Raw genomic sequence first — 55,232 nt, forward strand, 5'->3', positions numbered from 1 at the left:
TCTACGACCGTGTCGTCGACGTCTGCGAGGAGCTGGTGAAGTTCACTTTGCTCACCCGCGATGGCTCCAGCTACCTGACAGATCGATACAGCGAGCGGAGGGAAGACGCCGCGAAGCTTGAGAAGCGGGTGTCGCTGAAGTCAGTTTGACTCGGGGACGGATGACCAGTGCAATTGCCATGTCGCTAAGCCGACGAGTCAAACAAAGAGGAACTATATGAGCAAAGCTCTGCGCACAGCGATCATTTACGATTTCGACGGCACATTGGCTAAGGGGAATCTTCAGGAGACCAGCTTTATTCCCAAGGTCGGAATGACGACAAAGGACTTCTGGGACGAGGTCAAAGCCCGGACGCGTCAGCACGACGCAGATGAAATACTCGTCTACATGCATCTGATGCTGCAAAAGTCGCGCGAGATGAATGCCCCCATTACCGTGAATGACCTACGCAAACATGGCAAGGATGCGCCACTATTTCCCGGCTTGGCGGACGGCTCTTGGTTTAACCGGATCAATTCGTTTGCCTCTGACAACGGATTGGAACTTGAACACTACATCGTTTCGTCAGGCATCCACGAGATGATAGAGGGTTGCGCCATTCGTAGTTACTTTCACCGCATCTTCGCGTCGAAATTCATCTACGAAAATGACGTCGCCGCTTGGCCGGGCGTGGGTATCAATTATACGACAAAGACCCAGTATCTGTTCCGCATAAACAAGGGTATCGACAATCATTGGAATAACGAAGCGGTTAATCAGTACATGCCAGAGCAGGACCGACCGATTCCCTTCGATCGGATGATCTTCCTCGGAGACGGAGACACTGATATTCCCACGATGAAAATGCTGACCTACCAGGGTGGGCATTCGGTCGCAGTGTACGATCAAGACCGGTCGGAGCGGGACCTCTCAAAAATACACCGCCTCATCTCGGATGGTCGTGCCGACTTTGTCGCGCCCGCCAGCTACGAGGAGAAGTCCCAGCTAGATATTATCATCAAGGGCATTCTCGGGCGCATTGCTCGCAATCATGGGCAAAGCCTCAGGGAGTAGTGAGGCAACGACCGACTTGGCTGACTAGCCGCTCTCGCAGGCCGAAGCGTTGACTCGTCTTGGTAGAGGGGTTAGGAGCGTCGCGCTCGACAACATCCTCGCCGAGCGACTACGTGTACTAGCGCTATAGCACTGCGACGTTGGTTTACTTAGCAGCCTTCCAAGCATGGTTCGTCTACTATAGTCGCATGCTTGGCGCGATACATGACCGATTTGGGCCACAGTGGGGAAATGTTAGATTTCAATAACAAGACCCGGATCGAACCCTGTACTCTCCCCTGGATAACCTCGAGCATTCGAGACAACCCGTGTATCGCCAACCAGGTAGTCGCTACGGTGATGGACGTGTCCGTGCACCCACAGCGTTGGTCCGTCCTCCTTGATCAGGTCATCCAAATCCGAAGCATAGCAAGCCGAAAGCGGATCATGTCGAAACTCGGCGGCAATCGAGCGAGGAGATGGCGCATGATGCGTGACGACCACGGTCTTCCGGCCCGTACGTTCACGGAGTTCGGCAGCGATGTAGTCCCTGGTCTCGACGTGCTGCCTGTACGCATGGATTGGCTTGAACCTGCAATATGGCGTCTTTGAAAACTTGATCTTCTTGAAGTCGTTCATCCCGCTTTCGGCATACGACATGCTGACCCCGGGATTTCGTCCGAAAAGCCGGAAATCGGTCCATAGAGTCCCGCCGACGAACCGGACGTCGCCGATCTCAACCGCATCGTTTTCCAGGAAATGAAGATGCGGGTGGAACCTCGCGGCTTCGCGGGCTTCCAGAATGCCTGACTGCAGGCAAGCCCCGTAGAACTCGTGGTTGCCTGAGACGAAAACAACTGGGAGGTCGGGCGCGAATTTGGCCAGCCAGTCGATGCTGGGAACCACACCTTTCGTAAGTACGTCCCCTGCGCATACCAATACGTCGACGTCGTCCGGCGGCAACTCTTCAAATGGCCATCCGAATTCCAAGTGGAGATCGGAAACGATCCAGATTCGCATTCATGTATCCTTTGTCGTGCCGACCCATCGCAGCGGATGGGTGCCGAAGGAACCGCGCTTTCGGACGCGTGCGGTCGATCCCAATTCCGTCCGCGCCTTCCAATTGACGCAGGTCCTATTTGGAGAGAAACGGATGGCGAGGCAGGTATCGAACCGCGAACGCCCGCCTCATTTCCATGGCAAGCGGGTCGTAAAGCAAGCGGAGCGACCGTTTAATTTCATCCGGTGGAAGCCACCCGTCCTGAAGACGCCATCGGCGGCAGAACAGCGCATCCAGGTCATACCGATGGAAACGTTCCAGCATGACCCGGATTTCGTCGTTCGTTCTCGGCTCGGCTCGATGCTTCACCTCGAGCGCATACCGCTCGGAGACTTCGTCGTCGGTTACCAATGCGATCGTTTCGATCTCGGCGGCAATGTCTGCAGGAACGCTCTCCAGCGCCGAACTGCATGCGGTAAGGAAGCGGTCGTCCCGAGTGAAATCGATCCCCCATTCGGGCGGATCGTCACGCCACAAGATCGTTTCCGCGGCCTCGGTCCACCGCCCGTCAATGACTAGCCCCAGACTTCGAAAAGCGCTGAACGCTTCGGGTGCCAGGTAAGCTGGACCGCAACCGTGCGAGGCACGGATGTTTGGCCTGGAGCGCCCCGTCGGACTTGGCTGCCCTCGTGAACCGGCGAAATGACGGTAACCGAGAAGGTTGCTCTGCGCAGCGACCCAAACGACTGCGGTCGCTACGTCATCCCAGCGTGGTAGGACTTCAGGTATTTCCGGTTCAGCGATCGGTATTGCTCCGCCAAATATCGTCCTTGCCTGTCCGAGTGCCGCCAACGCTTCGCAACCAACCTCGTACGCTGTGATAGAGAGGTGGTCCCACGCGACGGAAGGATCGCCGGGCAGATTGTCCGCAAGAAACTCGATGACCGGCGCGGTCCACGTTGGGGCGCTCGGTCGATCGAGGCGACCTCCGGACGTCTCGAGCTGCGGTACGGTGGTCGATCGCCGTTTCTCATCGCCACGCTTAGGTCCACCGACCGAGATGCGGCGTCCAAGGGGTGTGAAACCAGCGTTGTCGAGCGCCTCTCCCAAGGAGCCTGGCAATGCCGTTTTCGACTTGGCGCTTCGGCCGTTGCAAGGTCGCTTTGCTTTTGCCATCACGTGGCCGCCCTCTTGGCTAAACTCACTGTCGGTCGTCGATGTCTGTCTAGGATTTCGAAGACCTCATCCCCAGACACCATGGTTGACTCCATCAGCCGTTCGACGATGGCATCCAGAGCGATCCGCCACGTCCGAATTGCGGACTTCGCGCGCTCGAACTCGCTTTGCAAGACCGTGTGAACGTGTCTCCGAAATTCCGGATTGTATGTGCGCAATCGCTCTAGTTGGACCTGATCTTCGACGACGAGGGTATGCCCCATGCCGAGACCTCCCTCGAGAATTGTCGCTAGCTCGGTTGCCCTGTTGAGGTCTGCGGTTTCAGAGCCCGAAGAGCCGTCTGAAAATGACCCGAAGATTTCCAGTTCGGCAGCTATTCCGCCGAGGCACACGGCGATCGCGTTGCGATAGTCGGCACTTGTCATTGGCCGATCGCCGGTTTGACCGTAGTGAACGTAGCCCAGTCCACTGCGTTTCCCTTCGATCCTGTAGCGCGAAATCCTGACCTCGCTCACGCGCCCGTAGCCGATTTCGAATGCCACGATAGCGTGACCTGCCTCGTGAACGGCAAGCGAGCGCAGAAACTCCTCCGGCAGCTCCGTTACCCTCGGCAATTGCTCGATGATGTGATCTCCCGAAAGGACTTCCACACGCCGCCGCGCCACCCGCTTGGCATCCCGGACGAGTTGTTCGATGTCGGCACCCGACATGCCATTTGTCGCCATGCCGAACTTCTCGGCCTGGGACTGATCCAGCTCAAGGCCGCTGTGGAATGCCAGGATCGATATCCGTGACCTCGCATCAGGAAGCGCAATTTCGATTTGCCGATCCAGCCGCCCTGGCCGCCGGATCGCGGGATCGAGTTGGTCGGGATAATTGCAGGCTCCGATCACAACGACGCCCTCGCGACGATCGAAACCATCCAGAAGCTGCAGGAACCCCGCCATCGTGGCTCGTAAATAGCCGCGGTTTCGATCCGCCTCTGTCCGATCGCCGAATGTATCGACCTCGTCGACGAACAATATTGACGGCGCTTTCTCCTTCGCCTCGGCAAAGGAAGCCCGCATGGCTTTCAAGTGACTGTCGAGCGCGCCTGCTTCCTGCCATTCAGAAACCGAACCGTAAATGATCGGCACTTGGCAGGAATTGGCGAGCGCGCTCACAAACATCGTCTTTCCGACACCTGGAGGTCCGGAAAGCAAGACCCCATTGTCGACATCGCTCCATGGGAGAACACCCGCCTTGTAGTCGGCGAGGTCTTTCGCAAGATTGGTTCCCCATTCCAGCGCAGGTCCGTATCCGTGCATGTCGGCAAGTGTCGGTCCCAACGGTTTAGCGACCTCGGGCGTGGGTTTCGCCGGCACGCGCGAATGAGTTCGCAATCTCTCCAGGGCAAGCATGGGATGACGGCGATCCTGAAAAGCCTTGACCAATCGGGGCCAGGGCTCCGACAGAAGTAGGTCGACGTCCCGGTCAGATAGCGGCAGACCGGCACGTCGAAGCGCGGCCTCTGCATGTCGCCTCGTCCGCGGCTTCAAATCCAAAATCGCGTCGGAAAACAGTCTCTCGTCGTCGTCGAGATTGTAGTCGGGCGGAGCGATGAAGATCGCTCTTTTGTTTTTATGAGCCTCCATCTCATCGCGAAATGACCGGTCCTTCCATTCGTAGGCGTAGGATGTGAACTCCCGGAACGTCCAGATGCCGGCGGCGAAAGCCTCCACCGCTTCCGCATAGACCGGGTAGTAGAAATCATCCTTGGCTCGAAGGGTCACAATGAATTTGGAATGCGATATGTTCCAAGCCCGGAGTGACGCCGCGACCCCGCAGTACGCCATGAAAACGGGCAACGTGACAGTCGTATTGCGGACCTGCGTATCCGTCTTCCAAGGCACACGTGTGCGTTTGGCGGAACGTGTTGTTGTCGGCATTGCTCTTTCCTCAAAAATTCGTGGGTATAATTGCACGACGGCTCAACACGTGGACGTTAGGGAAGCGATCGGAAGCAGTGTCCAGCGCTTCTCGCAGCCCCTCGACGATTGAACTGCGATAGTACTCGTGATTGCCGGGGACCAAAATTACCGGCATCGACCGAGAGACATGTTCGCCAAGGTAGCGGACGGTCTTTGCAGGACCGCCGTCGCAGATGTCACCCGCACAAATGCAGACGTCGGCTGCGGGAACCTCCAAGGGAGTGACCTTCTCGTCGAACTCGGTGTGGAGGTCTGAAAAAATCCACGCTTTCATGACCGCCTCGCGCCTCGTTTGTTCCAATAGTCGGGATCAACGCGAGTACCCAGCCGATACCACCGCGACATAGTCCGAGCGATTTCGCGTTCGGAATCGAGATAGAAGAGCTGGCTAGACAACGCGGCCCTTCCATCGCCAATTGAAGGGTGACCCAACGTGCGGCCGATCAAACACGGAACGGGCCGTTGCACGATCGCCCAGCTGTTGATCGCCACCGCTGGCAGAGCTCCGACATCGTCGATACTGTTCGACGCCTCAAGGTCATCCGCGAGTGACCTTAGCGTCGCTGCAAGACTTGCTGGCGACATCCCAAACCATCTCCCAAAAACCGAATCAGCGTGATCGCCCACAGCGAGTTCCCTTTTGATATTCAGTAAGACTTCATTTGAGACAATAACTTGATTCTCTGAAGTATTGAAAGACCTCATAAGCGATTTGTTGACTTTTTTTTCCGAGACCGGCTTCTCCGATGCATGAAGACACCGACCTCAGCCGACGCGCTCCGGGTGGCGCGCTCCCTTCTTGGTCTCTCCCAGCGGGAGGCCGCGGCGGCTGCGGGAATGACGCAGAAGTCTCTTTCGGCAGCGGAAAGCGGGAAGAATTCGCTTCTTGAGACGAATTTGCAGCTCATCAAATTCTACGAGGGACGCGGGATAGAATTTTTGGGAGAGGCACGCATCGGGAGGGAAATCGCCAGTGCTGGCGCGCGCTTTCGGGGACCGCCCGGCCCGGGCTCGGACCTCTCCGAAACGTCCAAGTTTCACAGCACGACCTATGGAGTGTCCTTTCTGGCGGCGCGAAGCTTGCTCAACTGGGAGCAGGCTCACGTCGCCGAAAAGAGCGGGCTTCCACTCAAAACCATACGGGCGCTCGAACGTGGCGCGATGTGGTCCGACGCGGCGGCGCAGTTGCGGACATTCTATGAGGCCATGGGCGTTCGTTTTACCGGCTGGGGAGATGTCGACACGGGGCGGTTTTATCGAGTCGGCGTGAGGTGGGCAGCGCCGGGGTCCCCGAACCTTTCAGAAGAGGCGGTACCGAATGGCGACGGTGTTGACGGCTGATATGATACGGGCGGCCCGCGCGCTGCTGGGGTGGAGCCAGATTGAGCTCGCGCGCAGGTCGGGTGTTTCGCAGAAGGCGCTCAGCGACTTCGAGCGCAACAAGAGACCGCTGACCGCCTATACCAGCGGAAAGCTGCGGGAGGTCATCGAGGCTAACAACGTTCAGTTTATCGCCGAGAATGACAAACGAAACGAACTCATCGGTGCCGGTGTCCGTTGGCGTTCGAAAAGCGGCTCCCTTCACATCAAAATTGTCTAGGGATTCCGCCTACCGCCTTCCGTCCCGGTTCGATGCCACGGATGCCGCATCCCCGCTCGTGGCCTCCGGCAGACGTCTCACCTATCCTGGCTCAACCAGCGCGGATTCAATCTCCAATGAGCCAGAGTGGCTGTTGATTAGCGCGACGATGCTGTAGACTTCGTGCTGATCACGAGAGAAAGCGGAGACCTTCTCGCTTTATCCTGGCCTCTCTCCGGCAAAAGCGCGAACAAGCGGATGCTGCCCAAGTCGCTGCCCAGCTGCTTATGGGGAAATGACTCATCCGCGGAAATCCTGGCGTTCCGATAGGAGTCGAACCAGCGACCAGTGCGAAGAACACCGAATGGGCGCTTTCCATACCAAAAGTTATCAATGTCGCGGTTACCCGGGCCCGCCGCCTGCACATCGTTGGCAACCGTGCCAATGGGTATCAAAAAGAAATCCGCGATCGGTGGATGCTAGGTCCAGGTCGCGATGGTTGATAGACGAAGGCGCGGGGATCGAGATGTTCAATTCGCCGCAAATAAACGACCCGCGCTTCGTACCGTTTGAGTCGACTCCCAAGCGGGTAGCCTTTCCGGTCTCATGGAGCGGCCGGCTACAACGTCCGCGGTTTGGACGGAGACAGGCCCGGAAGAACCTCGCCCGGAGCAATTCCAATGCATTGGCTTGAGATTTGGGGTATGTTTGGAGTTGACCGTGATGCATCCGCGCGGGCGGCGCAGCCGGCCTGTGGTGACGGCTAACAAAAGCGAAAAGCGGCGAACTGATAGCCAATCGCTCCTCCCATACTTCCCAATTGTTCCATACAAGGGACGGGACCTGATTTGTCGACCGTTCCGTTGACCAAACCGCTGGAGCTCTGCGAGTAGATTCCCGCCTAGCCGCCGCAGGACGGCGCGGTTCGAACCGTCGCTCGAGCGGTCAAGCGACGTTCCAAGGCCGAAACAGCTCGGCGGATCGCGGGAGGGACCAATCCAGCGGTCAACTAAGTGTTTGAAAACACCGTTCATTTCCTGTAAAATATACCGGACAGAAGGCTATATAGAGCCGTCATTCTGTCGACCAAGGGAAACCGGCGATACGGGCCGCACGGAACAAATCCCTGGAAAAAGTGGTGGGCCCGGAGGGACTCGAACCCCCAACCAAGCGGTTATGAGCCGCCGGCTCTAACCATTGAGCTACAGGCCCTGCCGGTCGTCCGGCCGCCGCGAACCAATGGCAATTCGCAGGCTCGAATGCCTCTAGCGGAAAACCTTTTTGCCGACAAGCCATTGCCGCAATGCCTACACAATCGATAAGCATGGATTTGACGGATAACAACCGGAGAGTAACATCCATGATTTCCACACGCATTGCCCGCTCGGTCCAAGTCGCGGCGATGACCGCCGCCTTTGCCGGTGCTTTCGCGGCGGCCGCGGCGGCGCAGGACAGCGGTGCCGGCAGGCCAGACGGCAAGGGGCGCCCGGACGCGGCGAGAGGCCGACAGGCGCTGATCAAGGTTTCCGGCGAAGGCCGGGCGACGACGGCGCCCGACATGGCGATCGTGCAGCTCAGCGTCGTCAAGGATGCGAAGACGGCGCGCGAGGCGCTCGACGCCAACAACAAGGCGCTGGCCGAGGTGCTGGCGGCGCTGAAACAGTCCGGCATTGCCGAGCGCGACCTGCAGACAAGCGGCTTTTCGATCATGCCGCAATACAACTACCCGCAGAACAGCGACGGCAGCGCCCGCCCGCCGGAACTCGTCGGCTACCAGGTCGTCAACGGCGTCAGCGTGCGCGTGCGCGATCTGACGAAGCTCGGCGAAATCCTCGATCAATCGGTGACGCTCGGCGTCAACCAGGGCGGCGGCATCGAATTTACCAACGACAAGCCGGACGCCGTGATCACCGAGGCCCGCAAGGCGGCCGTCGCCGATGCGATCAACAAGGCGAGAGTGCTGGCCGAGGCGGCCGGCGTTTCGCTCGGCCGGCTGGTCGAGCTTTCCGAACAGCCGTCGCGCGCGGAGCCGCCGGTGCCGATGCGCAGCATGGCCAAGGAATTCGCCGCCGATCAGGTGCCGATCGCAACCGGCGAGCAGGCCTATAGCGTGACTGTCAACGTCACCTTCGCGGTCAATCAGTAACGTCGATCGACTGTATTCGCCCTCTTCCCTGTGCTTGTCACGGGGATGAGGGCAGCGCAGCGTCCGCGGCGCACAAGAGTCTCGTCAGCCCAAGGACTTGGGCTGGCCTGGATTCCTGTGACAAGCCTCTCGTCGCAGCCGGCGAGGCGCAGCAGGCCGCTGTCGTGGAGTGTGGGAAGACCGCGCGGCGCTTCAGGTATATTCCAGCCCAGGGCCCAGGGCTGACCTCTCCATAACATCAAAAGAAGAGAGCCCCGACGCTTGGCGCGGGGCTCCCTTTCCGTCAGCCGGGGAAGACCGAAAGACTGTATTTACCAGCGACCGATAATCGGGCAGCCGCGGACATTGGCGAAGATGATCGCCTGGCGATCACCGTGACGGCGACCTTGGACGACGACCTGGCGGCGCGAGACGTCGGCAACATGGGCGCGGCGCAGGCCGCGGTCACGGGCCTTGTCTACGGCGAGCCAGGGTTCGCAGCGGCCGCGGCGGTCCCAGCGGTCGCGCCGATCGCGCCTATCATCCCAGCGATCATAGTCACGTTCGCGGTATTGAACGCCGCCGCCCTGGCCGAATTCGAAGACCAGCGCATCGGCAGAAGCCGTGGTGGCCGTACCGACAAGGCCGGTCAGTCCGACAACGGCGGCGACGGCTGCATTTACAAGAAATTTCCTCATGGCGTTTCTCCGTTTAGCGAAGGGGTTGGCGGTCACTCTCTCATCGATTGATCCAAATCTAGTCTGGACAAGCTGAACGGCACCGGAACCCTTCGTTCATGCGGCGTTCAGGATGAGACCCGCCCCACCGCGCCAATCCCAGCCGATTCGGCCGGAATTGCGGCAGGTCGCAGGCGGGGGACGTGAACGGACGACCGCTCGCGCTTTTCTCTTCCCGTTCAAGGGGAAACGACAAAAGGACGGATTCGTTCCTTTCGGCTGCGCAAGCGAGATTCTAACGCTTTGAAAAGAAGTGATTTTCTTTCGCCTCCAGTCAACTGGAGAGTTCGCGTTCGAACAATTTGAGGTTGCGATAGTGGCTGAGCCGCGTGATGAGTCCGTCCTCGATCTCGAAAATAAACACGCTCGGGATGGCATAGGCCTGGCCCGACGCCGCCGGGAAGCCGGCCATCGTCTCGCGGTAAGTGCCGCGCGCGGTCGTGTCGGCCGCCACCCGCTGCCCGAAGGCGTCGCGCATCAGCACGATGTCGCCGAAGCTCTCGTCGAAATGGCGCAGATAGCTCATCACCCAGGTCCGGAGCGGCCCGATGCCGAGGGTGCGCTGACCGGTCAGCGAATCGAAGGCGATATCGTCGTCGAGGAGACTTGCGAGCGTTTCGAAATCCCGGTCGTTCACAGCCTCGATGAAGCGAGCGGCAATGGTCTGGGCGTCCGTCATCGTCTCCTCCTCGTATCAGCATGCCGTTCATTCTACAGCAGCAATCTTCAGATGGGCCAGTCCGGAGGGGAGCACAGCGTCAACTGCCGAGATGCAGGACGATTTCACGGCGATGCGGGCGATCGCGGTGCTCGAAAAGGTAGATTCCCTGCCAGGTGCCGAGCGCCAGCCGCCCGTCTATCACCGGAATGCCGAGCGAGACCTGGGTCAACGCCGCCTTGATATGGGCGGGCATGTCGTCCGGCCCCTCCTCGCTGTGGGTGATCCAGCCCATCGAAGGATCGGACGCCGGCGGCACGAGGCGACGGAAGAATTCGCTGAGGTCGCGTCGGACGTCCGGGTCGGCGTTTTCCTGGATGATGAGCGAGGCGGAGGTATGACGCACGAAAACGGTGAGCAGCCCCTCCGACACCGCGCACGACCGGACGAAATCGGCGGCCTCGCCGGTGAACTCGTAGAGCCCCTGCCCTCTTGTGGCGATGGTGATGACGGTCTGCGGCAATACTGTCGTCCCGAATGGCGGCACGCGCTTACGCGCTGCGCCCGTTACCAAAAAACTCTATCGCGGAAATCATCCGGATTGAAAGAACCGCTCAGGCGTTGCGTAGAGCCTTGGCCGACGGGCGTCCCTCGAACGGACGGCCCGCCGCCTTTCCCATGCCGCTCGCAGGTCACAGTTCCAGGAAGGCCTCGAACCCGCCATAGATCATCCGTTTGCCGTCGAAAATCGATTTCCATTCGTCGCCCTGCAGCCGCGGATCCGCCATCACCTTGGCGACGATCGCGTCGCGGTCCTGGCGCGACCGGTAGACGACCCACGAGAAGACGACCGTCTCGTCCTCCTTGGCCTGCACCGCCCGCGGAAACGAGGTGACTTCGCCATAGGGAACGTCGTCGCCCAAGCATTCGACGTAATTCACGGCACCGTGTTCCTTCCAGACCTCGCCGGCCTTGCGGGCCAGATCCTTGTATGCCTCGATGTTTTGTTTCGGCAGCGCGATCAGAAAACCATCCACATAAGCCATTGTCCGTCTCCTCCGTTGAAAGACAACAAAGGACGGCCGGGGCGGAAAGGTTCCGACACGCCGAGGCAATTTTTTAAGGGGCGGGCGACCGGTCCATCAACAGCCCTCACCCGCCGCAGCCCTGCAGTTGGCGCGCGTAGAGCGCTGCGACGTTGCTGGCGCGTTTGGCGCCCGTCTTTGCCGTATCGCTCCAATTGCCCCGCGCATAGCCGCCGTGGCCGTGATAGTAGGCGATGTAAAGCCGATAGGGGTCGTTGAGGGCGATGCCGTTTTCCTGGTGGCTTTGATTGTGGTACCAGGCGATGAAGCGGATCGCGTCTTCGAAGTCCGTCCGCCGCGCCATCCAGCGCCCGGTTTCGGCCTGGTAGCGGGCCCAGGTGCCGTCAAGCGCCTGTGAGTAACCGTAAGCCGTAGAGATCCGCGTCCAGGGAATGAAGCCGAAGAGCTTGGTGCGCGGCGGCCGTGCATTGTGGCGGAAGCCGGACTCCGTATAGATCGTCGCCATCAGCACGGGGACGGGCACGCCGTACTCGCGCTCCGCCGCATAGGCAGCCCGGCGCCAATTGTTGAAAAGGCCATCTTTCTGCTCAAAAACCGCACAGGCGTTCCGGGTATCTCTCGGCACCGTTCCGCAGCCGGCCAGCAACAGGAGGACGACGACAAAAACGCAACGCATCGCGGAACCTCTCATATGCGAGAGATTGATAAAGCGTAAATGTTAAGGAACGGTTTTGAAGCGAAGTTGAACGACTGGACGAGCCCGGCGGCGATGTGGCACTCGCCGGCACGTTAGAATGGAGTGACGCGGCACGCGGCTGGATCGCCGACCGCGACACCCCGGGAGAGCCTACCATTGGCAGATCGACGGCGTCAGCTTCGACGACCCGTTTCGCAACGCCATCCGCGGCGCGGCGCAAATCCTCTCCGGAAATGGCGCTGAAATGAGCGTGTGCTGCTGCCACCCCTTTCGGCTTTTCCTACTCCTCGCCCCTCACCCTGGCCCTCTCCCCGCAGGCGGGGAGAGGGGATTTGGGCGGCGCGGCATACCCCTTCGCCCCGCTTGCGGGGAGAAGGTGCCGGTAGGCGGATGAGGGGCGACTATTGGAGGAAGCGCCCCGTAACCGAGCCGAACGCACGGTGCTCTAGCCGAGCGTGCCGATCAGTTCACGATAGGCGGCCTCGGGGAAGGCCTTCAACGTCCGGGTGCGTACATTGCCGTAAGTACCGAGCGTCAGCGAGAACCGTGCGGCAATCGCGTCGTCCGGCGCTTCGCAGATTGCCACCATGTCATATTCGCCCATGGTGAGGTAGAAGTCCTTGAAGGAACCGCCCATTTCCTCAAGCACCTTTCTGGCCGCATCCAGTCGTTTCGGCGACTCACGCACGGACTTGATACCCTGATCGGTCCAATTGAGGAGCACGACGTAAGTGGTCATCTCACACCTCCCGCAGGAGCACCCCGCCCTCGAATAAGAGCGTCTAAAATGCTCCGTTCCAAGAAAAGGCTAGAGCGCTTCTCACGCGTTGAAGGTCCGGCGCTCTAAGGCACGGTGGACGCCTGCGGTGCAACTACTCCTCTCGCACTGCAACAGTGCCCCCTTTCGCTGCAAGCTGCGAAGTATAATACCCACGCCGGAACCGAACAAGTTCAGCGGCGCTCGCGACGGGGGCCTACAGACAGTACGAAGCGGCCGATACAAAAAAAGCCGGGCGTTGCGGCCCGGCTTCCATGGCTTTCACTGAAAGAGCCGGCCTTTGCTCAGCTATCCAGGAACGAGCGCAGCTTGCGCGAACGGCTCGGATGCTTGAGTTTCCTCAGCGCCTTCGCCTCGATCTGGCGGATACGTTCGCGGGTCACCGAGAACTGCTGGCCGACTTCCTCAAGCGTATGGTCGGTGTTCATGCCGATGCCGAAGCGCATGCGCAGCACGCGTTCCTCGCGCGGCGTCAGCGAGGCGAGGACGCGCGTCGTCGTCTCGCGGAGGTTCGCCTGAATGGCCGCGTCGATCGGCAGCAGGGCGTTCTTGTCCTCGATGAAATCGCCGAGATGCGAATCCTCCTCGTCGCCCACCGGGGTCTCGAGCGAGATCGGCTCCTTGGCGATCTTCAGCACCTTGCGCACCTTCTCGAGCGGCATGGCGAGCTTTTCGGCCAGTTCCTCCGGGGTCGGCTCGCGGCCGATCTCGTGCAGCATCTGGCGCGAGGTACGGACGATCTTGTTGATCGTCTCGATCATGTGCACCGGGATGCGGATGGTGCGGGCCTGGTCGGCGATCGAGCGGGTGATTGCCTGCCGGATCCACCAGGTCGCATAGGTCGAGAACTTGTAGCCACGGCGGTACTCGAACTTGTCCACCGCCTTCATGAGGCCGATATTGCCTTCCTGGATGAGATCCAGGAACTGCAGGCCGCGGTTCGTGTACTTCTTGGCGATGGAGATGACGAGACGCAGGTTCGCCTCGACCATCTCCTTCTTGGCGATACGCGCCTCGCGCTCGCCCTTCTGCACCATCGAGACGATACGGCGGAACTCGGCGATGGAGATGCCGGTCTCGGTCGCGAGATTCTGGATCTCCTGGCGGATGTCGCGGATCGTCTGGTTCTCGGCCCTGGCAAATTCCTTCCAGCCCTTGCCGGCAAGGTTGCTGATCGACTTCATCCAGTTCGGATCGAGTTCGGCGCCGGAATACTGCTCCAGGAAGGAGTCGCGCTTGACGCCGTAGGATTCGGCAAGACGCAGCAGCCGCCCCTCGTTCTGCATGAGCCGCTTGGAGATGTCGTAAAGCTGCTCGACCAGCGCGTCGATGCGGTTCTGGTTGAGCGACAGCGACTTCACTGCCTTGATCAACTCGTCCTTCAGCTCCTTGTAGCGGCGCTCCTGGGCCGGCGAGAGCGTGCCGGTCGCGGCCAGGCGTGCTTCCACCTGCTGGTCCTGCAGCTTGCGGAGCTTCTTGTAGGTCTCGGCGATGATGTCGAGCGTTTCCATCACCTGCGGGCGCAGTTCCGCTTCCATCGCGGCGAGCGACAGGTTGGACTCGTCGTCGTCCTCTTCCTCTTCCTCGACCGGCTGGCCCTCGCCGCCGACATTGGTGATGTCGTCGTCATTGGCCGCAGTCCGCGATCTGCGGACCTTTTCCTTCTCCTCGGCCGCCTTGCGGTCGGCCTCGATCTTTTCCGGGCTCTGGAACTGCGGGGCCGCCTTGGCCTCAGGGCCGGAATAGGTGGTCTCGAGATCGATGATCTCACGCAGCAGCGTCTGGCCCTCGTTCAGTTCGTCGCGCCAGATGATCAGCGCCTGGAAAGTCAGCGGGCTTTCGCAAAGACCCGCGATCATCGTTTCGCGGCCGGCCTCGATACGCTTGGCGATGGCGATTTCGCCTTCGCGGGAGAGAAGCTCCACCGAGCCCATTTCGCGCAGATACATGCGCACCGGGTCATCGGTACGGTCTGTCGGCTCCTTCTTCTTGCCGGTCGCCAGCGCAGTGCCGCTGACGGTCGCGAGTTCGCCGCCTTCGCTCTCTCCGTCGTCGCCACTATCCTCTTCGTCGCCGCCCGCCGCTTCCTCGACTTCCTCGTCTTCGATGACATTGATGCCCATGTCGGACAGCATCGACATCGTATCTTCGATCTGCTCAGAGGTGACTTCTTCGGAAGGCAGGACGGAATTGAGTTCGTCCATCGTCACATAGCCGCGCTTCTTGGCGGCCTTGATCATCTTCTTGACAGCGTCGTCGGAAAGATCGAGAAGCGGACCGTCCGGAGTGCCTTCGCGTTCAACGTCTGCTTCTTCGTTTTCTTTGACTTTTGTTGCCATTTATTCGTCGCTTTCCTTGTCGCAACCGGCATGCGCCCGGTGCCCAATACCGCTCGGGGGTTCGGGCGCGCCGCGCACCCGCCACCGACTCATTTCCCCTGACGTAACGGGATGATGTTTAATTCCTGATTAACCACGACAGCGATCGTGGTTGAGCGGGCAAGCTTCGACAGTCCTGCCACTGAATCGTCCCTGGCATGAGTTCCTATCCGCCGTACCATGTCGCCATTTCTGCTTGAAATGGTGATTCCCAGAATTTTCGATCCCGTCAAGCGTTTCCGGTGGAAAACCGCCCAAATCGGCAAAAAAGGCCGACCAGCGGGTATTTGCGCTGTCTATCAGCTTTCGCTCAAGATGTAGGTGCGACCTGCCAAAAGACAAGGGCCGCGGGCTTTCCGGCGGGGGCCTATATGTACCAATAATGGCCTGAACGAGGCGCCCGGGCAGATTCGCCTCAAATCCAATCCATAACCACCTTGCCGGAATTGCCGGAACGCATCGCCTCGAAGCCGTCGCGGAACGCATCGATGCCGATCCGGTGGGTGATGACCGGCGAGAGGTCGAGCCCGCCCTGGACGAAGGCGATCATCTTGTACCAGGTCTCGAACATTTCGCGGCCGTAGATGCCCTTGAGGTTGAGCATCTTGAAGATCACCTTGTTCCAGTCGATCTCGAAGCCGGCCGGCGCAATGCCGAGGATGGCGATCTTGCCGCCATTGTTCATCTTGTCGATCATGTCGCGGAAGGCGGGTGCCGCACCCGACATTTCGAGCCCGACATCGAACCCTTCGGTCATGCCGATCGACCGCATCACATCGGCGAGGTTCTCTTTCGAGGCATCGACGACATAGTCGATGCCAAGCTTGCGGGCGAGATCGAGGCGCACCGGGTTGATGTCGGTGATCACCACCTTGCGGGCTCCCGAGCGCTTGGCGACCAGCGCGCCCATGATGCCGATCGGCCCGGCGCCGGTGACCAGAACATCCTCGCCGACCAGATCGAAGGAGAGCGCCGTATGCACGGCATTGCCGAAGGGATCGAAGATGGCGGCAATCTCGTCCGGCACATCATCCGGGATCGTAACGACATTATATTCCGGCAGGCAGACGAACTCTGCAAAGGAGCCCGGCCGATTGACGCCGACGCCGAGCGTGTTGCGGCAGAGATGCCCCCTGCCCGCCCGGCAGTTGCGGCACTTGCCGCAGACGATATGGCCTTCACCGGAAACCCGTTCACCGACATGGTGCTTGGTGACCGCCGAGCCGACCTTGGCGATCTCGCCCATGAACTCGTGGCCGACGACCATCGGTACGGGAATTGTCTTCTGCGCCCACTGGTCCCAATTCCAGATATGGACATCGGTGCCGCAAATCGCCGATTTCTTGACGCGGACCAACACATCGTTCGGCCCGACCTCCGGCACCGGCACGCGTTCCATCCACAGCCCGACCTCCGGCCGCGTCTTGACCAGCGCCTTCATCATGTTGGTCATTGCAAGATTACTCCTCCGCGTCTCACGCAGCTTTGCCCCTCACCCTAACCCTCTCCCCGCAGACGGGGAGAGGGAATCCCGCTGCGATCCGCCGCGCCGCCCCAAGTCCCCTCTCCCCGCGAGCGGGGAGAGGGCTAGTCCTCGGGTTAAACCCGAGGAGAGGGGCTACTCCTTCAAATCACGCCGAGATCGCGGCCGACCTCTTCAAAAACTGCGATCGCGCGACGCACGTCCGCCTCGCTATGCGCCGCCGACATCTGGGTACGGATGCGCGCCTGCCCCCTCGGCACCACCGGGAAGGAAAAGCCGATGACGTAGACGCCCTTTGCCAGCATGCGCGCCGCCATCTCCTGGGCCAGCGCCGCATCGCCCAGCATGACGGGGATAATCGGGTGCCCCTCGCCGGCGAGCGTGAAGCCGAGCTTTGACATCTCGGCCCGGAAGAGTGCCGAGTTCGCATAGAGCCGCTCGCGAAGCGCATCGCCGTTGTCGATCAAGTCGAAGACCTTGAGCGAGGCCGCAGCGATCACCGGTGCAAGCGTATTGGAGAAGAGATAAGGCCGCGAACGCTGGCGCAGCCAGTCGACGACCTCGGTCTTGGCCGAGGTATAGCCGCCGGAGGCGCCGCCGAGCGCCTTGCCGAGCGTACCGGTGATGATATCGACCCGGCCTTCGACGCCGCAATGCTCGGCCGAACCGCGGCCATGCTTGCCGACGAAACCGACCGCGTGGCTGTCGTCGACCATCACCATCGCGCCGTATTTCTCGGCCAGATCGCAGACGCCCTCGAGATTGGCGATGATGCCGTCCATCGAGAAGACGCCGTCGGTGGCGATCAGCTTGAAGCGGCTGCCTTCGGCCTTCTTCAACTCCTCCTCCAGCGCCGCCATGTCGTTGTTGGCGTAGCGGAACCGCTTCGCCTTGGAGAGCCGCACGCCGTCGATGATCGAGGCGTGGTTCAACGCGTCCGAGATGATCGCATCGTCCTCGCCGAGCAGCGTCTCGAAAAGCCCGCCATTGGCATCGAAGCAGGACGAATAGAGGATCGTGTCCTCCAAGCCGAGAAAGGAGGAGATGCGCGCCTCGAGTTGCTTGTGCTCCTCCTGCGTACCGCAGATGAAGCGCACCGATGCCATGCCGTAGCCGTAGCGGTCGAGCGCCTTCTTGCCGGCCTCGGCAAGCTCCTGGTTATCGGCGAGGCCGAGATAGTTGTTGGCGCAGAAATTCAGAACCTTTTCGCCGGAGGCGACTTCGATCTCGCCCGCCTGCTTGGACGTGATGACGCGCTCGGCCTTGTAGAGCCCGGCCGTTTTCAAGCCCTCGAGTTCCGAACGGAGGTGAGAAAGGAAAGCAGAGGTCATGGCTGGTCGCTTTCGAACAAAGGGGTTTGTCTAGACAAATAGCACGATGGCTAACGACGAACAGCAAATTCTCGCTGCATTGTCGAGGCGAAACGCGCGGGATTCAAGCGCCTTCCGCGCCGCCGACGCGGCGCTGCTGGATCCCTGTGACAAGCACAGGGATGAGGGAGGTGGGGCCTACGCCGAGACGGACGTGCGTAATGGCTTTACAGTCCATGCAGATAGTGAGCGACGTCTTCCCACTCCGGGTTCATCTGTTCTATCAGGTTCAGCTTCCATTTCCGCGGCCATTTCTTGATGGTTTTTTCGCGGGTGATAGCAGTTGTAAGCAGGTCGAACTCCTCGAACCAGACCAGTGTCTTCACGCCATACTTTGACGTGAAGCCAGGCGTCAGGTCGTTCTGATGCTCAAACAGACGATGCGACAAATCCCGCGTGACGCCCATGTAGAGCGTCCCGTTTCGCTTGGAAGCCAGAATGTAGACGTAACCTTTCATTGGCCGCAGCGTGCATATTGGACGGCATGTCAGCAAGTGAAAGTTGTCATGGTTGAACAGAGTGCAATCACCCCCGCCCTCATCCCTGTGCTTGTCACAGGGATCCAGCCACGGCGCGTCGGCGCCGTGAATGACTCGACGCGTCAGCCGCCCTCCTCAAAAGCATCGATCACCGCCAGAAAGGCCTCGCCGTAGCGCTCGCGCTTGCTTTCGCCGATGCCGGGTATGTCGAGGAGGTCGTCGAAATCGCGGGGTCGCTGCTTGGCGAGGGCGATCAAGGTCGTGTCCGGGAAGACCACATAGGGCGGGACGTTCAATTCCTTCGCGATCGAAAACCGCTCCGCCCGCAGCTTCTCGAAAAGCTCGAGGTCGGAACCGGCGAGATCCGAACGCTCGCGAGCCGATGTCGATTTCTGCCCGCGCGCCTTGCCGGAACTGGGCCGATCCTTGCGGAAGAGCACCTGTCGCTCGCGCTTGAAAACAGCGCGCGCCTCGGGCTCGAGCTTCATTGCACCGAAGGCGGCATGATCGACGGTGATCAGCCCTGCGGCCAGCAATTGGCGGAAAACCGATTGCCAGGTGCGCGCCGGCAGGTCCTTGCCGGCGCCGAAGACCGGCATATCGGCATGGCCGAAGCGCTCGGTCTTGTCGTTGACGGTCCCCATCAGCACGTCGATGACGTGCCCGGTGCCGAACCGCTCGCCGGTCCGATAAACGGCAGCGAGTGCCTTGATCGCCGCTTCCGTGCCGTCCCAGGTTTCGACCGGCTTCAGGCATGTGTCGCAGTGGCTGCAGCGGCCGGGATGCGCCTCGCCGAAATGCGCAAGGATCGCCTGGCGCCGGCAGCCGACCGTTTCGCAGATCGCAAGCAAGCTGTTGAGCTTTGACCGTTCGATGCGCTTGATCTCGTCCGGCGCGCCGCCCTCGTCTATCATGCGCCGGCGCTGGATGACGTCGGCCATGCCATAGGCCATCCAGACTTCCGACGGCAGCCCGTCGCGCCCTGCCCGTCCCGTCTCCTGGTAATAGGCCTCGACCGAACCCGGCATGTCGAGATGCGCCACATAGCGCACGTCCGGCTTGTCGATCCCCATCCCAAAGGCGACGGTCGCCACTAGGCAGAGGTTTTCCTCCTTCAGGAAGGCATCCTGATGCCGATCGCGCAAAGCGCGATCCATGCCGGCGTGATAGGGAAGGGCGCGAATGCCCTGCCCTGTCAGCCACTCCGCCGTGTCCTCGACCTTGGCGCGCGACAGGCAATAGACGATGCCACTCGAGTCCTTGAAGCGCGACAGGAAGCGCAGGAGCTGCTGGCGCGGCTGGTCGCGTTCGACGATCTCGTAGGCGATATTTGGCCGGTCGAAGCTGGTGGTGAACACCCGCGCGCCCTGAAGCGCCAGCCGCTCGATGATGTCGTCGCGCGTATGGTGGTCGGCGGTGGCCGTCAGCGCAACCCGCGGCACGCCGGGAAAGCGCGACGCCAGGCAATTGAGGCCGCGATACTCCGGGCGAAAATCGTGCCCCCATTGGGAGACGCAATGTGCCTCGTCGATTGCGAAGAGTGCGATGTCCATGTCGCCGATCATCTCGGCGAAGCCGTCGGTGACAGCACGCTCCGGCGTGACGTAGAGCAGGTCCAGTTCATCCGCCGAAAGCGCACGACGGACGGCGATCGCCTCATCGCGGGTGAGCGAGGAATTGAGCGCGGCCGCACGAATATCGAGCTGCTTCAGCGCCTCCACCTGATCGCGCATCAGGGCGATCAGCGGCGAGATGACAATGCCGACGCCTTTCCGACACAGCGCCGGTATCTGGAAGCAGAGCGACTTGCCGGCCCCGGTCGGGAAAAGTACGACGGCATCACCGCCTGCCACGACGTGTTCGACGACGCCCTGTTGCTGTCCGCGGAAAGCGGAAAAGCCATAGACGCGCTTGAGCACATCAAGGGGATTGGCGATGCCTTGCGTCTCGAACAGGCGCGCGGTGGTATGGGGGGTCTCAGGCATGGAATCGCCTCGTGAGCGCGTACGGAATTGGATTTTGGAAAGACGGAGCAACGCGGTCGGGAGATCGGCCTTTAGCCTCCGTCAACCCCTCCCCAACCCCTCCACACAAGGTGGAGGGGCTTCCGGAGCCGCTTCCTGGCCGCTTCTGCGTCAAGCCCCCCGCCTGATGCAGAAGGCTGAAAATGCGCCGGTCGGAGTCGCATGCGCCTAGCCCCTCCCCCTTGGGGGAGGGGTTGGGGAGGGGTGTCCAGATGACCGGGGTTCGCGAGAAGGTCTCACCGCGCCGCCGGCCCCTTCACTCTCCCCGAAAGCACGCCAAAGCCTTCGATGATTGCTTCCTGATTCTCGAGCCGGGTGACTTCCAATTGAACCTCGTTAAGGGTACGCAACAGCTGCGGTACGGCCTCGAGATCGGCTTCCTCGGTGGCATGCGCCAGTTCCCTTTCAAGCTCGCGGCGCTGCCAGTTGAGCGCCTTGGTGCGTTTGTGAAGCGCCAGCGCCTGCAGGTAGCCCTCGCGCGCATCCTCGGGTGCCGCGGCCGTCGTCGCGGTCCATAGCCGCGCATAGCGGATCTGCTGGTCCAGTGCGCCGATCAGGGTACCGAAACCCTCCGCCTCCAGTTGCTCGACGAGCCCTTCCCGAGTCAGCCGTGGGCCGTTCGCCGCCGCGGCGTTGAGAACCACCGCCCAGCAACGCTGCAGATCGCGATGATCGAACTCGATCGTCGAGATCTCGTCATATTCGTCGAAAAGCAGTTGCGGGTGGTTGACGATCGTCAGCGCAAGCACGCTTTCGCGCAGTGACGGCGCCGCCTGCTGACCACTGACAAGGGAGGAGCGCGCCAGCCGGTCGGAGATCGTGGTCGGGCCGGCGTTGCGCTCGCCGCCGGCATGGCGAAAGCCGCCGCCTTGCCGACCACCGCGCTCTCGCCCGCCCCGCTCGAACGGCCGCCGCTCCCCCCTGAACGGCGCACCGCCCTGCAGAAAGGCGTTCAGCCGGTCGCGCATGTCCTGGCCGTAATGGCGGCGCACGCTCTCGTCAGCAACGACCGAGGTCACCTGCCTCAACCGCGCTTCGAGCTCGGCGCGTTTTTCCGGCGTGTCGAACCCGCCGCCCTGAACCTCGCGCATCCAGACCATGTCGGCCAGCGAGCGGGCATTGGCAAGCACCTTGTCGAACGGCTCCCGCCCCTCATGACGGACGAGGTCGTCCGGGTCCTTGCCGTCCGGCAGCATGGCGAAACGGACGGAGCGACCGGGCTTCAGATGCGGCAGCGCCAGGTCGACGGCGCGATTGGCGGCCCGGATGCCGGCACCGTCGCCGTCAAAGCAGAGCACCGGCTGGGACGTCATCTTCCAGAGGAGATCGAGCTGGTTCTCGGTCAGCGCCGTGCCGAGCGGTGCCACGGCATTCTCGATGCCCGCCTGATGCAGCGCGATCACGTCCATATAGCCTTCGACGGCAATGATCGTGCCGGTTCCGCCGGCGCCCTGCGAGGCCCGCCTTGCCCTGGCGAAATTGAAGAGCACATTGCCCTTGTGGAAGAGCTCGGTCTCGTTGGAGTTCAGATATTTCGCCGGCGCATCGGGCGACATGGCCCTCCCTCCGAAGGCGATCACCTTCTCGCGCGCCGAGAGGATCGGAAACATGATACGGTCGCGAAAGCGATCGTAGGAGACCGGAACATCCGGCCCATGCACGACGAGACCGCAAGCCTCGATCTGCTCCTTGCCAACACCCTTGCCGGCGAGAAACTCCTTCAGCGCGTTGCGGCTGTCCGGTGCAAAGCCCAGTCGAAATGTCTCGATCGTCCGGCCGGTCAGGCCGCGCTCGCGCAGATAGGCACGCGCCTTCGCGCCCGTCGCGGTCTGGAGCTGGTCCTGAAAGAACTGCGTCGCCAGCTCCATGACGTCGAGCAGGCTCGTGCGTTCCCGCTCCCGCCGCTCGGCCTGCGGGTCCGGCTGCGGCATCGGGACACCGGCCATATCGGCGATCTGCTGCACCGCTTCGGGGAAGCTCAGGCCTTCGAGGTCGGTCAGGAAACGGAAATGGTCACCCGAAACATCGCAGCCGAAGCAATGATAGCGGCCCTTGCGGTCCTCGCAATGGAAGCTCGGCGACTTCTCGCCGTGGAAGGGGCAGCAGGCCCAATAGTCGCCGCGCGACACATTGGTCTTGCGCCGGTCCCAGGTGACGCGCTTGCCGATCACGTCCGAAATCGGAACGCGGTCGCGGATGTCGTCAAGGAAGGACGGTGAAAAGCGCATGGGTACCTCTGGCCAGCTTCCATATAAGCGGCATGGCGGGAGGAAGCCACCGTTCCCCGCCGGTCTTGCCCGCTTTTCACAGGCGATCACCGAAGGATGCGGGAAACAAGGGCCGCGCCCGCGGATAGCGCGAGGCGTAGCGGATTACTTCAACAGTTCCTTGAGGATGCTCGAAGCCTTGGCGAAATCCATCTGGCCGGGATAGCGCTCCTTCAGCGCGTTCATGCACTTGCCCATGTCGCGCAAGCCCTGGGCGCCGGTTTCCTGGATGATTGCGACGCAGAGCTCCCGGATCTTCTCCTCCGAAAACTGCTCGGGCAGGAACGCGTTGATGATGGTGATTTCCTGCCGCTCCTGCTCGGCGAGTTCCGGGCGGCCACCTTGATCGTAGATGCGGGCCGACTCTTCGCGCTGCTTGATCATCTTTGCGAGGATCTGCATGATCTCGTCGTCGCCGGCCGGATCCTTGCCCTGGCCGCGATTGGCGATGTCGCGGTCCTTGATGGCCGCCTGCATCAGCCGGACGGTCGAAGTCCGCCGAGTGTCCTTGGCTTTCAGCGCTTCCTTCAGGGCGTTTGCGAACTGCTCGCGCATCTCTTTCTCCATGCCGAAGCCGGCCCCAGCTGCTTGCGTCCGGACCGTTCGATTGCCTCATTGCTATCCTCGTCTTAAACCAGTGCGGCAGGTACAATCAAACCCAATGCGCAACTGGTTGAATTGTAACGAACTTTATTTCCGGCCAATTCACGGCCGCCGGTTGACCCGACGAACGCCTTTGTCTATTTTCCGGCACCTGCACGAACATCGGCATGAACCTCTTTCTCGCGGGGCTTCCGCGCGCCATGCCGCATGCAATTTGAAATGGGGCTGAACCGACCGGCTTGGAGCCGCGCCTTCCGCCGCAACGGGATAGGAACGATGACCGCGACACCCGCATGGACAACCCAGAAACCCACCGCTTTGCTCGTTCTGGCCGACGGCACGGTGATCGAAGGCAAGGGCATCGGCGCGACCGGCAAGGTTCAGGCCGAGGTCTGCTTCAACACGGCGCTGACCGGCTATCAGGAAATCCTGACCGATCCCTCCTATCTCGGCCAGATCGTCACCTTCACCTTTCCGCATATCGGCAATATCGGTGCCAATGACGAGGATATCGAGGATCTGACGCCCGCCGCCCGCCACGGCGCCGTCGGCGTGATCTTCAAGGCCGACATCACCGATCCCTCCAACTACCGCGCCGTCAAGCATCTTGACACCTGGCTGAAGGCACGCGGCGTCATCGGGCTCTGCGGCATCGACACGCGGGCGCTGACCGCCTGGATCCGCGAGAACGGCATGCCGAACGCCGTCATCGCCCACGACCCGGCCGGCGTCTTCGACATCGAGACGCTGAAGGCGGAAGCGAAAGCCTGGAGCGGCCTCGAGGGGCTCGATCTCGCCAAGGTCGCGACCTCGGGTCAGTCCTATCGCTGGAACGAGAAGCCCTGGGTCTGGAACGAAGGCCACTCGACACTTGGCGAGACCGAAGCCGCCTATCACGTCGTGGCGCTCGACTACGGCGTCAAGCGCAACATTCTGCGCCTCTTCGCCGGCCTCGATTGCCGGGTCACGGTCGTTCCGGCCCAGACGAGCGCCGACGAAGTCCTGGCCTTGAAGCCGGACGGCATCTTCCTTTCAAACGGCCCGGGCGACCCGGCCGCCACCGGCGAATACGCCGTACCGGTGATCAAGAACCTGCTGAAAAGCGATATCCCGGTCTTCGGCATCTGCCTCGGCCACCAGATGCTGGCCCTGGCGCTCGGCGCCAAGACCGAGAAGATGCATCAGGGTCACCACGGCGCCAACCATCCGGTCAAGGATCACACGACCGGCAAGGTCGAGATCGTCTCGATGAACCACGGCTTTGCGGTCGATTCGAAGTCGCTGCCGCAAGGTGTTGAAGAGACTCACATTTCGCTCTTCGACGGCACCAATTGCGGCCTGCGCGTCAACGGCAAGCCGGTCTTCTCGGTCCAGCACCACCCGGAAGCCTCGCCTGGCCCGCAGGACAGCCACTATCTCTTCCGCCGGTTCCTCAACCTCATCCGCGAGAAGAAGGGCGAACCGGCACTCGCCGAGCGCTGAGCACGCGGTTCCAGAATTATCATGAAAGGCCCGCCGCGTGTGCGGGCCTTCTGCTTTGTGGTATGGCGCAGCAGCCTATGTCAGCCCTCGCCAAGGCGAGCGGCCAGGAAATCGACGGTCGCGCGCACCGACGGTAACTGGCCGCGCCGATGCGGCATCAGGATGGTCGTCATCACTTTGCCCGCGGTCCATTCCGGCAGGATTCTGACCAGAGCGCCGCTTGCGATCTCGTCCTGGCAAAGCTTGCCGGGCAAGGTGGTAATGCCAAGTCCCGCCATCGCGGCTTCGCGCAGGACACGGGACTCGTCCGCTACGAAACGCGGCTTCGGTGAAACCTCCACGCTCGCACCATCGGCGTGCTCCATCGCCCAGCCGTCCGACGTCAGCGATGTCATCAGGCCGTCGTGTTGCGCCAGTTCCTCGGGCTCCGCGGGCATTCCCCGCTGGTGTAAATAGACAGGCGCGGCGACAAGCATTTTCGCTTGCGATCCGACGCGACGCTGGACGAGGCCGGAATCCGGAAGTGGCGCGAAATGGTCGCGAACGGCAAGGTCAAAGCCTTCCTGAACGATATCGACGAAGCGGTCGGTGGCGTGCAGGATCACGCGCAGCCTCGGATAGGCGAGCGCAAGCTGCGGCAGTATGGGAGCAAGCGAGAGCTGAGCCGTCGGCACCGAAGCGGTGATCCTGACCGCACCGCTCGGCTCGGCAAGCCGGCCCTTCACGATATTCTCCGCAGCCTCCGCTTCGATGAGCATGGCTGCCGCATGGCGATAGAAATCCTCGCCCGTCTCGGTCACCGAAAAGCGGCGCGACGTCCGATTGATGAGGCGGACGCCAAGGACCCGTTCGAGCTCGGCCACCCGCTTGCTGAGCGTCGATTTTGGCAGATTGAGCGCGCGCGCCGCAGCGGCAAAGCCTTTATGGTCGACCACGTGGACAAAGAAGATGAAGTCGTTCAGGTTCGCCATGATCACTCAATCGTCTACGCATGTGAACGATAGGTCCACATTTTCTGATCTAGCATATATTCGTCCACGAATGCACATCTACCTCATCGTCTGATTTGAACGAAGAGGAAGACATGACAATCTATCAAGGCAAGAAGGCCGTCGTGATCGGCGGCACGCATGGCATGGGGCTGGCGACCGTCACACGCCTCGTCGATGGCGGCGCCGACGTATTCTTGACCGGGCGCAACGAGGACAATCTTTCAAAGGTCAGGCGGGAATTCGGCTCTCGCGTACACACCCTGCGCTCGGACCTTGCCGATCTCAACGATATTGCAATGCTCGGCGCTGCCGTCGGCCAAAAGCTCGGCGCGATCGACCTGCTGCACGTCAATGCCGGCATCTCGGAACTGGAGACATTCGACAAGGTAAGTGAGGCATCCTACGACCGTCAGTTCGCGGTCAACACCAAGGGAGCCTTCTTCACCGTGCAGTGGTTGGCGCCGCTGATCCGCGAAGGCGGCTCGATCGTCTTTACGTCATCGGTTGCCGACGAGGGCGGTCACCCCGGCATGAGCGTCTACAGCGCCACCAAGGCGGCACTCGTCTCCTTCGCTTCCGTGCTCGCGGTCGAGCTTCTGCCGCGCGGCATCCGCGTCAACACGGTCAGTCCCGGCTTCGTCGACACCCCGACCAAGGGTGTGGCGGGCTTGAGCGATGCCGAACGCGCCGAGTTCAAGGCGCTCGGCGACACCGTCACGCCGATGAGGCGCAATGGCACCGCCGACGAAGTGGCACGCGCCGTTCTTTTCCTCGCCTTCGAGGCCACCTTCACCACCGGGGCAAAGCTCGCCGTCGATGGCGGCCTTGGCCAGAAGCTCTCCGCTGCCTGAGACCCGGTCAAAAGGAAAAAAAGATGAGCAAAATATCTGTTCTCGGCCTCGGCGCAATGGGTTCCGCGCTTGCCGCAACGCTCTTGCGAAACGGCCATTCGGTGACTGTTTGGAACCGCACGCCAGCGCGGGCCGAGCCGCTTGCAGCCGCCGGAGCGAGAATAGCGGCAAGCCCGGCCGACGCCATGGCCGACGCCGACCTCACGATTCTCTGCGTCGTCGACTACGCCGCCGCAAGGGCGGTCCTGGAGGAGGCGGAGGGCGCACTTGCCGGCCGCGACCTCGTCAATCTCACCAATGGCGCCGCGCGATGCGCAGGAATTGGCCGATTGGGTGGCGGCGAAGGGTGCCGCCTATCTCGATGGCGGCATCATGGCGATCCCGCCGATGATCGGCGAGGCCGGAGCATTGATCCTCTACAGCGGCTCGACCGCTCTTTTCGAGCGGCACAAGCCGTCGCTGTTGGCGCTCGCCGAAGGCCGCTTTCTCGGCGAGGATCCCGGCCGTGCTGCGCTTTATGACCTCGCTCTGCTTTCCGGCATGTATGGTCTCTTCTCCGGTTTCCTGCATGCCGGTGCGCTGGTGGTGAGCAGCGGCGCCGGTATGAGCGATTTTCTAACCCTTCTCCTGCCATGGCTCGAGGCGATGAGCGGCACCCTCCCCGACTTGGCCGGCAAGATCGATAGCGGCCTGCACGACCGCAATGTCGTCTCCAATCTGGCGATGCAGGCGATCGCCCTTGAAAATATTGTCCGCGCGAGCCGCGAGCAGAACGTCGCGCCGGACTTCATCAATGCCATGCGAAGGCTTACCGCCATGCGCGTCGACCAAGGCCATGGCGGCGACGACATCTCCGGAGTGATAGAACTGATACGGAGGCTGGAATGAGTGCGATTTCAATGGGATAGGACTACCGCCTGAATCGGCTTGGGCAGCTGTTGAATCGATTTCTAAGCACGAAAAAGCCCGCCGGGGACGGCGGGCTTGAAGTGTGTTGCTTTGTCCGTGCCGTTACTTGCAGGCGCCGCAGAAACGCTGGATGCGGCGGCAGGCTTCCTCGAGCAGTTCCTCGGAGGTCGCGTAGGAGATGCGGAAGTTCGGGCCGAGACCGAAGGCCGAACCGTGCACCACCGCGACGCCTTCCGATTCCAGAAGCTCGGAGACGAAATCCTCGTCGGTCTCGATGACCTTGCCCGACGGCGCGGTCTTGCCGATCAGCCCGGCGCAGGAAGGATAGACGTAGAAGGCGCCTTCCGGCGTCGGGCAGGAGATGCCCTTGGCCTGGTTCAGCATCGACACCACGAGATCGCGCCGGCCCTGGAAGATCTCCTTGTTGCGCGGGATGAAATCCTGCTCGCCGTTCAGCGCCTCGACGGCGGCCCATTGCGCGATCGAGGTGGCGCCCGAGGTCTGCTGCCCCTGGATCATGTCCATCGCCTTGATGAGCGGCAAGGGGCCAGCGGCATAGCCGATGCGCCAGCCGGTCATCGCGTAGGCCTTGGAGACACCGTTCATCGTCAGGGTACGGTCGTAGAGGCCGGGCTCGACCTCGACCGGCGTTGCGAACTTGAAGTCACCATAGGTCAGGTGCTCGTACATGTCGTCGGTCAGTACCCAGACATGCGGATGTTTCATCAACACGTCGGTCAGCGCCTTGAGTTCGTCATGCGAATAGGCAGCACCCGACGGGTTCGAGGGTGAGTTGAAGACAAACCACTTGGTCTTCGGCGTGATCGCCTTGTCGAGATCCTCGGCCTTGAGCTTGAAGTTGTTCTCCTGCTTCGTCGAAACGAAGACCGGAGTGCCGCCGCAAAGCGCCACCATTTCCGGATAGGAGACCCAGTAGGGCGCCGGGATGACGACTTCATCGCCCGAATTGAGCGTTGCCATGAAGGCGTTGAAAAGAATCTGCTTTCCGCCGGTGCCGACGATCGTCTGCGCGGCGGTGTAGTCGAGGTTGTTCTCGCGCTTGAACTTCTTGGCGATCGCTTCGCGCAGTTCCGGAATGCCGGAAACCGGCGTGTACTTCGTCTCGCCGCGGTTGATCGCGTCGATCGCTGCCGTCTTGATATTGTCCGGCGTGTCGAAATCCGGCTCCCCGGCTCCGAGGCCGATAACGTCGCGACCTTTTGCCTTCAACTCGCGAGCTTTCTGCGAAACGGCAATGGTGGCTGAGGGCTTTACACGGGAAAGGGCATCGGCAAGGAAGGCCATGGTGTGAGGTCCTGATCGTTTCGAAACGGGCGTGAGGCGCTACGGAACGGAAGATCGGGCTCCATAGCGGTTAGGTCTATGTCGAAAGACGCCCGGTCTTGCAAGCGTTCGGCTCAGAAAAATACCGGCAAGGCCGCGCAAAATGCGTCACGATGACAAAGTTTCATCAGTGCGATCACGAGGCGCATGGGATGACGGCTGTCCGCCCTCGGGCGGCGACCGGAGCGGGTCGATGCAAAAGGACGATCGGCCGCAATGCCGCGGCTTCGAAAATCGGTGTGTTCCACGCGTTTTTGCACCGCCTTTGTTTCGCCACAATAACTGTCGGAGAGCGCCGCAATTCCGTCCTTCAAGAGCCGATATCCGGGCGTCATCTCACAGGGTGAACGCATTGGCATCATGGGGGTGCGCTATGTTTCTCGACGACGAAATCGCTTCGACGCGAACAGGCCGCAACGAGGCCCGCTGGGGATTTTATCTCGCGTTGGCGGCTCTAGCAGTCTGCATGGTGATGATCTTTGGGTTGGTGGTCGAGACGTCGGCCCAGGCGGCCGAGCCGGAACAGCAATCCGGCGCGGCGAATTTTGCCATGCGCGTCGTTGCCGACCCCGCCTCGGCGGCTCCGTCGGGACCGGTGGGGCTCGATCGACGGCAAATGCCGACGGAAGGCGACCGGCAGATCCTCGCCGGCACGACGCTGCTCGCCGCCGCCCTCACGGCCGGCACCACTTTTGTCGTGGGTAACCAGATCGCCGCGTTCAGCAGGGCGAGAAGCAGACGCCATGGCCGATAACGAAGGCGACCTGCCTGGACAACGCGCCGGTTTCCTTGCCCGGTTGTCAGCCACCGAAACGATCGTCGTGGCGATCATCGCCATGATTGCCCTTGCCGGCTTGATGCTGATCGGCAAGGGTTTTTACATGAAAGCCAAGACCGAGCTTTTCGCAGCGGAGAAGCGCGTCGCTCGGAATGTCTTTGGGTAAGAACCGATAGGCACTCACACCTCCGATAAAGCCGTTTTGATCGAATTTGACTTGAAGCAAGGGCGACAGGGCACCAGTTTCTCTCCTGGACGGAAATGAGCGGCCGAGTCTGGTTCAGCAGGCTTGCCGCCGAGTTTAGGAGTGTGGAATCGCAATGCGGTCCGTGCAGTGGACAAAAACCAAGCTGAGCCAGATTGGCGCGGCGCTCGCCCTGCCTCTGGCCGGAGCCCTGTTCCTGTCCGCCGCTCTGCCCGCCGCCGCACAACAGGCCCGGGAATTCCAGACTCAGACAGGAACCGTCCTTGTCGAGACACTGGCGCGCGGGCTCCAGTACCCCTGGGCGGTCGAAGTCATGCCCGACGGCGCGCTGATCATCACCGAACGGGCAGGACGCCTGCGCATCCTCCGTGACGGCAAGCTCTCGGCCGCGATCAAAGGCCTTCCGGACGTCGCCGAGCATGGCCAGGGCGGCCTGCTCGACGTCGCGCTCGACCCGCAATTTTCCGCCAACCGCTCCTTGTACCTCACCCTCTCGGCCCGCGGCGACGGCGGCTATGGCACCGTTCTGGTGCGGGCGACGCTCTCCGGTGACCACGCGAGCCTGACGGATGTGAAGGAAATCTTCCGGATGAGCCGGTTCACGCGGGCCGGCCAGCATTTCGGTTCGCGTATCGCCATCGATCGCGACGGCAGCCTTTTCTTCGGCATCGGCGACCGCGGCGATGGCGACCGCGCCCAGGACCCGCGCGACCACGCCGGCGCCATCCTGCACATCAATGTCGATGGTTCCATCCCCGCCTCCAACCCCTATCGCGTCGGTACCGAGGGCCGGGCGGAAATATGGTCCAAGGGACACCGCAATCCCCAAGGCATTACCTTCGATCCGGCCGACGGCAAGCTCCTGACCGTCGAGCATGGCGCACGCGGCGGTGACGAAGTGAACAACCCGCAGCCGGGCAAGAACTACGGCTGGCCGGTGATCACTTTCGGAAAGGACTATTCCGGCGCGGAGATCGGCGAGGGTACGGCCAAGGATGGCTTGGAGCAGCCCCTCTACTACTGGGATCCCTCGATCGCCCCCGGCGCGCTCGCCGTCTATCGCGGCAGCATGTTTCCGGAATGGAACGGCAACCTGCTGGTGGCGGCGCTGAAATACCAGTTGCTGGCGCGCCTGGAGCGAGACGACACCGGCGCGATCACCTCCGAGGAGCGGTTGTTCGACGGCGAGTTCGGCCGCATCCGCGATGTGATCGTGGCGCCGGACGGTGCCCTGCTCATGGTGACCGACGAGCAGAATGGCGCCGTTCTGAGGGTCTCCAAGGCGCCGACCCAATGAGTGCTCTCAGAGTGAGGCCCTGATCTCCTTTCGGAACATGAATTTCAGCCCGGACCACACCGCGTCAACGGCACAGACCTTTACGTCGACAAGGCCGAGCGGCAGGAAGATCTCCCGAAGAGCGTCCTCGGTGAGCGTGGTGGCGACGCCGGAAGCACGCTTCGGCCAGGATATCCAAAGAATCCCATCGGGCTTCAACCGGTCGACCAGAGCAGCCGCCTGAGCTTCCAGCCTGACCCGCTCCGTATTGAAGCCATGAATGTAATCAAATCTGCGCGATGAGGTCCCCTCGATCGCTGTGGCGGTGTGAGCGAATCCAGGAAAAGCTGCAATCTCCTGCAGATGGGCCGGCACGCCGAGAAGCAGCGCTACCTGCCCGTCGCGCAGGCCGAGCTTCTTCCCAAGCGGCGTCCCCGAATAGCCCGCCAAGTTCATTTTCGGCTCCACTCCGATCGGCATCGTCACGCCCTGTCCTCGCTCCGGGCCGCGAGGATGAAGCTTGCCCGACAAAAACGCAACTGGTAGAGCGGCGGTGCAATCACGGGACGAAGCTGCCTTGTGTTGCTTTTCGTCCTATTCGCTCGCCCCGGGGGCCCTTCGTGACACGCATCCAGGCCAATCTGTTCCTGTTGTTATCCGGCGCGATCTGGGGGGCGGGATTCGTCGCCCAGTCGACGGCGATGCAAGCGATCGGTCCGCTCTCGTTCATCGGCCTGCGTTTCGCAATTGCCACGCTGGTGGCCCTCCCCCTGGCACTTATCGAGGCTCGACGGGTCGCCGCGCCGCTGCCGCGCGGGGCGATGCGCAACTTCATCTGCATCGGGCTGGCGTTGTTTGGCGGCGCGGTGACGCAACAGTTCGGGCTGCTGACCACAACCGTCACCAATTCCGGCTTTCTGACAGGACTCTACGTCATCTTCGTGCCTGTTCTGACGGTCGTCTTTCTGCGTCGCCGACCGCACTGGATCATCTGGCCAGCCGCCTTGATGGCAAGTTTCGGCATCTTCCTCTTGAGTGGCGGCAACCTGTCCGGCCTCAACGGCGGGGATCTGCTGACGATCGTCTGTGCATTCTTCTGGGCGATTCAAGTCCTGCTGATCGGCATCTTCGCCGCCGGCACCGGACGGCCGATGCTCCTGTCGTTGACGCAATTTGCCGTCTGCGCCGTTTTGGGAAGCCTGCTCGCCGTCGTATTCGAGCCCATGAGTCTCGACGTGGTCGAGGCCGCCCTGCCGCAGATCCTCTATGCGGGGGTGTTTTCGAGCGGCATCGCCTTCATCTGCCAGGTCGTCGGCCAGCGCTATACGACGGCACCGCAGGCGGCAATCCTGCTGTCGAGCGAGGCGCTTTTCGCGGCGCTCTTCGGCGTGCTGCTGCTGGACGAGGTTATCACCCCGATCGGCTATCTCGGCTGCATCGTCATCTTCGCGGCGATGCTGGCCGTCGAACTGCTGCCGGAGCTCACGAAGCGGCGCCGGCAAGCGGCAGAAGCCGCCGCTGAAACTGCAAGAATTAGCTACATCGGCAAGCCAAGCTGGACTTACTATATTACTTATTTACTGTTCTTGGCCGCTCTACTTTGCCCCAAAACGGCTCAGCATGCAGCAGACGCGAGCAACGGCCAACGTTTTTTGTATTTTTGCTGCAAGCTCATGCCGATGCCTGACTGGCAATCGGCTTTCCTCGAAGGGTGAACCTTATCAGAGGGTTGCGACTCGCATTCCCAACTGCTCAACATAGAGGCATGTTCGACAGCGACACGATTTGGCGTAAAAAATCCACGGCGCTAAATCGGCCCACCAAAAAGCTGTGGATTCAATAGCTTGCAGCGCGTCCGGAATATCCTTCGCCGCAGCGCGAATTGACCTGTTTTTGAGCAATGAGAAGACTCAATACCTCGCCGGAAAAGTTTTGCTTGCCAATTCAAAATAAACTGATCACTCTTACTCTGTTCGGGCAATTTGCGAACGCGGGAAGATCTTGAAATAAATGCGAGCCGGAGACGCAAACCACTCCGGGCGGAGAATCATGGGAAGGCCAAATTGCCATCCTTCTCAAGATTCGTCGCGATAACAGGACCCTTTCCTCAATTGTCGAGAACTGCCTGCCCCACGCCCTTCTGGGCAAACTGTAATGCCACCCCTCGACCGGGTGGAGAGAAAAGGACCTGACGCATGGCCGAGACTGGGACTGTAAAATTCTTCAACACCGACAAGGGCTTTGGCTTCATCAAGCCTGAAAACGGTGGCGCCGATATCTTCGTACATATTTCAGCCGTGCAGGCCTCCGGCTTGAACGGACTGAGCGAAAACCAGAAAGTATCCTTCGACACCGAGCCGGATCGCCGCGGCAAGGGCCCGAAGGCCGTCAACCTGCAGATCGTCGGCTAACGCCGCTCTCTGTCACTGATCAAGTTTGCAGCCCGGCATTTTTGCCGGGTTTTTTCGTTCAGGCTCCGTTCAGTTTGGGCTGTATAGGGTTCGCTCATCATGAAAGCCGGACCTTCAGTTCGGCTCCTCCATGCACAGGATTGAAGCCCATGAACAATTTCCTCAAAGCAGCCGTTCTCTCGGTCGCCGCCGCCGCCCTGGTTCTCCCAACCTTCGGCACTGCGCAGGCAGGCGATCACGATGATGCGTGGGCGGCAGGCGCGGTTGGCCTGGTAACAGGTACGCTTATCGGCGGCGCGATCGCCTCGCAGCCGCGCTACAGTGAACGGGTCTATATCGATCCGGAGCCTGAATATTACGAGCCGCGTCCGGTCTACCAGCCCCGCCCGGTCTACCAGGCCCGCCCGGCCTATCGCCAGGTTGTCGTGGACAGCTACGATCTAGAGCCCTGGACGCCGGCCTGGTACCGCTATTGCTCGCAGCGCTATCGCTCTTTCGATCCGGAGAGCGGCACCTTTGTCGGCTATGACGGCCGCAGCCATTTCTGCACTGCCGGCTGATCGCAGCGCCATTTGAACGCAAAACCCGTGCCTCACGCCAGGCACGGGTTTTTTCATGTCCACATTTTCAATCAGAGCCCGCGCAGATACGGGTTGGTGCGGCGCTCCTCGCCGATCCGGCCGCCAGGTCCATGGCCGCAAATAAAGCCGACGTCGTCACCGAGTGGAAGGATCTTGTCGCGGATGGAATCGAGGAGCTGCTGATGATCGCCGCCCGGCAGGTCGGTGCGGCCGATCGAGCCATGGAACAGCACGTCGCCGACATGGGCGAAGTTCTGCGTGCGGTTGAAATAGACGACATGGCCGGGAGCGTGGCCGGGGCAATGCAGCACCTCGAAGACATGATCCCCGAATGAAACCGTGTCCCCGTCGTCCAGCCATTGGTCCGGCAGGACGTTCTGCACCTTCATCGCCAGACCGAAACGTTCCGCCTGGCTCTCCAGCCGTTCGAGGAGCGGCCGATCGTCCTTGTGCGGACCGATGATCTCAAGCCCGAGGGCCTCCTTCAATTCCTTGGCGCCGCCGGCATGATCGATATGGCCGTGCGTCAGCCAAATCGCCTTCAGCGTGAGGTCGTTTTCGCGGATCGTCTGCAGGATGACATCGACGTCGCCGCCGGGATCGACAATCACGCCTTCCTTCGTCTCGCTGTCGAACAGAACCGTGCAGTTCTGTTGAAAATGCGTAACCGGGATGATGCCCGCCTGTAACATGCCGACCGTGCCTCGTTCTCCACATCGCGACTACAGCGCCGTGCGTCTTTTCAGACGCACAAAGGTCGCTGTAGCACTTTGAATTGCTGCATGTTTTTATCCTTAATCGGTGACGATTTAAGGAAACATGCAGTAGGCGGGCGTCGCCGCCGCGCCACCTATAGCGCTATATGGGCGCGGAAACAGCGCAAATCAGCGAAGCGCGACAATTTCCGGTGTTTCCACTTCCGTCGGAAATTGCACCGTGGTGAGCAGAAGGGCGGATACGGCAAGTTTCGCCGCCACGACAACAAAGATCAGCGGACGCAGCCGCCGGGCGGTAAGCGTGGCCTCGTCAACAGTCTCATACTGCATTTCCCGGCCTCCCGGTTGATGACGCCCTTTGCACAGGGGGGCGAAACTTCGTCCAATTCCTCGCTGCGTGCAGTTCCTCGGTGATGGGGAGCGATCTCGCTTACATCGAGACGCTCCACCGTCGGCCCAAGCAACGCTCGGCGACGGCAATATGTTTCATGTTCACATTTCCTGATGTCACGCCGGGAACATCCGAGGCGCGCGGGGCGTTTGGCCCGCATCATAGAAGAGGAGCAAGACAATGAAGACCCTCTCCCCCCACCTGTTCAAAGCGGTCGCGGCAGCGGGTTTGATCCTCGCTGCCGGCGTCTCGACCGCCGCTGCGGCGATGAGCGCGACGGCCGTGACCGATCTCAATGTGCGCGCCGGCCCGGGCCCGCAATACCCCATCGTCGCCCTGGCGGCGCGTGGCAGCACCACGGTACTCGAGGGTTGCATCGAAGGGAGCCTGTGGTGCCGCGTCAATGTCGGCGGCGTCAGCGGCTGGGCCTATGCCAAGTATCTCGCAGCCGACCAGAGCGGTTCCACGGTGGTGATTTCCGAGCGACGCGTCGAGCTTGGCGTTCCGGCCGTCACCTACGAGGCGACGGGCAGCACGGTGGCGATGCCGGCCGAGCCGCTCGAGTTGATCGGGCCGGTCGAAGAGGTCGATGCCATCACCCCGCCTCCGAACGTGCGCACCTACATCACCTCCAACCCTGTGGACCCGGTCTATCTTGATGGCGAAGTGGTTCTTGGCGCAACATTGCCGAACACCGTGGCTGTCCGGCCGATCCCGGAATACAATTACGAATATGTGATGGTAAACGGGCAGCCTGTTCTTGTGGAACCCTCGACGCGGCGGATCGTCTACATCTATCGCTGACGCCCTACCGAATGGCGCACGAAGTGTGCAGCTGTTTTGGGACGACGACATGCGCAAAGACAAAGACCCAAAGCGCGCCACATGAATACCAGTGAATGTGGCGTGCCTTGGCTGCGAGCGTCCCGCGCCGCGCGTGCCGAACGCGCGGCGCACGCGTCTCCATAGCGCCTGTCCGTCGTAGCCAAGCGCAACCTCCAAAGACAAGCGTACCGGCCTATCCTGCTTCAAAGTGCAGCGACGGGATTTGAATGCTATTTGCCTCGTCAGGCGTAGAATTGTGTCAACAAAGCTGACATGTCTTTCTATATATGTCGCTAAGCGCAATCTGCCTTGAAAGGAAATGACCGCGTGGCCGGCCAATCCAGGGACACCAGCCAATTCATGACCGAAGTCGCTCGCAAGGATGACGACACGATCGATTTCGAGATTATCGAGTTGCTGTTCTTTGCCTATCGCGATTTCACCGGCGATCCGGACGCCATTTTGGAAAAGAGCGGCTTCGGGCGCGCGCACCACCGCGTCGTGCATTTCGTCAATCGGGAACCGGGCATGACCGTGGCCGATCTTCTCGATACGCTGAAGATCACCAAGCAGAGCCTCGCGCGTGTCCTCAAGCAATTGATCGACTCGGGCTATATTCGCCAGGTGACCGGTCCGGAAGACAGGCGTCAACGCATGCTCTATACGACAAAGGAGGGCCAGGCCTTGGCAAGGGCGCTGGCGGAGCCACAGTCCCGCCGCATAGCGGATGCATTGGCGAAGACGGGTCCCGGCGCGCGTGAAACCGTCAAGCGGTTTCTCGTCAACATGAAGAACAGCGCCGCGGACTGATGCCGGGGGCTCCGCCTTCGATTTTATTAGGAAAAGCGGATAGACCCCTGGAATCAGGGAATGGGGCGACCGCTGCGCATCTGCTTCAATGCGCGGTCACTCAAATTTGGGAGGAGGACCCGCTTGCGATCCGGTTCCATTCAGTCCGGTTCGATCGCAGCGCGGGCCAGAGGGGAAATAAGGCTCTGCCGAGAAAAAGGGTTTGCCAAGCATGATAGCCAAAGCGAAAGTGGCCGATGACGCGGCGCATCTTCTGATCGTGGATGACGACCGGCGCATTCGCGACCTGCTCAACCGCTTTCTGGTCGAACAGGGATTTCGCGTGACGACGGCGGCCGACGCCGGCGAAGCGAGGCGAAAGCTCATCGGACTCGATTTCGACCTGCTGATCGTCGACGTGATGATGCCCGGCGAAAGCGGCATCTCGCTCACCCAGGGCCTGAGACAGATCAAGACGGTTCCGATCATCATGCTGACGGCGCTTGCCGAGGCGAATTCACGCATCGAGGGCCTTGAGGCGGGCGCCGACGACTACCTGCCGAAACCTTTCGAGCCGCGCGAACTCGTGCTCCGGATCAACAACATACTGCGCCGAAACCAGCCCGCCCAGGCGCCGAAAGTGGATCAGGTCATCTTCGGCCCCTATACGTTTTCAGTGGTGCGAAAGGAGCTTCGCCGCGGTGCGGAGCACATTCGGCTGACCGACCGCGAACAGGAGATCATGACGCTGTTTTCGCAGCGCGCCGGCGAAACCATTCCCCGGCACGAACTGATCGGCGACGACGCCGAGGTCGGCGAGCGGACGATCGACGTGCAGATCAACCGGCTGAGGCGCAAGATCGAGGACGATCCCTCCAATCCCGTCTGGCTGCAGACGGTGCGCGGCATCGGCTATCGATTGAGTGTGGACTAGATATTGCGGACGAGCGGAAATCCGCTTCACAGCATCGGCCATCCCGCTTTAACATGGAACCGCTTCGGCAACGGCGCAGACGACGATGGTAAGCTTTGACAGCCTCAGGCGCGCAAGATCGAACAGCGCCGACAGCGCCTGGAAGCGCCTCATCCGCTGGCTGCGTCGCCGCCTGCCGATGGGGCTTTACGCCCGGTCGCTGCTCATCGTCGTCATCCCGATGGTGCTGCTGCAGTCAGTCGTCGCCTTCGTCTTCATGGAGCGGCACTGGCAGCTCGTCACGCAGCGCCTCTCGGCTGCGGTCACCAACGACATCGCGGCAATCGTCGACCTGATCACGACTTTTCCACAAGACGGCGACATAGACCGGATTGTCCGGATCGCCCGTGACGAGCTCGACCTCAACATCGCCGTCGAACCGGGCGGCGAATTGCCGCCGCCCCGGCCCAAGCCCTTCTTCGAGATTCTCGACCAGATCCTCAGCGAAGAGATTTCGAACCAGATCCGCCGCCCCTTCTGGATCGATACGGTCGGCAATTCGAAAATCGTCGAGATTCGCATCAAGCTCGAAGACGGGCGCATCCTCCGGGTCTATGCGCGGCGCAATCAGGCCTATGCGTCGAATACACATATCTTTCTCGTCTGGATGGTCGGCGCGTCGCTCGTCTTGCTGGCGATCGCCATCCTCTTCCTGCGTGGACAGATCCGCCCGATCCTGGCGCTTGCCAACGCTGCGGAAAGCTTTGGCAAGGGACAGAAGATCGATGATTTCGCCCCGCGCGGCGCCGAGGAGATCCGCCGCGCCGGCCTGGCCTTCATCCTGATGCGCGAGCGCATCGAGCGCCAGATCGAGCAGCGCACCGCGATGCTGACCGGTGTCAGCCACGATCTGCGCACCATCCTGACGCGCTTCAAGCTGCAGCTCGCACTCGCCGGTGACAATCCGGACCCCGACAGCCTCAACCAGGACGTCGAGGACATGCAGAACATGCTGGAAGGCTATCTCGCCTTTGCCCGCGGCGAGGCGGAAGAGGATGTCGGGGAGTTGAAGCTCAGCGACCTGATGGCCCGCCTTTCGGCAGAGGCCGAGCTTTACGGCAAGACACTCGCCACCTCGATCGAGGGAGGGGACAATATTCGCGTCCGGCCGAATGCTTTCACCCGGCTCGTCGCTAATCTGGCGTCGAACGCCTATCGCTATGCCGAAACGGTGCGGATCGAGGCACGCCATACCCACAAATGGCTGACAGTCACCGTCGACGATGACGGTCCCGGCATTCCGGAGCAGTCGAGGGAGGATGTCTTCAAGCCTTTCTTCCGTCTGGATGAAGCGCGCAACCTCGACAGCTCCGGCACTGGCCTCGGCCTGGCCATTGCTCGCGACATCGCCCGGAGCCACGGAGGCAACGTCACTCTCGGCGAGAGCCCGCTTGGAGGGCTGCGCGCTACGGTGCGCGTCCCGACGTGATATCCGCCCTCGCTACCGCGGATAGGTCGAGGTTAGACCGCGCCGTTCGTTGAAGCGACGCCAAGCGTCGATCCGGCGCGGAAAAAGCGTGCGCATGGCATCGAGCGGCGCGAGCAGCCTGCCTTGCCGCCCCAGCGACACATCGAGGATTTCGACGATGCGGCGGTTCGGCCAGGGTTTGCGCGTGATGGCGAGCAGCGCCGCAAAGGCCTCCTCCTCCCTGCCGGCGCCGAGCTGATGTGCAATCAGGCCATAGGCGAAGGCGGTCGACCGGCTGACGCCGGCGTGGCAGTGGACGAGAACACGGCTGGACCGATCGTCCGCAACGGGTCGCATCGCCTCGAAAATCTCTCGGACGAGATCGGGAAAATGCTGCGTCGCGCCGGCATTTTCCTGGTCGCGAAGCCGCGCCACACGATGGTTCACCCCGCCGATGATCGGCACGTCCGTTTCCGGCAGCTCCGGATCGAGCAGCGAAAGCACATGGCTCGCCCGCCATTCCCGCGCCGCCTCTGCCGCGCGCCACAGGCAGGACACCTTGATGCGCTCCGGTATCGCTTCAGCCTCGACCGTCATGTCGGATCACATCAGCCTTCTGCCGTTCGGAACCGGCTTGTCGGCCGCAGCCAAAACGATCGCGCCCTCTTCGTCTGCAAAGCCGAGGGTCAGCACCTCGGAGCGAAAAGGTCCGATTTGGCGCGGCGGGAAATTGACCACCCCAAGCACCTGCCGCCCGACGAGATCCGCCGGCTTGTAGTGCACGGTGATCTGGGCCGATGACTTTCTTATGCCGATCTCCGGGCCGAAATCGATCTTCAGCTTGTAGGCGGGCTTTCGCGCCTCCGGAAAGACCTCGGCCTCGATGATCGTGCCGACGCGGATATCGACTCGCTCGAAATCGGAAAACTCAATGACGTCCGACATCACAGTCCCTTTGAAGAGATTTCTTGACCCAGAATCTGGCCCGGCTTACAGCGCCGCGCGTCCAATCGGACGCGCTAAGGTCGCTGTAGCACTTTGAAATGCTGCATGATTTTGTCCTTAAATCGATTCCGATTTAAGGAATCATGCAGTAGCGCAGTTCGACGGTTTTCGGAAGCGGCACCGGCGGCAAACGTCACGCCTGCTCCGGTACATCCTTCTCCCATAGCGGATGGGCGAACTGTTCGACGAGGAAATCGACGAAGACGCGCACGCGCGGCGACAGGAAGCGGCGGTGCGGATAGACGACGCTGATCGGTTCGGCCTCGGCATGGTTGCAATCGGTGAGCAATGGTCTCAGACGGCCGTTTCTTATGTCCGGCCCGACGAGGATTTCCGAGAGCCGTACGATGCCGATGCCGGCAAGCGCCAGCCGTCGCAAGGCTTCGGTGCTGTTCGCCTCGACGGAACTGCGGATACGCATCGCTCGGCGCCGGCCGCCTTCGTCGAACTCCCAGACATTGAGACGGCCGCGGGCGGTGATGCCGAGGCAGACATGCTTTGAAAGGTCGTCCGGCGTCCCGGGAATTCCGTGGCGTTGGAGATAGCTGGGCGCCGCACAGATGACCCGCCGATTCGCCGCAAGACGCCGCGTCAAAAGGGTGGAGTCGCTTTGCACCGCCACCCGCACGGCGACGTCGGCATCACCGTTCACCAGATCGACGATCGCGTCGGTGAAATCCAGCTCGAGTTCGATTGCGGGATAGCGGCCAATGAAATCCGGTAGCATCGGTACGATCAGGCGGTGGCCGAAGGCGCTGGGAAGACTGACGCGCAGCCGGCCGCGCGGCTCGGCGCCCGGCTGGATAGCCCGTTCTGCCTCGTCCAGGTCGCTGAGAATACGGCGGGCCGATTCCGAGTAGAACCGCCCCTCCGCCGTGAGGCTGATGCTGCGCGTCGAGCGTTGCAGCAGCCGCACGCCAAGCCGCGTCTCGAGCCGCCCGATGATCTTGCTGACGGCCGATGGCGTCATCCGCAGTCGCCGTGCCGCCGCCGAGAAGTCCCCCTCCTCGACGACGGCGAGAAATACCGCCATTGCCTCCTGCCGATCCATTGCATCTATTCCATTTCGTCACAGATAAACGGAAAATAACATGGATTATCGCGACCGGCGATAGGCCGTATCGTTTGCCGATCAAAGCAATTGGAGACCCCGGCGATGGACCAGCAAAGCTCCCAAATCCCGCTCAGCCACCAGCTTCACGCCCTGGCGCGCCGCCAGCGCGCCGCAGCCGCCCGGCGCTTTTTTCAGCTGGCGCTCTGTTCCGCGGTTCGATTCCTGTTGAGGGGTACAGCACGCCCGGCTACGGCGGAGCAATCGACGCGCGCTACGCGGACGTCCGAAGCGATGTGTCCTACGGTGTCGCGTCTGCCTTAGCCGGCCAGTTCCTCGGCGCGCTGGCGCGCCGCCGCGATAGCCTTGTCGAAAAGCGGTTGCATGCCGTCATCCGCCATCAGGACTGCGAGAGCTGCGGCGGTCGTGCCGCCGGGCGAGGTGACGTTCTGGCGCAGGCGTGCGGCGGCGTCGGGGGACTGATGTAGGAGCTCACCAGCCCCCGCGACGGTTTCCCGAGCGAGCCGCATGGCTAGGTCCGCCTCGAGGCCGAGCTTACGCCCAGCCTCCGCCATGCACTCGACGAGATAGAAGACATAGGCGGGTCCGCTGCCGGACACCGCAGTCACTGTATCGATGTCGGCTTCGCTGGCAACCCATTCGACCGGCCCGCTGACCTTCAGAAGGTCATGAACGAGCGTCCGTTGCTTTTCGGTCACGCGGGCATTGGCGAAAGCGCCCGTGACGCCGCGGCCGATCATTGCCGGCGTGTTCGGCATCGCCCGCACGATCGCCGCTTCGCCGAGATGCCGCTCGATGAAACCGAGCGTCTTGCCGGCCGCGACGGAAACGACCACCGTGTCGGGACCGATTAGCTCCTTCAGAGGCGGGAGCACCGCCTCCATGACCTGCGGCTTGACGGCAAGAAAGACAACACCCGCCGTGACACCCTCGGGCGCGGCAGACGCGTGGGCCACGCCGTTGTCGGCGATCAGGTTCTGCATGGCTGGAGGTGGGCCCGGGTCTATGACCAGCACATCGCCGCCGCGAACACCGCTCTTGATCCAGCCGCCGAGCATGGCGCCGCCCATATTGCCGGCACCGACAAGAACGATGGGACCGGAAACGGCGATGCTCATCTCATGCCTCCCCTACCGTCGCGAACATGACGGTATCGACGGCGCGCTGCGCGTCCATGCCGGACCAGACGACGAACTGGAACGCCTGGAAATAGGTTTCGCAGGCATCGAGCGCGCTCGACAGGAGCACTTCCACCTGCCGGTTGGTCGGCTCGGCACCGCCGGCGAGCAAAAGAGATTGCCTGAAGATGATGACCTCTTCTTGGCGCCAGAGATCGAAATGTCCCATCAACACCTGGCCATTGATCTGCGAGAGCAGGCGGATCACCTCGTTGACGCGGCTTTCCGGAACCTTGATATCGAAGGCGCAGGCCAGATGCAGCGCCTCGAACTCCTCCATCCAGGAAAAGGAAACGTGATAGTCCGCCCATCGGCCTTCGACGGTCATGGCGATCTCGTCTTCGCCGGACCGCTCGAAGGACCAGTCATTGTTGGCGGCGACAAACTCGATCATATCGACCGGGTTGGATTGGCGCTCGACTTCCATTTCCAAAAGGCTCATGCATCACCCTAAAGGCACGGCGGAAGGCACGCGAGGTCACGTTCACAAGACGCAACTCTGCAAACCCGACACCGGATACCGACACACTATGATTGCTGGACCTGCGGCTATCCTGGCTTACTTACCCTGCCCGAAGCTTGCGCTGCCCGTTTCGAATCATCATTTAAAATCAGTGTATAATGGCAGAGTCACCCTGCCAGCCCCTGAGCCGAAAAATTGCAGGGAAGAATTCTTGTCGCCTTAGGATTTTGATTCAGCCGGGATGCTTAACCGACTCTGCGATAAGGGTTTTTTGGCAGTGTCCACAGGTGGAAAACTTTTCAGCTTTCGTTAACCCTGAAGCTGAAGCAGCGGTTGCGACGCAAATCAACGACCGGCGAGTCGGTCGGCCGAGAAACTTGCCGCATTCCGCAGCTGCCGGAGCCGCGCCCGCACGCGGCTCGAAGGCGAAATTCCAATCGTTGCGGCGGCTGGCGCCGGCCCTTCTTCCTGCTACTTGCCCGTCGTGATTTCGCCGGCGACCTGACCTGTCGCGGCAAGCCGCTCTTCCAGCACCACAATGCGGGCGAGCAAGGCGTCGTTCTCCTCGCGCGCCTTGGCGGCCATCTCCTTGACGGCCTCGAACTCCTCGCGCTTCACCACGTCCAGCGAATTCAGCCAGCCTTCAGCCTGTGCGCGAAAGGCCGTTTCGACCTCCTTCCGCACGCCTTGGGCCGCACCGGCAGCATCCGTCATCAACCTGGCAAGATCATCGAGAATGCGGTTGGCCCCTGTGCTCATCGTTTCGTCTCCATCTCGCTCGCACCTCATGGGCGAGCCCTGTCGTTTTCAGGTAGGGTCGTGCGCACAAGGATGCAAGGAAAATCAGAGCGTCCGACGTGAAGACCGGGGCAGCCGCTTGACCACGCCGGCTTCGATCGCCATGTTCCGCCCAACCGATCGGCCCGGCACGAGAGAAGACCTTGGAAACACTTGTTACCCGCCTTGCCATTCTCCCCTTCCCCGAAATCGATCCGGTGATCTTCACGATCGGACCGCTCGCCGTACACTGGTATGGTCTCGCCTATGTCGCCGGCATCCTGCTCGGCTGGTTCTACGCCCGGCGCATAGCCCAGAATTCTTCGCTCTGGCGCAACGATTCGCCCCCACTCAGTCTGACGCAGCTCGATGACTTCCTGCTTTGGGCGGCCGGCGGCATCGTGCTCGGCGGACGCCTCGGCTACATCCTCTTCTACGACCTCGGCTCGGTGCTGCAAAACCCGGTCCGCGCCATCGAGATCTGGAACGGCGGCATGTCCTTCCATGGCGGTCTTCTGGGCACGACACTCGCGATCATCGTCTTTGCCCGCAGGAACGCCATCCCCATCTGGAGCCTGCTCGATGTCGTGGCGGCCGTCGTCCCGATCGGCCTCTTCTTCGGCCGCATTGCCAATTTCATCAACGGCGAGCTCTGGGGGCGGCTCTCTTCCATGCCCTGGGCGGTCGTCTTCCCGACCGGAGGTCCTTTCCCGCGCCACCCGAGCCAGCTTTACGAGGCTCTTCTCGAGGGCGTTCTGCTGCTCCTTGTCCTTGCCTATGTCGTCTATCGCCGCAAAGCTCTGAAGACGCCTGGGTTCGTCACCGGCATCTTTGTCTGCGGCTATGCCGCAAGCCGCATTTTCGTCGAATTCTTCCGCGAACCGGACGCGCAGATCGGCTATCTTGCCGGCGGCTGGCTGACCATGGGCATGGTGCTTTCGCTGCCGATGGCTCTGGCCGGAATATGGGCCATTGCGCGGGCGCGCAGGGCGGCAGCCGCCGCCGCATAAACGGACTGGTGCATGACGAACCCTCTCGCCGACAAGATCAAGGCGCTGATCAGGACCAATGGGCCGATCAGCGTCACCGACTATTTCTCCCTCTGCCTAGCGGACCCGCAGTACGGCTACTATCGCGTTCGCGAGCCCTTCGGACGGGCCGGCGACTTCACGACCGCGCCCGAGATCAGCCAGCTCTTCGGGGAAATGATCGGCATATTCCTGGTTCATGCCTGGCAGGAGCACGGCTCCCCGGCGCAGGTTATCATCGCCGAAATCGGCCCGGGCCGCGGCACGATGATGTCGGATATCCTGCGTGTCGTCGGCCGCCTGGCGCCCGGTCTCTACGCGGCCGCCGACGTCCATCTCGTCGAAACCAGCGAAAGGCTGCGCAAGGTGCAGGCCGAAACGCTTGCCAGCCATGACGGCAAGATCCATTGGCACGCAAGCTTCGACAGCTTGCCTCCCGGCTTCCTGCTTCTCGCGGCAAACGAGCTTTTCGACGCGATACCGATTCGCCAGTTCGTCCGAACCGCACAGGGTTTCCGCGAACGCATGGTCGGGCTCGATGCCGATGACGAACTGACCTTTGCCGCCGGTGTGGCGGGTATCGATCCTTCCCTGTTGCCGACACCGGCGCAATCGGCCGCCGAAGGCACGATCTTCGAGGCTGCTCCGGCGCGCGATGCCGTGATGGCAGCGCTCTGCGAGCGTCTCCGCGCGGCCGCAGGCACGGCGGTCCTTATCGACTACGGCCATCTGGCGACCGGTTACGGCGACACGCTGCAGGCCGTCCGCAATCACCGGTACGATCCGCCGCTTGCCAATCCGGGACGCGCCGACCTCACCAGCCATGTGGACTTCGAGCAATTGGCGCTGCGCGCCAAGGCGGAGGGCCTGCAGGTGAACGGCCTCGCCCACCAGGGCGACTTCTTGATCGGCCTGGGCCTGCTGGACCGGGCGGCGGCGCTCGGTCGCGACAAGGACCTCGCGACCCAGGAGAGCATCCGCGACGATGTCAAGCGGCTTGCCGGTGCCGGTGCCGGAAAGATGGGCGAGCTGTTCAAGGTGCTGGCCGTCAGCAGCCCTGAAGTGGCCTTGGCGCCCTTCCGGAAGAAGGCACCGTAGCGCCCAGGAAATGCAATCTCCACGCGGCTTTTTGCGGTTCTCGAATGGGAACAGCCCGCGGAGGCGGGACGCCGTCTCGAGGTTCCGCGATTGACAGTCTTGGCCGCCCGGGCCAACATCGCCGGACAAATCAACCCGCAAATCATCGGGCCGGACGCGCCCTCCATCCGACGAAACCTAGTAAATTCAAGGGCGAGAACACCGAATGCAGGACGACGCCTCGCTTTCACCCGTGCAGAGCCCGCTCTTCGGCGCCGAGACGGGGCCGGAGATCGCGCATGGCTACTTCACCCGTCAGGGCGGCGTTTCCGAGGGCATCTATCGAGGCCTCAATGTCGGCCTCGGTTCCCATGACGATCGTGAGCGCGTCGGCGAGAACCGCGCCCGGGTGGCCCGCTGGTTCAATGCCGAGCCGCGACGTCTCGCAACGGTTCATCAGATTCATTCCCCGGATGCGATCGTCGTCGACGGTAGCTACGACGGCGCACGTCCGGACGCCGATGCGCTGGTGACGGCGACGCCCGGCATCGTGCTCGGCGTGCTGTCGGCCGATTGCGGCCCCGTGCTCTTCGCAGAGCCGCAGGCGCGCGTCATTGGCGCCGCCCATGCCGGCTGGAAAGGAGCGCTCGGCGGTGTGCTCGAAAGCACGATCGATGCGATGGTCTCGCTCGGCGCGCGCCGGGAGCGCATTGTCGCCTGTCTCGGCCCATCGATCAGCCGCCAGCACTACGAGGTCGGCCCGGAGTTCGTCGAGCGCTTCGTGGCGGCCGACGATAGCTACGCATCCTTCTTCAGCCCGTCCGGCCGCAATGGCCATGCGATGTTCGACCTGCCCGGGCTGACGGTCCGACGGCTCAAGGGCGCCGGTGTGACAGCGGAAAACCTCGATATCTGCACCTATGCCGACGAGGACCGCTTCTTTTCCTATCGCCGCACCACGCATCGGCAGGAGCCCGACTACGGGCGGCAGATATCCGCAATTTGCATACGGGAGGCTTGAGATGGCGCTTCACTTCGCCGAAGAGGAATACGCATCGCGCCTGGCACGGCTGACGGCCAGGATGCAGGAAGAAAGGCTCGATGCCCTCCTCCTCTTCGCACAGGAGAGCATGTATTGGCTCACCGGCTACGATACCTTCGGCTACTGCTTCTTCCAGACGCTCGTCGTCAAGCGCGACGGCTCGATGGTTCTGCTCACCCGTTCGGCCGACCTGCGTCAGGCGCGCCACACATCCAACATCGAGCGCATCGAGATCTGGGTGGATCGCGTCAACGCCGATCCCGCCATGGACCTCAAGAACCTGCTGAGCGAGCTCGACCTGCTCGGTTGCCGCATCGGCATCGAGTACGATACGCATGGCATGACGGGCAAGACGGCGCGCCTTGTCGACAATCAGCTCTCGACCTTCGGCGAACTGGTCGAAGCCTCGATGCTCGTGAGCCGTCTGCGCCTCGTCAAGAGCGCGGCGGAGATCGTCCATGTCGAGAAGGCCGCAAGCCTTGCCGACGATGCGCTCGATGCGGCCTTGCCGCTGATCCGCCCGGGCGGCAGCGAGGCCGATATCCTCGCCGCCATGCAGGGTGCCGTCTTTGCCGGCGGCGGCGACTATCCGGCCAACGAATTCATCATCGGTTCCGGCGCCGATGCGCTGCTCTGCCGTTACAAGGCCGGCCGGCGCACGCTCGACGCCAATGACCAGCTCACCCTCGAATGGGCAGGCGTCAGCGCCCACTATCACGCGGCGATGATGCGCACGATCGTGGTCGGCGACCCCACCAACCGGCACCGCGAACTTTACAGCGCCTGCCGCGAGACGATCCAGGCGATCGAAATGGTGCTGAGGCCCGGCAACACCTTCGGCACGGTCTTCGACGTCCATGCGAGGATCATGGACGAGCGCGGCCTCGCCCGCCATCGACTGAACGCCTGCGGCTATTCGCTCGGCGCCCGCTTCTCGCCCTCCTGGATGGAGCACCAGATGTTCCACGTCGGCAACCCGCAGGAGCTCGCGCCGGACATGTCGCTCTTCGTCCACATGATCATCATGGATTCCGACAGCGGCACAGCCATGACGCTCGGCCAGACCTATCTGACGACCGCCGACAGCCCGCGACCGCTGTCGCGCTACGGACTGGACTTCATTTCTGCGTAAGGAAATCGTCCTATGCTTCCGGCGAGAAACGAGAGGAAGCGCGGCAGCCGGCTTTCCGGCCGCACGCCGCGCCGACCAGTTCGAGCCAGACGGTGGGAACGATGCGTAAGCAGATCATGCCTATCGCAAGCCTTGGTCTTGCCGCAGCCATTGCCGGCTGCAACACCACGGACGCCCTGATCCCGCAAGTGGACGTGGGCGGCGGAACCTTCCGCTCGCCACCGGTGACGCAGTCCGATCTCGAGGCCATGTCCGCGCAAACCGCCGTGATGCCGGTCGAAAGCGTGCCGGCAAGCCGCACCGCCGCCTTCTCGGCGCAGCCGAATGTTTCCGGCCCGCCGATGCAGTACGGAGCCGGCCACACCGACTACACGGATCCCGCCGGGACGCTCGAAGGCCAGGCAAGCCGCCTCGCCGAGGGCGTTGCACCGATGCAGACCATGCAGCCCCAGCCGCCGCAGGCAGAAAGTGCACCGCCGCAAGTGGAAAGTCCACCGGCACAGGCGGAAAGTGCGGCGTTGCAGGAGGAAGAAAGCGCAGAGCAGCCGGTGCAGTCCGACGCCGCGAGCGCGCCGGCGGAGACGAAGCAGGCCGCCGCCGCACCGGCTCCGTCGGCGACGGGCGCCGGGGGCATCCGCTTCCTGCCGATCATCGGCGCTCCGGTCCAAGCCGTCACCCCGCTCTCGAAACAGCTCGGCGCCTCGGCCCGGGCGCAGGGGCTTACCATCAGGAGCTCCACCGACACCACCAGCGACCACATCCTCAAGGGCTATTTCTCGGCGCTCAACGACGGCGGCAAGACGACGGTCGTCTATGTCTGGGACATTCTGGACGGCAGCGGCAACCGGCTGCACCGCATCCAGGGGCAGGATACGGTGGAAGCTAGCGCCGCCGAACCCTGGAGCGCCATCCCGCCGCAAACAATGCAGGCGATCGCCGAGAAGACGATCGATGCCTACCTCGAATGGCGCCGTTCCCAGCGCGGTTGACGCAAAGTTTTTAGGATAATAGGCGCTGCGGCGCAGCAATCCCCTTGCATTCACCTTCAAGGACGCTAAAAAGCGGCCGATCAGCTCTGACAGCGGCCATCGTGGCGATTGCCCGCGATCGGAATGGCTCAGGGAATTTGCGCGGACAATCCCGGACTGGACGGGAGGGTGGCCGCGCCAGCTCAAGGCGGACCGTCTATGAAGGTTTTCGCAGGCAATTCGAACCGGCTGCTGGCCGAAGCGATCTGCAACTATCTCAACCTGCCGCTCGGCAAAGCCACGGTGCGGCGGTTCGCCGACCAGGAGATCTTCGTCGAGATCGGCGAGAACGTGCGCGGCGAGGATGTGTTCATCGTCCAGTCTACGTCCTTCCCCACCAACGATCATCTGATGGAACTTCTCATCATGATCGACGCGGTCCGCCGCTCCTCCGCCCGCCGCATTACCGCCGTGCTACCCTATTTCGGCTATGCCCGGCAGGATCGCAAGCCCGGACCGCGCACCCCGATCTCCGCCAAGCTGGTCGCCAACCTCATCACCGAAGCCGGGGCCGACCGCGTCCTCACCCTCGATCTCCATGCCGGCCAGATCCAGGGCTTCTTCGACATCCCGACCGACAATCTCTATGCGGTTCCGATCCTGGCGCGCGACGTCAAGGAACACTACGACCTGAAGAACGTCACGGTCGTCTCGCCGGACGTCGGCGGCGTCGTGCGCGCCCGGGCGCTCGCCAAGCGGCTCGACTGTCTGCTGGCGATCGTCGACAAGCGTCGCGATCGCCCCGGTGAATCGGAGGTCATGAACGTCATCGGTGATGTCCACGGCAAGGACTGCATCCTGATCGACGACATCGTCGATTCCGGCGGCACGCTCTGCAACGCCGCCGAAGCGCTGCTCAAGAACGGCGCCACCAGCGTCACCGCCTATATCACCCACGGCGTGCTCTCCGGCGGCGCTGTCGCTCGCGTCACCTCTTCGATGCTGAAGGAACTGGTGATCACCGATTCCATTCAGCCGACGACGGCCGTGCAATCGGCCCACAATGTCCGCGTCATCTCGACCGCCGGCCTGATCGGCGAAGCCATCAGCCGCACCAGCCAGGAAGAATCGGTTTCGAGCCTGTTCGACTGAGGCCACGTCTTGAGACTTGGAGCCGATCGCCTGGGACGCGATCGGCTAATCATCGTTTTACATCAAACATATTTGATGCCGTTGCTCCGGGGATACGCCAAGATGCGGTATTCCTTGACCTCGCGTGATGTCCGCATGAGCCTTTTCAGGAGCAGTCCGAGCAAAGAGCCACCGAGGCTGACGCGCTTCACGCCCCGCCTCCTGCAGTTCCTTGACCGTAAAGGTTCGCCGGCACCCACGTCTTCGGGGGCCTTTTGGAATGGCAGGGGTCGACCCATTGCTGCCGCTCGTGGATATGGACCGGAATTTCCGGTGCTGGCTCGGGAAGCTGCCCCTCTACAGAAACGCTTCGAAAGTCCGGATAGGGGTGGAAAGAGGGTCTACACTACCTTCGTATATCGCGAGCAATTTTTGACGGAAACGGCAATAGTCGAGCAACTCTGAGAGACTCGGTTTGGGCAAGCGCGACTAGGTGCTCCAGCGGCCGCGTCCCGCCTAGAGTGTCCACTCCGCGCCGTGAAAGACCCGACGCCGATTTATTCAACGAAGCCCGGTTGTTGCTATTTTGGACACGCTGTCCTACCCAAACTTCGGCGCACGTGCTAATTTTCATTGGAAACGACCAAGGTGGAGCCATGCGCCGATTGCTTGCATCGGTAGCGTTGTTTTTCGCGGCGACAATGGCGGCCGCGGGTGATCCCTTGTTCGATGCAGTTGCGGCGGGAGATGCCGCCGCCGTCGAGCGGGTCCTAGCCGCGGGTGCCAATGCGGACAGCCGGGCACGCGACCAGGCAACGCCACTTATCAATGCCGCCCTGGCAGGCCAGCTCGCCGTAGCCGAATTGCTGATCGGCAAGGATGCCTACGTCATGGCGCGCAACGCCGGCGGCTTTACGCCGCTTCATGCCGCGGCCTTTTCCGGCAGCTTGCCGATCAGCAAGCTGCTGCTCGACCACGGAGCGACGCTCGACGACGCGGCCAACAAGGCGGGCGTGACGCCGCTGATGGTAGCGGGTGAGGAAAACCACGTCGAACTTGCCGAGTTTCTGATCTCCAAGGGTGCCGATGTCGGTCACGCCGAGGTTCATGGCTACACCCCGATCACGAGGGCGCTCTGGAAGGGCAACACGGACATCGTCCGGCTGTTCAAGCGGCATGGCGCGACCTGCCCTCCGGCCAGCCTCCTCGGCGACCAAGATTATGCCAAGTGCATGGAACTCCACGATTGAACAGGAGGCACAGATGGATGCAGTGACCAGAAGCGGTGAGCGACGGATCAGTCGCTCTGCGGCGGTATTCGCTCTCGCTATGGCAACGGTCGCCGCTGGGTCGCCTGCTTTCGCCGACGACTCGGTAAACACGGGCTACTTCGGCGGCGTGGCTATCATGGGATACGACACGGTCGCCTACTTTACCGAAGGCAAAGCGACGAAGGGTTCGGAGAAGTTCTCCTACGAATGGCTGGGGACGCCGTGGCATTTCGCCAATGCCAAGCACCGCGAGATGTTCATCAGCGAACCGCTCAAGTACACGCCTCAGTATGGCGGCTACTGCGCGGGCGAGGTAATCAATGGGTCGGTCACGGTCAATATCGATCCGGAAGCCTTCAAGATCATCGACGGCAAGCTTTACCTGATCTACGACAAGAAGCATGCGGAGGGGTTCGCCGCCAACGCGGAAGACGCCGTGGCGAAGGCAGACGGCAATTGGCCGAAGGTCGCGGCCGATCTCGAAATGGATCAGTATCACTGACCGAAGATCGGCCTCATCTATTTCACGGGCGAGAAATAGAAGACCTTGGTAGAGTTCACATAGGCATAGATGGTCTCGTCGGGCGAGTTGGCACGTCTGTAGACCGGACCGCAATCAGCTTGACCGAATGCATTCTCGCTTTGCTCGCAGAGCATGTCTCCATTGATGGAAACCGTTTCGGTCATCAACTGCGTCGCCGAGCGGAATGCCGCGTTGCCATCGAGGCCGATTTGCATGATTGCCGGGCTTCCCGAGGGCTCGGTCTTACCCCGCAGCAGTTTGCCCATGACGGTGCTTGCGATTTGGTCACCGTTCAGCCGATCACGCTCGTCGGCCTTGAAACCGAACGGCCATTCCGGCAGGCCGGCCTCGCGAAGGCCATCGAGGATAAACGCCAAATCCTGCTTGCGGAAGTGGGCATGGCCGAGTCGCCAGCCTGCCAGGCAATCGCGCCCGGCTTGAAGGCGGATTCCCTCGGCGACAGCCGCGCGGGCGTCATCGAGGCGGCCGGCACGGACATAGGCCATGGCGAGAGGGGTAACGAACTCGCCGTTCCCCGGCGAACCATCTCGGGCGCGTTCGAAATTCTCGATGGCCTTCACGTAGTCGCGCTGCAGATAAAACACCAGGCCAGCAGTGTATCTGCCGATGGCGGAGAGGTTCGGATCGTGCTTGAGCGCCGTCTCGACGGCCGCAGCGGCTTCGGCATGATTACCGGAGACCAGTTGAACGTATGCGAAGGCCATATGAGCGTCGGCATCGGCGGGTCCAAGCGACACTGCCTTCCGCGCCGAGGTGATCGCCTGTTCGTAGCGGCGGTCCACGACCTGCATGACGGCGAGAACGGCGTACGGCGATGAAAGCTCGGGGTCGAGAGCCAGCGCGAGACTTGCCTTGTCGTAGGCCCTTTTTCGCGCCAGCGCGCTCTGGAGAACGTCGTCGTAGGCGCTTCGCCAGACATAGGCGGTAGCGTGCGCGTCGGCGGCGAAGGCCTCGGCAAAACCGGGGTCGAGCGCCTCCGCTTTGTCAAACAGCGCCAGCCCCTCCAACATCCGGGAACGCCGGCCAGTCCGCGTCGCCTGCACGGCCCGCAGGTAGTAGTCGTATGCTTCGAGATTGGCGGTCGGCGGTCGCGCAATCCGCTCGGCCTCGGACGGAGTCAGCGTCAGGCCGAGCGCCTCGGCGATCTGCCTGCTGAGCTCGTCTTGCACGGCAAACACATCCGCCCCGCCGCGGCCAAATCGGTTGGCCCACAGATGGTCGCCGCTTGCCGCATCGATCAGTTGTGCGTTGACGCGGATTTGATCGCCGGTCCGCTGCGCGCTGCCCTCAACGACAAAGCGCACACCGAGATCGCGTTTGATGTCTGCCAAAACGACGGGCTTGCCTTTGTAGACAAAGACCGAATTCCGGGAGATGACGTCGAGGTGCGAAAGCCTGGCGAGATCGGTGATCAGGTTGTCGGTGATGCCGTCGGTGAAATAGTCCTGGCCGGGGTCGCCACTCAAATTGAGGAATGGAAGCACCGCGATGGTTGGACGTTGCGGCGCAAACGGCCATTGCCATACGACGGAAATCATGGTGGCCGTGATCAACAGCGCTACGAGCGCTGCCAGGATCATAGCACGCCGTCCGGCCCGAGGTGCCGCGACGACCTTGCCCGCCTTCGAGGGGTCGAGCAGAACGCGATACACGCGAACCGGATCGGTTATGTTCTTCAGTTGCTGCTCCCCGAGAGCCGAGAAGCCGACGTCGACCTTGTGCGCGGCGTGATCGAACGCAGTGCCGGATACGCAAATTCCGCCGGGCTGCGCAATACCCTGCAGCCGCGCGGCTATGTTGACGCCGTCGCCGTAGATGTCGTCGCCTTCGACAATGACGTCGCCGAGATTGACGCCGATGCGGAACTGAATTCGCCGAGTGTCGGATACTTCCTGGTCGCGGTTGGCCATTTTCCGCTGGACCACGGCGGCACAGTGCACCGCGTCTACGACGCTCGCGAACTCAACCAGCGCACCATCGCCCATGAGCTTGATGATGCGCCCGTGGAATTCCTCGATCGTGGGATCGACCAACTCCCGGCGGTAGGCTTTCAACCGCTCCAGCGTGCCGCCCTCATCCTCTCCCATGAGGCGGCTATAGCCGACCACATCGGCAGAAAGTATTGCGGTGAGCCGCCTCTCCATATCTCTGCCCACCCTTACGATGCCGTGATGGGACCGCTGCCGTTCATTCTACCACGTAGAGGGCGCGCAGGCACCGCAGCTTCTCGGTGACGCGGAACACTTGAATTTCGCAGTCACCAACCTGCTTGTCTTGGGCAGGGGGAAGCCGATAAGTGGAAGAATGGTCGTTACGTTGCCCTCGTGTGAATGCGTTCTGGATCGGTTGATCTTCATGTCCACCTCACAAGACATCCCTGCGGGTGGTGTGTGACGTCGAGGCTAACCTCGCTCGAAACGCTGGTCGAACATCAGACTTCTCCCGCGCCGTCGTGGACTGGCAGAACAACGCCGATCATCCTAGACCCCGAGACTTTCGATTGCTTCAAGCCGCCGGCCTTAACCCATTAAGGAATACTATCGACGCAAAGCTGCCGCCGAGTTGCGGGCGAAATGGGTTGATGGAAATCTTCACTAATGGTTGACCCAATTGCCTGACGCTGTCAGGCAATCCCTGAAGTTTGAAAAGACACTGGTGCAGACTATGGATCAAGCTCTCTTCAACCGCTTGTGCAGGGCCGGTAAATTCAAGGATGCGCTCGGCCTCGCCATCCGTGGCCGTGAACACGAAAAATACACGCCCAGCCGCTTCTCGATGGACAAGAAGAGCGGACTGCCAATCTTCTACCGCGGCAACAAACGCGTCGAGGCAGATGCGACTGGTGAGTGGCAATTAGCAAAGAACACGAAGCTATAGAAGAAGTTCTCGCGCGATCGAGCCATCGCTCAAGGACGCTTGCTGGCGTCCAGGTGCCAAAATCCGCGATGGCTGCAAAGGGGTATTCTGCGGCCACGGTGATGTGAAAGATCGACCCGAAGTGGGCGTTCCCGATGGCCGGTCGGAAGGTCCGGATTGCCCAACGTCACCGATCAAACAGGCGATCCGGCAGTGGGGTCAAACGACGAATTCATTGGCAATGGCGTCAGCCAATCGCACGCTTGACCGTCCGCCCGGCGATCGTTCGGGCGCGCCACCTTCATTCTCCCACACAGCCAATTCTGCTTCCCACGTCGCAACTTCTTCGCCGTGG

The 55,232-nt window shown here is 61.8% G+C and carries 56 protein-coding genes, 1 tRNA gene and 3 pseudogenes (1 of these 60 running past the window's edge); 27 read left to right on the top strand and 33 right to left on the bottom strand.

The features are described from left to right. Positions 1-149: pseudogene (locus N181_RS34890) on the top strand (arsenical resistance protein ArsH); the annotation flags it as partial. 67 nt (positions 150-216) lie between these two features. After that, complete coding sequence (locus N181_RS20300; RefSeq protein WP_060563773.1) at positions 217-1,053, top strand: haloacid dehalogenase-like hydrolase; 837 nt, start codon at positions 217-219, stop codon at positions 1,051-1,053. Positions 1,054-1,287: 234 nt separating this feature from the next. On the opposite strand, the gene N181_RS20305 is transcribed toward N181_RS20300, so the two are convergent. The 5 genes from N181_RS20305 to N181_RS35370 form a co-directional block, all read right to left on the bottom strand. After that, entirely contained in the window at positions 1,288-2,052 is a 765-nt protein-coding gene (locus N181_RS20305; protein WP_060563775.1) for a metallophosphoesterase, read from the bottom strand. A gap of 115 nt (positions 2,053-2,167) precedes the next feature. Then, on the bottom strand, positions 2,168-3,208 hold the full coding sequence (locus tag N181_RS33300) for a hypothetical protein (protein ID WP_141322166.1): 1,041 nt from the start codon (positions 3,206-3,208) through the stop codon (positions 2,168-2,170). Further along, positions 3,208-5,136, bottom strand: coding sequence for an AAA family ATPase (locus tag N181_RS20315; RefSeq protein ID WP_060563778.1), 1,929 nt, complete (start codon positions 5,134-5,136; stop codon positions 3,208-3,210). The genes N181_RS33300 and N181_RS20315 overlap by 1 nt, the downstream gene beginning before the upstream one ends. A gap of 10 nt (positions 5,137-5,146) precedes the next feature. Beyond that, positions 5,147-5,452, bottom strand: a complete 306-nt coding sequence (locus tag N181_RS20320; RefSeq protein ID WP_234885913.1) for a metallophosphoesterase — start codon at positions 5,450-5,452, stop codon at positions 5,147-5,149. Continuing rightward, positions 5,449-5,883 carry a DUF6634 family protein gene (locus tag N181_RS35370; RefSeq protein WP_342585826.1) on the bottom strand — a complete coding sequence of 145 codons (435 nt, stop codon included), beginning with the start codon at positions 5,881-5,883 and terminating at the stop codon, positions 5,449-5,451. Before N181_RS35370 ends, N181_RS20320 begins: the two co-directional genes overlap by 4 nt. Before the next feature lie 45 nt (positions 5,884-5,928). On the opposite strand from N181_RS35370, the gene N181_RS20330 reads away from it, so the two are divergent. Beyond that, a complete protein-coding gene (locus N181_RS20330) occupies positions 5,929-6,519 on the top strand; it encodes a helix-turn-helix domain-containing protein (protein ID WP_060563780.1) in 591 nt (196 codons plus the stop codon). Then, positions 6,497-6,778: a helix-turn-helix domain-containing protein gene (locus tag N181_RS20335; protein WP_081319019.1), complete on the top strand. Its 282-nt coding sequence runs from the start codon at positions 6,497-6,499 to the stop codon at positions 6,776-6,778. Before N181_RS20330 ends, N181_RS20335 begins: the two co-directional genes overlap by 23 nt. Before the next feature lie 1,115 nt (positions 6,779-7,893). Here N181_RS20335 and N181_RS20340 read toward each other — a convergent pair. Next, positions 7,894-7,969, bottom strand: a tRNA-Ile gene (locus N181_RS20340). Between the two features lie 148 nt (positions 7,970-8,117). Here N181_RS20340 and N181_RS20345 point away from each other — a divergent pair. Then, on the top strand, positions 8,118-8,903 hold the full coding sequence (locus tag N181_RS20345) for an SIMPL domain-containing protein (RefSeq protein WP_037396773.1): 786 nt from the start codon (positions 8,118-8,120) through the stop codon (positions 8,901-8,903). Positions 8,904-9,214: 311 nt separating this feature from the next. Here the strand turns inward: N181_RS20345 and N181_RS20350 are convergent, their stop codons facing one another. From N181_RS20350 to N181_RS20410, 13 genes are all read right to left on the bottom strand, one after another. After that, positions 9,215-9,580 (bottom strand): hypothetical protein, encoded by a 366-nt coding sequence (locus tag N181_RS20350; protein WP_037396770.1) that lies wholly within the window; start codon positions 9,578-9,580, stop codon positions 9,215-9,217. Positions 9,581-9,893: 313 nt separating this feature from the next. Continuing rightward, positions 9,894-10,298 (bottom strand): ketosteroid isomerase-related protein, encoded by a 405-nt coding sequence (locus N181_RS20355; RefSeq protein WP_014329064.1) that lies wholly within the window; start codon positions 10,296-10,298, stop codon positions 9,894-9,896. 79 nt (positions 10,299-10,377) lie between these two features. Continuing rightward, positions 10,378-10,800 carry a secondary thiamine-phosphate synthase enzyme YjbQ gene (locus tag N181_RS20360; protein WP_037396765.1) on the bottom strand — a complete coding sequence of 141 codons (423 nt, stop codon included), beginning with the start codon at positions 10,798-10,800 and terminating at the stop codon, positions 10,378-10,380. A 169-nt stretch (positions 10,801-10,969) separates the two neighbouring features. After that, on the bottom strand, positions 10,970-11,323 hold the full coding sequence (locus N181_RS20365; RefSeq protein ID WP_014329067.1) for a DUF1428 domain-containing protein: 354 nt from the start codon (positions 11,321-11,323) through the stop codon (positions 10,970-10,972). Between the two features lie 106 nt (positions 11,324-11,429). Beyond that, positions 11,430-11,999, bottom strand: a complete 570-nt coding sequence (locus N181_RS20370; RefSeq protein ID WP_014329068.1) for a transglycosylase SLT domain-containing protein — start codon at positions 11,997-11,999, stop codon at positions 11,430-11,432. Between the two features lie 466 nt (positions 12,000-12,465). Then, positions 12,466-12,759: a GYD domain-containing protein gene (locus N181_RS20375; protein WP_014329069.1), complete on the bottom strand. Its 294-nt coding sequence runs from the start codon at positions 12,757-12,759 to the stop codon at positions 12,466-12,468. Positions 12,760-13,082: 323 nt separating this feature from the next. After that, positions 13,083-15,137 (bottom strand): RNA polymerase sigma factor RpoD, encoded by a 2,055-nt coding sequence (rpoD, locus tag N181_RS20380; RefSeq protein WP_014329070.1) that lies wholly within the window; start codon positions 15,135-15,137, stop codon positions 13,083-13,085. Positions 15,138-15,591: 454 nt separating this feature from the next. Beyond that, positions 15,592-16,629: an L-threonine 3-dehydrogenase gene (tdh, locus tag N181_RS20385; protein WP_014329071.1), complete on the bottom strand. Its 1,038-nt coding sequence runs from the start codon at positions 16,627-16,629 to the stop codon at positions 15,592-15,594. A gap of 173 nt (positions 16,630-16,802) precedes the next feature. Beyond that, positions 16,803-17,990 (bottom strand): glycine C-acetyltransferase, encoded by a 1,188-nt coding sequence (locus tag N181_RS20390; protein ID WP_060563782.1) that lies wholly within the window; start codon positions 17,988-17,990, stop codon positions 16,803-16,805. Between the two features lie 206 nt (positions 17,991-18,196). Continuing rightward, on the bottom strand, positions 18,197-18,487 hold the full coding sequence (locus N181_RS20395; RefSeq protein WP_014329073.1) for a GIY-YIG nuclease family protein: 291 nt from the start codon (positions 18,485-18,487) through the stop codon (positions 18,197-18,199). Positions 18,488-18,630: 143 nt separating this feature from the next. Then, entirely contained in the window at positions 18,631-20,493 is a 1,863-nt protein-coding gene (recQ, locus tag N181_RS20400; protein WP_014329074.1) for a DNA helicase RecQ, read from the bottom strand. 275 nt (positions 20,494-20,768) lie between these two features. Further along, positions 20,769-22,760, bottom strand: coding sequence for a DNA primase (gene dnaG / locus N181_RS20405; RefSeq protein ID WP_037396763.1), 1,992 nt, complete (start codon positions 22,758-22,760; stop codon positions 20,769-20,771). Positions 22,761-22,904: 144 nt separating this feature from the next. Next, complete coding sequence (locus tag N181_RS20410) at positions 22,905-23,354, bottom strand: GatB/YqeY domain-containing protein (protein ID WP_037396760.1); 450 nt, start codon at positions 23,352-23,354, stop codon at positions 22,905-22,907. Positions 23,355-23,678: 324 nt separating this feature from the next. Between N181_RS20410 and carA the strand changes: the two genes are divergently transcribed. After that, positions 23,679-24,884 (top strand): glutamine-hydrolyzing carbamoyl-phosphate synthase small subunit, encoded by a 1,206-nt coding sequence (gene carA / locus N181_RS20415; RefSeq protein ID WP_037396757.1) that lies wholly within the window; start codon positions 23,679-23,681, stop codon positions 24,882-24,884. 80 nt (positions 24,885-24,964) lie between these two features. Here the strand turns inward: carA and N181_RS20420 are convergent, their stop codons facing one another. After that, positions 24,965-25,855: a LysR substrate-binding domain-containing protein gene (locus N181_RS20420; RefSeq protein WP_037396836.1), complete on the bottom strand. Its 891-nt coding sequence runs from the start codon at positions 25,853-25,855 to the stop codon at positions 24,965-24,967. A 113-nt stretch (positions 25,856-25,968) separates the two neighbouring features. Here N181_RS20420 and N181_RS20425 point away from each other — a divergent pair, with 113 nt between their 5' ends. Together N181_RS20425 and N181_RS20430 are read left to right on the top strand one after the other, a co-directional pair. Then, complete coding sequence (locus tag N181_RS20425; protein WP_037396755.1) at positions 25,969-26,727, top strand: SDR family oxidoreductase; 759 nt, start codon at positions 25,969-25,971, stop codon at positions 26,725-26,727. 23 nt (positions 26,728-26,750) lie between these two features. Further along, positions 26,751-27,615, top strand: a pseudogene (locus tag N181_RS20430) (NAD(P)-dependent oxidoreductase). A 123-nt stretch (positions 27,616-27,738) separates the two neighbouring features. On the opposite strand, the gene N181_RS20435 reads toward N181_RS20430, so the two are convergent. Then, a complete protein-coding gene (locus tag N181_RS20435) occupies positions 27,739-28,941 on the bottom strand; it encodes a pyridoxal phosphate-dependent aminotransferase (RefSeq protein WP_014329081.1) in 1,203 nt (400 codons plus the stop codon). A gap of 113 nt (positions 28,942-29,054) precedes the next feature. Beyond that, positions 29,055-29,294 (bottom strand): hypothetical protein, encoded by a 240-nt coding sequence (locus N181_RS20440; protein ID WP_141322164.1) that lies wholly within the window; start codon positions 29,292-29,294, stop codon positions 29,055-29,057. Positions 29,295-29,353: 59 nt separating this feature from the next. On the opposite strand from N181_RS20440, the gene N181_RS20445 reads away from it, so the two are divergent. The 3 genes from N181_RS20445 to N181_RS20455 all read left to right on the top strand — a co-directional run bounded on the left by N181_RS20445 (position 29,354) and on the right by N181_RS20455 (position 31,260). Then, a complete protein-coding gene (locus N181_RS20445; RefSeq protein ID WP_037396749.1) occupies positions 29,354-29,734 on the top strand; it encodes a hypothetical protein in 381 nt (126 codons plus the stop codon). Then, positions 29,724-29,924, top strand: a complete 201-nt coding sequence (locus N181_RS20450; protein ID WP_037396746.1) for a hypothetical protein — start codon at positions 29,724-29,726, stop codon at positions 29,922-29,924. The genes N181_RS20445 and N181_RS20450 overlap by 11 nt, the downstream gene beginning before the upstream one ends. Before the next feature lie 154 nt (positions 29,925-30,078). Beyond that, on the top strand, positions 30,079-31,260 hold the full coding sequence (locus N181_RS20455) for a PQQ-dependent sugar dehydrogenase (RefSeq protein ID WP_037396744.1): 1,182 nt from the start codon (positions 30,079-30,081) through the stop codon (positions 31,258-31,260). Between the two features lie 6 nt (positions 31,261-31,266). On the opposite strand, the gene N181_RS20460 is transcribed toward N181_RS20455, so the two are convergent. Further along, a complete protein-coding gene (locus N181_RS20460; RefSeq protein ID WP_162129903.1) occupies positions 31,267-31,695 on the bottom strand; it encodes a hypothetical protein in 429 nt (142 codons plus the stop codon). A 164-nt stretch (positions 31,696-31,859) separates the two neighbouring features. On the opposite strand from N181_RS20460, the pseudogene N181_RS20465 reads away from it, so the two are divergent. The 3 genes and pseudogenes from N181_RS20465 to N181_RS20475 all read left to right on the top strand — a co-directional run. Further along, positions 31,860-32,756: pseudogene (locus N181_RS20465) on the top strand (DMT family transporter); the annotation flags it as partial. 678 nt (positions 32,757-33,434) lie between these two features. Then, on the top strand, positions 33,435-33,650 hold the full coding sequence (locus N181_RS20470) for a cold-shock protein (RefSeq protein WP_012708798.1): 216 nt from the start codon (positions 33,435-33,437) through the stop codon (positions 33,648-33,650). A gap of 149 nt (positions 33,651-33,799) precedes the next feature. After that, entirely contained in the window at positions 33,800-34,210 is a 411-nt protein-coding gene (locus tag N181_RS20475; protein ID WP_037396741.1) for a BA14K family protein, read from the top strand. 71 nt (positions 34,211-34,281) lie between these two features. Here N181_RS20475 and N181_RS20480 read toward each other — a convergent pair whose 3' ends face one another. Both N181_RS20480 and N181_RS34095 read right to left on the bottom strand, forming a co-directional pair. Then, on the bottom strand, positions 34,282-34,923 hold the full coding sequence (locus N181_RS20480; RefSeq protein WP_060563783.1) for an MBL fold metallo-hydrolase: 642 nt from the start codon (positions 34,921-34,923) through the stop codon (positions 34,282-34,284). A gap of 192 nt (positions 34,924-35,115) precedes the next feature. Next, entirely contained in the window at positions 35,116-35,277 is a 162-nt protein-coding gene (locus N181_RS34095; protein WP_014329090.1) for a hypothetical protein, read from the bottom strand. Between the two features lie 241 nt (positions 35,278-35,518). Here N181_RS34095 and N181_RS20485 point away from each other — a divergent pair, with 241 nt between their 5' ends. The 4 genes from N181_RS20485 to N181_RS20500 all read left to right on the top strand — a co-directional run bounded on the left by N181_RS20485 (position 35,519) and on the right by N181_RS20500 (position 39,354). Beyond that, positions 35,519-36,142: a DUF1236 domain-containing protein gene (locus N181_RS20485; RefSeq protein ID WP_014329091.1), complete on the top strand. Its 624-nt coding sequence runs from the start codon at positions 35,519-35,521 to the stop codon at positions 36,140-36,142. Between the two features lie 381 nt (positions 36,143-36,523). Then, positions 36,524-36,973, top strand: a complete 450-nt coding sequence (locus tag N181_RS20490; protein ID WP_153451819.1) for a MarR family winged helix-turn-helix transcriptional regulator — start codon at positions 36,524-36,526, stop codon at positions 36,971-36,973. 211 nt (positions 36,974-37,184) lie between these two features. After that, positions 37,185-37,886: a response regulator gene (locus N181_RS20495; RefSeq protein WP_012708803.1), complete on the top strand. Its 702-nt coding sequence runs from the start codon at positions 37,185-37,187 to the stop codon at positions 37,884-37,886. 85 nt (positions 37,887-37,971) lie between these two features. Next, entirely contained in the window at positions 37,972-39,354 is a 1,383-nt protein-coding gene (locus N181_RS20500) for an ATP-binding protein (protein WP_014329094.1), read from the top strand. 12 nt (positions 39,355-39,366) lie between these two features. Here N181_RS20500 and N181_RS20505 read toward each other — a convergent pair whose 3' ends face one another. From N181_RS20505 to N181_RS20535, 6 genes are all read right to left on the bottom strand, one after another. After that, complete coding sequence (locus N181_RS20505; RefSeq protein WP_014329095.1) at positions 39,367-39,930, bottom strand: dual specificity protein phosphatase family protein; 564 nt, start codon at positions 39,928-39,930, stop codon at positions 39,367-39,369. 6 nt (positions 39,931-39,936) lie between these two features. Further along, on the bottom strand, positions 39,937-40,278 hold the full coding sequence (locus tag N181_RS20510) for a tRNA-binding protein (protein ID WP_014329096.1): 342 nt from the start codon (positions 40,276-40,278) through the stop codon (positions 39,937-39,939). Positions 40,279-40,471: 193 nt separating this feature from the next. Next, positions 40,472-41,389: a LysR family transcriptional regulator gene (locus N181_RS20515; protein ID WP_014329097.1), complete on the bottom strand. Its 918-nt coding sequence runs from the start codon at positions 41,387-41,389 to the stop codon at positions 40,472-40,474. 320 nt (positions 41,390-41,709) lie between these two features. Then, positions 41,710-42,528 (bottom strand): pyrroline-5-carboxylate reductase, encoded by an 819-nt coding sequence (gene proC / locus N181_RS20525; protein WP_014329098.1) that lies wholly within the window; start codon positions 42,526-42,528, stop codon positions 41,710-41,712. Position 42,529: 1 nt separating this feature from the next. Continuing rightward, positions 42,530-43,030, bottom strand: a complete 501-nt coding sequence (locus N181_RS20530) for a type III secretion system chaperone family protein (RefSeq protein ID WP_012708807.1) — start codon at positions 43,028-43,030, stop codon at positions 42,530-42,532. Positions 43,031-43,522: 492 nt separating this feature from the next. Next, positions 43,523-43,810, bottom strand: coding sequence for an accessory factor UbiK family protein (locus tag N181_RS20535; protein WP_014329099.1), 288 nt, complete (start codon positions 43,808-43,810; stop codon positions 43,523-43,525). Positions 43,811-43,992: 182 nt separating this feature from the next. On the opposite strand from N181_RS20535, the gene lgt reads away from it, so the two are divergent. The 8 genes from lgt to N181_RS20575 all read left to right on the top strand — a co-directional run bounded on the left by lgt (position 43,993) and on the right by N181_RS20575 (position 51,979). Continuing rightward, positions 43,993-44,838 (top strand): prolipoprotein diacylglyceryl transferase, encoded by an 846-nt coding sequence (gene lgt, locus N181_RS20540; protein WP_014329100.1) that lies wholly within the window; start codon positions 43,993-43,995, stop codon positions 44,836-44,838. 12 nt (positions 44,839-44,850) lie between these two features. After that, positions 44,851-45,954 carry a class I SAM-dependent methyltransferase gene (locus N181_RS20545; RefSeq protein ID WP_037396735.1) on the top strand — a complete coding sequence of 368 codons (1,104 nt, stop codon included), beginning with the start codon at positions 44,851-44,853 and terminating at the stop codon, positions 45,952-45,954. A gap of 205 nt (positions 45,955-46,159) precedes the next feature. Then, the gene (pgeF, locus tag N181_RS20550; protein ID WP_037396732.1) at positions 46,160-46,954 is read left to right on the top strand and encodes a peptidoglycan editing factor PgeF; all 795 of its coding nucleotides are present in this window, start codon (positions 46,160-46,162) and stop codon (positions 46,952-46,954) included. A 1-nt stretch (position 46,955) separates the two neighbouring features. Continuing rightward, entirely contained in the window at positions 46,956-48,107 is a 1,152-nt protein-coding gene (locus tag N181_RS20555; RefSeq protein ID WP_037396729.1) for a M24 family metallopeptidase, read from the top strand. Positions 48,108-48,208: 101 nt separating this feature from the next. Beyond that, a complete protein-coding gene (locus N181_RS20560; protein ID WP_060563785.1) occupies positions 48,209-49,096 on the top strand; it encodes a hypothetical protein in 888 nt (295 codons plus the stop codon). A 198-nt stretch (positions 49,097-49,294) separates the two neighbouring features. Next, on the top strand, positions 49,295-50,227 hold the full coding sequence (locus tag N181_RS20565) for a ribose-phosphate pyrophosphokinase (RefSeq protein ID WP_037396705.1): 933 nt from the start codon (positions 49,295-49,297) through the stop codon (positions 50,225-50,227). A 635-nt stretch (positions 50,228-50,862) separates the two neighbouring features. Continuing rightward, positions 50,863-51,456, top strand: a complete 594-nt coding sequence (locus N181_RS20570; protein WP_060563786.1) for an ankyrin repeat domain-containing protein — start codon at positions 50,863-50,865, stop codon at positions 51,454-51,456. Positions 51,457-51,469: 13 nt separating this feature from the next. Continuing rightward, positions 51,470-51,979, top strand: a complete 510-nt coding sequence (locus tag N181_RS20575) for a YHS domain-containing (seleno)protein (RefSeq protein ID WP_050984080.1) — start codon at positions 51,470-51,472, stop codon at positions 51,977-51,979. A 17-nt stretch (positions 51,980-51,996) separates the two neighbouring features. Here N181_RS20575 and N181_RS20580 read toward each other — a convergent pair whose 3' ends face one another. After that, on the bottom strand, positions 51,997-54,165 hold the full coding sequence (locus N181_RS20580) for an adenylate/guanylate cyclase domain-containing protein (protein WP_037396697.1): 2,169 nt from the start codon (positions 54,163-54,165) through the stop codon (positions 51,997-51,999). 520 nt (positions 54,166-54,685) lie between these two features. Between N181_RS20580 and N181_RS20585 the strand changes: the two genes are divergently transcribed. After that, positions 54,686-54,898 (top strand): hypothetical protein, encoded by a 213-nt coding sequence (locus N181_RS20585; RefSeq protein ID WP_037396695.1) that lies wholly within the window; start codon positions 54,686-54,688, stop codon positions 54,896-54,898. A 198-nt stretch (positions 54,899-55,096) separates the two neighbouring features. Here N181_RS20585 and N181_RS20590 read toward each other — a convergent pair whose 3' ends face one another. After that, positions 55,097-55,232: the end of a GreA/GreB family elongation factor gene (locus N181_RS20590; RefSeq protein ID WP_014329110.1), read on the bottom strand. It continues 506 nt past the right edge of the window; only the last 136 of its 642 coding nucleotides appear in the window; its start codon lies off the right edge, out of view; it ends in the stop codon at positions 55,097-55,099.

The sequence above is a fragment of the Sinorhizobium fredii USDA 205 genome (assembly GCF_001461695.1).
GTDB classification, from domain to species: domain Bacteria; phylum Pseudomonadota; class Alphaproteobacteria; order Rhizobiales; family Rhizobiaceae; genus Sinorhizobium; species Sinorhizobium fredii.

Coding starts and splice junctions, on each gene's coding strand:
- N181_RS20300 (WP_060563773.1), top strand. CDS start 217: ATGAGCAAAGCTCTGCGCACAGCGATCATTTACGATTTCGACGGCACA.
- N181_RS20305 (WP_060563775.1), bottom strand. CDS start 2,052: ATGCGAATCTGGATCGTTTCCGATCTCCACTTGGAATTCGGATGGCCA.
- N181_RS33300 (WP_141322166.1), bottom strand. CDS start 3,208: ATGGCAAAAGCAAAGCGACCTTGCAACGGCCGAAGCGCCAAGTCGAAA.
- N181_RS20315 (WP_060563778.1), bottom strand. CDS start 5,136: ATGCCGACAACAACACGTTCCGCCAAACGCACACGTGTGCCTTGGAAG.
- N181_RS20320 (WP_234885913.1), bottom strand. CDS start 5,452: ATGAAAGCGTGGATTTTTTCAGACCTCCACACCGAGTTCGACGAGAAG.
- N181_RS35370 (WP_342585826.1), bottom strand. CDS start 5,883: ATGAGGTCTTTCAATACTTCAGAGAATCAAGTTATTGTCTCAAATGAA.
- N181_RS20330 (WP_060563780.1), top strand. CDS start 5,929: ATGAAGACACCGACCTCAGCCGACGCGCTCCGGGTGGCGCGCTCCCTT.
- N181_RS20335 (WP_081319019.1), top strand. CDS start 6,497: ATGGCGACGGTGTTGACGGCTGATATGATACGGGCGGCCCGCGCGCTG.
- N181_RS20345 (WP_037396773.1), top strand. CDS start 8,118: ATGATTTCCACACGCATTGCCCGCTCGGTCCAAGTCGCGGCGATGACC.
- N181_RS20350 (WP_037396770.1), bottom strand. CDS start 9,580: ATGAGGAAATTTCTTGTAAATGCAGCCGTCGCCGCCGTTGTCGGACTG.
- N181_RS20355 (WP_014329064.1), bottom strand. CDS start 10,298: ATGACGGACGCCCAGACCATTGCCGCTCGCTTCATCGAGGCTGTGAAC.
- N181_RS20365 (WP_014329067.1), bottom strand. CDS start 11,323: ATGGCTTATGTGGATGGTTTTCTGATCGCGCTGCCGAAACAAAACATC.
- N181_RS20370 (WP_014329068.1), bottom strand. CDS start 11,999: ATGCGTTGCGTTTTTGTCGTCGTCCTCCTGTTGCTGGCCGGCTGCGGA.
- N181_RS20375 (WP_014329069.1), bottom strand. CDS start 12,759: ATGACCACTTACGTCGTGCTCCTCAATTGGACCGATCAGGGTATCAAG.
- rpoD (WP_014329070.1), bottom strand. CDS start 15,137: ATGGCAACAAAAGTCAAAGAAAACGAAGAAGCAGACGTTGAACGCGAA.
- tdh (WP_014329071.1), bottom strand. CDS start 16,629: ATGACCAACATGATGAAGGCGCTGGTCAAGACGCGGCCGGAGGTCGGG.
- N181_RS20390 (WP_060563782.1), bottom strand. CDS start 17,990: ATGACCTCTGCTTTCCTTTCTCACCTCCGTTCGGAACTCGAGGGCTTG.
- N181_RS20395 (WP_014329073.1), bottom strand. CDS start 18,487: ATGAAAGGTTACGTCTACATTCTGGCTTCCAAGCGAAACGGGACGCTC.
- recQ (WP_014329074.1), bottom strand. CDS start 20,493: ATGCCTGAGACCCCCCATACCACCGCGCGCCTGTTCGAGACGCAAGGC.
- dnaG (WP_037396763.1), bottom strand. CDS start 22,760: ATGCGCTTTTCACCGTCCTTCCTTGACGACATCCGCGACCGCGTTCCG.
- N181_RS20410 (WP_037396760.1), bottom strand. CDS start 23,354: ATGCGCGAGCAGTTCGCAAACGCCCTGAAGGAAGCGCTGAAAGCCAAG.
- carA (WP_037396757.1), top strand. CDS start 23,679: ATGACCGCGACACCCGCATGGACAACCCAGAAACCCACCGCTTTGCTC.
- N181_RS20420 (WP_037396836.1), bottom strand. CDS start 25,855: ATGGCGAACCTGAACGACTTCATCTTCTTTGTCCACGTGGTCGACCAT.
- N181_RS20425 (WP_037396755.1), top strand. CDS start 25,969: ATGACAATCTATCAAGGCAAGAAGGCCGTCGTGATCGGCGGCACGCAT.
- N181_RS20435 (WP_014329081.1), bottom strand. CDS start 28,941: ATGGCCTTCCTTGCCGATGCCCTTTCCCGTGTAAAGCCCTCAGCCACC.
- N181_RS20445 (WP_037396749.1), top strand. CDS start 29,354: ATGTTTCTCGACGACGAAATCGCTTCGACGCGAACAGGCCGCAACGAG.
- N181_RS20450 (WP_037396746.1), top strand. CDS start 29,724: ATGGCCGATAACGAAGGCGACCTGCCTGGACAACGCGCCGGTTTCCTT.
- N181_RS20455 (WP_037396744.1), top strand. CDS start 30,079: ATGCGGTCCGTGCAGTGGACAAAAACCAAGCTGAGCCAGATTGGCGCG.
- N181_RS20460 (WP_162129903.1), bottom strand. CDS start 31,695: ATGAACTTGGCGGGCTATTCGGGGACGCCGCTTGGGAAGAAGCTCGGC.
- N181_RS20470 (WP_012708798.1), top strand. CDS start 33,435: ATGGCCGAGACTGGGACTGTAAAATTCTTCAACACCGACAAGGGCTTT.
- N181_RS20475 (WP_037396741.1), top strand. CDS start 33,800: ATGAACAATTTCCTCAAAGCAGCCGTTCTCTCGGTCGCCGCCGCCGCC.
- N181_RS20480 (WP_060563783.1), bottom strand. CDS start 34,923: ATGTTACAGGCGGGCATCATCCCGGTTACGCATTTTCAACAGAACTGC.
- N181_RS34095 (WP_014329090.1), bottom strand. CDS start 35,277: ATGCAGTATGAGACTGTTGACGAGGCCACGCTTACCGCCCGGCGGCTG.
- N181_RS20485 (WP_014329091.1), top strand. CDS start 35,519: ATGAAGACCCTCTCCCCCCACCTGTTCAAAGCGGTCGCGGCAGCGGGT.
- N181_RS20490 (WP_153451819.1), top strand. CDS start 36,524: ATGACCGAAGTCGCTCGCAAGGATGACGACACGATCGATTTCGAGATT.
- N181_RS20495 (WP_012708803.1), top strand. CDS start 37,185: ATGATAGCCAAAGCGAAAGTGGCCGATGACGCGGCGCATCTTCTGATC.
- N181_RS20500 (WP_014329094.1), top strand. CDS start 37,972: ATGGTAAGCTTTGACAGCCTCAGGCGCGCAAGATCGAACAGCGCCGAC.
- N181_RS20505 (WP_014329095.1), bottom strand. CDS start 39,930: ATGACGGTCGAGGCTGAAGCGATACCGGAGCGCATCAAGGTGTCCTGC.
- N181_RS20510 (WP_014329096.1), bottom strand. CDS start 40,278: ATGTCGGACGTCATTGAGTTTTCCGATTTCGAGCGAGTCGATATCCGC.
- N181_RS20515 (WP_014329097.1), bottom strand. CDS start 41,389: ATGGATCGGCAGGAGGCAATGGCGGTATTTCTCGCCGTCGTCGAGGAG.
- proC (WP_014329098.1), bottom strand. CDS start 42,528: ATGAGCATCGCCGTTTCCGGTCCCATCGTTCTTGTCGGTGCCGGCAAT.
- N181_RS20530 (WP_012708807.1), bottom strand. CDS start 43,030: ATGAGCCTTTTGGAAATGGAAGTCGAGCGCCAATCCAACCCGGTCGAT.
- N181_RS20535 (WP_014329099.1), bottom strand. CDS start 43,810: ATGAGCACAGGGGCCAACCGCATTCTCGATGATCTTGCCAGGTTGATG.
- N181_RS20545 (WP_037396735.1), top strand. CDS start 44,851: ATGACGAACCCTCTCGCCGACAAGATCAAGGCGCTGATCAGGACCAAT.
- pgeF (WP_037396732.1), top strand. CDS start 46,160: ATGCAGGACGACGCCTCGCTTTCACCCGTGCAGAGCCCGCTCTTCGGC.
- N181_RS20555 (WP_037396729.1), top strand. CDS start 46,956: ATGGCGCTTCACTTCGCCGAAGAGGAATACGCATCGCGCCTGGCACGG.
- N181_RS20560 (WP_060563785.1), top strand. CDS start 48,209: ATGCGTAAGCAGATCATGCCTATCGCAAGCCTTGGTCTTGCCGCAGCC.
- N181_RS20565 (WP_037396705.1), top strand. CDS start 49,295: ATGAAGGTTTTCGCAGGCAATTCGAACCGGCTGCTGGCCGAAGCGATC.
- N181_RS20570 (WP_060563786.1), top strand. CDS start 50,863: ATGCGCCGATTGCTTGCATCGGTAGCGTTGTTTTTCGCGGCGACAATG.
- N181_RS20575 (WP_050984080.1), top strand. CDS start 51,470: ATGGATGCAGTGACCAGAAGCGGTGAGCGACGGATCAGTCGCTCTGCG.
- N181_RS20580 (WP_037396697.1), bottom strand. CDS start 54,165: ATGGAGAGGCGGCTCACCGCAATACTTTCTGCCGATGTGGTCGGCTAT.
- N181_RS20585 (WP_037396695.1), top strand. CDS start 54,686: ATGGATCAAGCTCTCTTCAACCGCTTGTGCAGGGCCGGTAAATTCAAG.